Consider the following 57671-nt stretch of genomic DNA (forward strand, 5'->3'; position numbering starts at 1 on the left):
GCGGCCCCGGTCCTCCCGGCGTCCCCGCGACGGTGTGTTCCGCGGACGGGCAGGGGCGATCACGTCCGCCGGGCGAGGGGCGCGTCGGGGACGGCCGCCGGAGCGGGGCACCCGCGCCGGCCGGACCGGTGCCGGGTGTACGCGTGCCGCCCCTGAGGCGTGGCGTGGCCGGCCCACGCCGCCCGCCGGGGCTTGCGCGGCCTTCGTGCGCTCGTTCAGCTCTCGCCCGGTTCGGATCGCGGAGGCGGTTCGAGACGGACGAGCCGGTACCCCTTGAACGCGTCGCTCCTCCGGCGGGACGCCGGCATCCGCCGTTTCGGCAGCCGCTCCTTCCGGCGGCCCAGGGCGCGGGCGGCGGCGATGAGTCCGTGGAGCCGGCTGTCGGCCCGTCTCAGGTGGTAGAAGGCGTCCCTCGTCATGCCCACGAGCGCTCCCGCCTCGACGATCGTCATGCCGTCGCGCAGCGCGGCGAGCACCACGCGCAGGGCCGCCGGGTTCGAGGTGACGTTCTGCTCCAGGTGGTGGGCCCGCGCCATCGCGGTGGCCGCGGACAGGGCCGCGTCGAACGACGGATCCCCGGCGCGCCAGGACAGGAGCAGGCTCTCCGGGACACCGGCCGCCGAGGCGCAGGCCGCGGTGTCCAGCCCCATGGCCGCCGCGCGGATCGCGTCGGCGCGGCGGAGGCTGTTCTCCTCGTCCACGGACAGGGTGCGGTGCAGGGCGCCGATCAGGTCCTGCTCCACCCCTTCGGCCGCGGTGAGCGCGGCCAGAAGGCTGTCGGCCGAAGCATCCCGCCTCGTCCCGGACCTCTCGTCCGCCGGCCGACCGTTCACGCCTCTGCCTTCCTGTGTGATGCGGATTTCCGAGCGGCGGTCAGTCGCCGCTCTCGTCGAGCAGTCGCCGCAGCTCGGCCTCGTCCTGCGGGGTCAGACCGTCGATGAACCGGGCCAGCACCGTGCTGCGGTCCCCGTCCTGGTCGAGCTCCCGGTGCATGCGCCGGGCCGTCAGTCCGTGGGAGTCCTCCAGCGGGAAGTAGACGTACCCCCGGCCGGCGGGGCTCCGGCCGATGACTCCCTTGTCGTGGAGCCGCCCGAGCAGGGTGGCCACCGTGGTCCGCGCCAGGGGCTGCGGGATCGCCGACCTGACCTGCGCCGCGGTCTGCGGTCCTCCGGCCGCCCAGAGCGCGGCGAGGACACTGCCCTCCAGCTCACCCGCCGGCCGGCGCTCACCCTCCATGTCCGCCATGGCACTGTCCCTCTCCCTGAAGTGGTCCGCAGGGAACCGGAACGGCTGCTGAGAGTGGGCACAACAGGCGTCCGGCTCCGGTGCCGGCCGTGTGCCCGAGCGGCACGGACCGGCAGTGGTCGACGGCTCATCCTCTCCCATGGGTCCGACGGCACCGGCCTCCCGCCCGCCCCCGGCCGGCTCGTCGCGCCGAGACGCCGTGGCCGGGTCACCGCCCGCCCCCGTCGTGCGGCCCGCCGGGGCGGGGGGCCGGGTCCTGCGCGCTGCCGTGCCTGCGGGGCACCAGACCGTTCCTGTGCACGAGCGCCACCATCTGGGAGCGGCTCCTGACGTCGAGTTTGGCCATCGCCCTGGTGACGTGGGTCTTGACCGTCAGCGGTGAGACGACCAGGCGGGCGGAGATCTCCTTGTTCTCCAGGCCGAGCGCGGCAAGGGCGACGACCTCGCGCTCCCGCGAGGTGAGCTGCCCGAACCTGTCCCGCGACTCCTCCAGTCCGCCGATGCCGATCAGCGGGAAGACCGTGTCGAGTACGCAGCGGGTGGCCGCCGACGAGAGGTGCGCGCCGCCCCGGGCGACGGTCCTGATCACCTCGGCGAGGTCCTCCGTGGACGACCCGGTCTCGAAGAACCCGCTGGCCCCGGAGTTCAGGGAGCCGAGCACCCACTCCTCCGTGATGTGCTCGGCCAGCATCACCACGCGTACGCCGGCCAGTCCGGGCGTCCTCGTGATCATGCGGGAAGCCTCCATGCCGTTGATCCCCGCCACCCGGACGTTCATGAGGACGACATCGGGGCCCAGTTCGCGGGTGAGGCGAACGGCCTCCAGACCGCTCGCGGCGGCTGCGACGATCTCCAGGTCGGGTGCCCGGCCCACGAGGTCCCGGAGGCCGGACCCGGTGCCCGCCGCATCGTCGGCCAGCACTATGCGCAGCACCATCTGCCCCTTCGCTGAGTCATCGTCGTGAGCGCTCCTCCGGCCCCGCGTGCCCGGGCCGGGACGTCGTCCGTGCTGCCGGGCCCGGGGCGCTCCCGTTCCCGGAGCGTCGGCGCGCGGCCGGAGGGCCGCGGGCCCCCGGCGCGGGGTCCGCACCGATGAGCCGACAGCGCCTCGGTGCATGTAACTTGAGGCGTGACGACAGACCGGGCCGAGCAGGCGTCCTGACGCGACCTTCCGCGGAGGGAACAGGACCGTCTACTCGCGTGTAAACGGTCTACTTCACTGTAGACGATGGTTCGGGCGGACGTGCCGCGACCTGCCCGGCCCGTGTCCGCCGGCCGGGCCGGCGTCGACCGATTCCGGACCTGCGCCCCGCGCGCGGTCCTGCCTACCGAAGGACCACAGGTGCTGACTCCGCTGTTCGTTGTGCCTCTCCTGTTGCCGTTCCTCCTGGCACCGGCCGCGAACCGGGTGATGGCGTGGGCCCGCCCGGCCACCGCCCTGTGGATCCTCACGGCGGGCGCCACCGCGCTCGCCGTGGCCGGTGTGGTGTCCCTCGGCGCCCTCAGCCTGACCGGGCTGCTGCTCATACCGGCGTTCGCCAGGCTCGGAGAGCTCGTACACCCCCTGTGCACGCCGTCGGTTCCGCTGGTCGTCACCTGGGCGGTGCTGGCGTCCGGCACGCTGGCGTTCGGTGCCTGCGCGCTCGGACGGGCCGCCCTGCGGCACGGCCGTTCCCTGCGGGCGGCCCACCGTCAGGCCGCCTCCCTTCCGCTGGCGGGTGACCTGTGCGTCATCGACTCGCCCCACGCCGACGCGTACGCGCTCCCGGGCAGGCAGAACCGCATCGTGGTGACGACCGCGATGCTGCGGAGCCTGGAAGCCGCCGAGCGGGAGGTCCTGTTCGCCCACGAGCGGGCCCACAACGCGGGCCGCCACCACTACTTCCTCGCGTTCGCGGAGGTCGCGGCGCACTGCCACCCCGCGCTGAGAGCCGTACGCACGTCGATCCGGCTCTCGGTGGAGCGGGCGGCCGACGAGGCCGCGGCGGACGCCGTCGGGGACCGCCGGCTGGCCGCCAGGGCCGTCGCCCGCGCCGCCCTGGCCGGCCGTGACAGCCGGGGGTCCACCCGTCCCTACCTGGCCCCCGGCGTGGCGACCGGTCCCGTCCCGCGACGGGTCACCGCGCTGCTGAGGCCCCCTTCGCACTCCGCGCGGCGCCCCCGGGTGCTGGCGGTCGCCGTGGCCGTGGCGGCGCTGCTGTCCACGGGAGTCACGGTCGCGGGTGTCGTGCACATGGGCCATGAGGTGGGGGAGGCCCGGGGCGAGGTCGCGCGCTGACACCGCGCCCCGGGCCGCTGTCCGCCGGCCGTCCGCCGGTGGCGTTCTCACCTCCGGTCCGCCGCCGGTGCGCCGCCCGGCACAGGTGCCCGGCGGCCGAGCAGCGCGCGCGTGGCGGAGTGCCGCGGAGAGGCGAAGACCGAGGCCGTGCGCCCGGATTCGACCACACGGCCGCCGTCGAGCACGGTCAGCGTCTCGGTGTGCTCCGCCACCAGCGCCATGTCGTGGCCGATGACGACGAGCGCCATGGACCGCTCCTCCCGAAGCCGCCGGAGCAGCCCCATGACCGCCTCGCCGGTGGACGGGTCGAGGGCCGAGGTGATCTCGTCGCAGATCAGCACGTCCGGGCCCGCCGCGAGGGCCCTGGCGATGGCCACCCGCTGCCGCTGGCCACCGGAGAGCTCGTGCGGGTAGCGCCCGGACAGGTCCGGCGGAAGCCCGACCTGGAGCAGCAGACCGGCCGCCGACATACCGGCCGGCGCAGCGCCGGTCCCGCGGTGCAGTCGCAGGGGCCGGGCGAGGGTGCTGCCGACGGTGCGTTCGGGATTGAGCGCCCCGAGAGGGTTCTGTGTGACCAGCTGGACGCGGCGCCGCTGCTCCCTGCCGCGTCGGCGGAAGCCCGGGGCCAGGGCGTCGCCGTCCAGCCTGACCGTGCCCGAGGTGCTGCGTTGCAGGCCCACGAGGACGCGGGCGAGCGTGGTCTTGCCGCACCCGGAGGCGCCGATGACGCCCACCGCCGAAGCGTGCGGCACCGTCAGCCGGACGCCGTCCAGGGCCGGAGCGCCGCTCCGCCCCCGGGCGAAGCTCACGCCGATGTCCTCGGCGGCGAGCACGGGGACGCCGGACCCGCCCTCCGGCCCTCCGGCGGCAGGTGGTTCCGCGAGGGCGGGCCCGGCGCCGGCGACCGTCCGCCACGCGTCGGCAGGAGTGGTCCGTACGCGGTCGAGCCGCACCTCGTCGTCGGCGAACCGCGCCACCACTTCCGCGTCGTGGCAGCTGAAGGCCACGGCGACTCCGCGTTCCCGGGCCAGTCGCCGCACCAGCTCGGCGATCTCGTCGCGCAGGGCCGGGTCGAGCCCGGCGGTCGGCTCGTCCAGCAGCAGGACGGCGGGGTCGCGGGCCAGCGCACGGGCCAGTGCCACCCGGCGCACCTGGCCGCCGGAGAGCTCCCCGGCCCGCCGGGCGGCGAACTCCGGGCCGGTGGGCAGGCGGACCGCGGCCAGCAGGTCCGTCACCGCGCCCGGGGCCCGCCGCGGGCCCAGCTCCGTCAGGAGGGTACGGATCCGCAGTCCCGGATGGAGCAGCGAGGCGGGATCCTGTCCCACGTACGCGATCCTGTGGCGGCGCAGTTCGCGGCGTTCGCGCTCGGACAGGGCGAAGACGTCGTGCCCCAGCACCCGGACAGCGCCCGGTGACGGCACGGTGCCTTCCGGAACGTGCCCGAGGAAGGCGCGCAGGAGGGTGGTCTTGCCCGCTCCGGACGGCCCGGTGACCGCGACGAGGCGACCGGCGCGCAGGCTGAGCGAGGCCCCTTCCAGCAGGGGCGCGCCGTCGGCGCCCACCACGCGCAGTCCGCTCGCCTCGGCGACGGTGGCCGAGCCGGCGTCAGGCGCCGCTCCCGGTACGGCGGGGTTCGGGTTCACAGGGGGGATACCGCCTTCCGGCCGGTTCGCGGGACCAGGGTGGCCACCGCCAGGTTGACGCTCAGGGCGAGCAGGGCGATCGCGAGACCCGGTGCGACGACGGCCCAGGGGTTGAGCATGATCCCGGGGGAGTTCTCGCGGATCATCAGGGCCCAGTCGGCCGCTGGAGGCTGCGGACCGACCTGGAGGAAGCCGGCCATGGACACCACGTAGACGCCTTCGACGAATCTCAGCCCGAACAGGGCGAGGAGCGTATGGCGCAGGTTGGGCAGTATGTCGCGCACCACGAGGAACCAGAGCCGCTCACCGCCCGCGGCGGCCGACTCGACGAAGCCGGACGCGGCGACGGGGGCCGCGGCGTTGGCCGCCAGCCGGACGGCGTAGGGCAGCCCGAGGACCATCGCGGCGACGGCGACCGCCGGGCGGCCCCCGCCCGGCCAGGAAAGGGCCACGAGCATGATGCCCAGTACGGCGGGGAGCAGGATGAAGAGGTCGGCGGCGCGCTCCACCACGCGCCCGACCGCCGGGCGCAGGGCGCCGAGTGCTCCCAGCACGGCGGCCGCCGCCGTGACCACGACCGCGATCAGCAGGGCGGAGAGCACGAGTTCGCGGCCGCCCGCCAGCAGTCTGCCGAACACGTCACGGCCGAGCTGGTCGCCCCCGAGGAACGCCCCTTCGCCGGGCCCGGCGAAGGGCGCGGTCACCGGTGCGTCGATCGCGTGGGGCGCGATCCACGGGCCCGCCAGGGCGAGCAGCACGAGCGCGGCGGCGGGCAGGACGCGTGGCAGGACGGCTCCCGCCCGAGGTCCGGGCCGGACCGGCTCGGTGCCGCTCCGTCCCCGGGCGCGGTCCGGTCCGGGATGCATGGGCGGCCTCCGTGGGCGCTGTCGGACGCGGCGCGACGGCCTCGTCCGGGGGAGAGGGGTCATCGCCGGCCCACCGCCGGCAGATCGCGGACGGCGTCCGCCAGCAGCAGCACGGCGGTGATCACCGCACCCGCCAGCACCGTGACCCCGGCGATCACCGGGGTGTCGCGGTCGGCGACGGCCGAGGACAGGATCGAGCCCAGGCCCGGGTAGTTGAAGATGGTCTCCACCGCGACCGCCCCGCCCAGGAGCACACCGGACGAGGTGGCGATTCCGGTGGCGACCGACGGCAGCGCGCCGGGCAGCATGTGAAGGACCAGGACCCGCCAGGGCGGCAGCCCGTCGAGGACCGCCGCCTCGACGTGCGGGGCCCGTGCCTCGTCCGCCAGGGCGGCGCGGACGATCCGGGTGTTCCAGCCGGTCTGGGGGATGGTCAGGGCCAGCGCCGGCAGTATCAGCATGGTCCAGGAGGACGGAGTGCCGGAGGCGTCGGTGAGCGTGACGGCCGGAAGCCAGCCCGTCCACAGCGACAGCACCAGGACCAGGCCGGTCGCGACGACGAACTCCGGGATCGCGAAGACCGCCGTGGACGCCCCGGTGACGGTGCGGTCGAGGCGGCCCTCGGGCCGCAGCGCCGCCAGGCAGCCCAGGATGAGGGCGAGCACCAGGGTCAGGAGCAGCGCGGTGCCGCTCAGCAGCAGGGTGTTGGGGAAGGCGGCGGAGACCATGTCCGTGATCCGCTCCCCGTGGGCGGAGGTGCCCAGGTCTCCCGTCGGCAGACCGGTCATCCAGTCCAGGAAGCGGTGCGCGACCGGCCGGTCCAGTCCCAGTGCCGCCCGCCGCGCGGCCAGGTCCGCGGCGCTCTCGCCCCGTTCGGCGGTGGCGCTCGCGGCGTCCCCGGGCAGCAGCTCGACGCCGGTGAAGACCAGGGCGAGGAGGGCCGCGAGGAGTGCGGCACGCCGCAGGACGACCAGGCCGGCACGGTTCAGCAGGCGCAGGGCCGTGCGCCCGCCCCTCCGGCCCCGCGCGCCCGGCGCGGGGGTGCCGGAGGGCGCGCTCGTCACGGGTCTCAACTCGCCAGCCACGCCTTCTCGAGCTGGACACGGCCGTACCCGGGCAGCGTCGGCAGGCCGTGGACCGCGGACCTGGCCAGGTCGATCCCGTCGGCCACGCCCCACAGGAGGTACCCGGAGTCGTCGTACTCGATCCGCTGGAGCCGCCTGAGCAGTTCGGTGCGCTCGGCGGCGTCGGCGGTGCCGATGGCCTTCTCGTACGCGGTGTCGAAGGCCGCGTTCCGCCAGCCCGCCTCGTTCTGCCCGCTGCCGGACACCATCGTCTTGCTGGCGAAGAAGACGACGGAGTCGTTGGTCCCCCAGTAGCTGGTGTAGAGGTCGCCCTTGAGCCAGGTCCTGTCCCAGAACGTGGCCGAGTCCTGCTTGACCACCTTCACCCGGACGCCGGCCTCGCGGACCTGGGTGGCGAACAGGGCGGCCGATTCCGCCAGGCCGGAAATGTCCTCCGTGGTGCGCAGTTCGTACGTCCTGGAGAGGTCGAAGCCGGACTCGGCCAGCAGCTTCCTCGCCCGTGCGAGATCGCGGGTCCGCTGGGGGACGGACGTGTCGTAGGCGGGGTCGCCGGTGCCGAGGATGTCGTTGCCGACCGTGCCGTAACCGGACAGCACCTGGCCCACCATGGCCTCGCGGTCGACGGCCAGCCGCAGTGCCTCGCGCACTTTCGGATCGGCGAAGGGGCCGTCGGCGGTGCGCATGACGATGGGCATCGACATGTCGTCGGGGCGGCGGACGACGGTGATGTCCTTGCGCCCCTCGGCCGTACGGGCGGCGACCGCACCCGCGTTGGAGGCGAGGTCGATCTGGCCGGAGAGCAGTGCGTTGGCCATCGCCTGCGGGTTCTCGAAGATCTTCACCTCGATGGCGTCGAGGTGGACCTCGCCGCCGTACCAGTCGTCGTTGCGGACCAGGCGGGCGTTGCCCGAGCGGAACCAGTCGAGGGTGAAGGGGCCGGTCCCGGGCGCCTTCGCGATGTCCTCGTCGCGCGTGCCGTCCGGCACCACGAAGGTGGTGAGGCGGGTGAGGAGGGGCAGTTCGGCGTTGGGGTGGTCGGAGACCAGGACGACGGTGCCGGTCCCCTCGGCGGTGATGTTCTCCGCCCGGACCCCGGGCAGCCTCGACGCCCCGGAGGGTGTGGCGCGGAGCCGGCGGAGCGAGAACACGACGTCGGCCGCGGTGACCGGGGTCCCGTCGTGGAACGCCGCCCCCTCCGCGAGGGTGAACCTCCAGGTCCTGAGGTCGTCGGACGACTCCCACCGTGAGGCGAGGCGGGGCACGGTGTTGGGCTTCGCGCCGGGCACGGTCAGGGTGTCGTGGACGAGGCTCAGGATGAGGTAGTCGCTCTCGTTGGACTGGGTCCCGTGCGGGTCCCTCGTGATGGCGCCGACCCTGCCCAGGGCGCCGACCCTGAGGGTTCCGCCCTTCCGGGGCGTGGCGGAGCCGCCCAAGGGGCCGGCGGCCGGCCCCTCCGCCCCTCCGCCGCAGGCACTGAGCAGCGCGGTCGTGGCGAATACCCCGCCCAGACCCAGAATATGGCGCCTCGTCAGGTTCACGTGTTCCTCGGCTTCCGACAGCAGAACGTAAATTACTTAGGTTTGCCTATCCTAAAAATTCGAGGCCTCGCAATACTCAAACTGGAGTACTGCGCGCCGCGTGGATGCGAATTACGTTAGGTGTGGCTTACCTGACCGAGCCCGCCACCGGTGCCACCGGAACCGCGCCGGGCCCCGTCCGGCGGCGCAGCCGCGTATGCGCCGCCGACGCCTGCCCTCGCAAGCACCGCGCGCTCTCCCTCCACCCTTCGGCGCCCGCACGCGCCTTGAGAACGGATGGTTGATCATGTCGACCGCAGCCTCGCCTGTGCGTCAGCTCCACCCCGAAGCCGAGCGCGAACTCATGAACACGGCAAGGGAGTTGCTCCATACCTTCGGCGGTGACAGCTGTTCTCCCGGGCTGCTCGGCCGGATCCCGCACGCCGCGTCGGCGCTGAGCGCGGACATCCGGGAGGCGTGCCGGCCCGTGGACACACCCGACGGACTGTTCGTCATCCGCGGCATCGCCGTCGACGACGAGGAGGCCGGCCCCACCCCGCGCCACTGGTCGGACGCCGGGGACGCCGGAGCCGTCCTCGACGCGGCCCTGCTCCTGCTCTCCGCCCTGATGGGTACGCCGCTGGCCTGGGAGGGGCAGCAGGACGGGCGCTTCGTCCACAACATCGTGCCCTCGCCCGGGCACGAGGCCGAACAGACCGGAGCCAGCAGCAGCGTCCTGCTCAGCCCCCACACGGAGGACGCCTTCCACCCCGGCCGCGCGCACCTGCTGGTGCTCGGCTGTGTCCGCAACCACGACGCCGTGGCCACCACCGCCGCGTCCGTCGGGCGGACCCGGCTCGCGGAGGACGACCTGGAGCTGCTCGCCAGGCCCGTCCTGCCCATCCTCCCCGACGACGCCTACGCGCAGGCCCGGTCCTACCCCGGCGAGCCGCCCGCCGTCCCCACCGTGTGGCGGTCACCGCACGGGCCCACCCTGCGCTTCGATCCCGCCTACACCCCCGTGGACCGGGCGCCCGAGGACCACCGCGCGGCCTACGGAAGGCTTCAGGACGAGCTGGCGCGGGTCTCCGTCGCCGTCACGCTCGCCCCCGGTGACGTCCTCGTCGTCGACAACGACCTCGTCGTGCACGGCCGGGTCCCCTTCCGGGCACGCTACGACGGAACCGACCGCTGGCTGAAGCGTGCCTCGGTGCGGGTGCCGGAGCGGAGCACCCGCCCCGACACCGAACGCCTCGAACACGGCTACGGCCAGGCGGCGGTGGAGGCATGGTGACCGCGGCCGGCGTCCCCGGCCCGGTGGTCGTGCCGGGAGACGACGGCACGGAGCTGCGGATCCTCAGCACCAGCGACCTGGCCGGAGTCGACATCGCCCTGCCCGACGTCGTCGACGTGGTGGAGCAGGCGTACCGCACCCTCGCCGCCGGCGGCTCCGACAACCCGCGCAAACTCTCCGTCACGCCGGCGGACGGGCACTCGGTGGCCTACGCCATGCTCGGCCGCGACGGCACACGCGACGTGGTGGCCGTGAAGACCTCGTACAAGCACGGACTGCGCGAGGACCGCGACCGTCAGCACTACTACACGACGCTGACCCTGTACGACGACCGCAGCGGACTGCCCATCGCCCTGATGGACTGCGGCCGGGTGGGCGCCCTGCGCACCCCCGCGGTCTCCGCACTGCTCGCCCGCGAACTGGCGGCCCCCGGCAGCCGCAGCGCCCTCGTCATCGGTACCGGCACCCAGGGGCGGCTCGCCCTGCCCCTGCTGCTCACCACGATGCCGGACCTCGACCGGCTGATGCTGTGCGGCTCGCACCCGGACGGGATCCGCGCCGTGCGGGAGCAGTTGCACACCTGCTTCCCCGGGCGCGAGGTCGAGGTCGTCACCGACGCGCGCGCCGCCGCGGGGAGCGCGGACATCGTCCTCGCCACGGCCGGCCCGCACACCTCCGTCTCCGTGGAGGCGGACTGGCTGAAGCCGTCGGCCCTGTGCGTACTGGTCGGCTACGGCCTGGCCCCCTCCACCCTCCGGAGGGCGGACCGCGTCATCGCGACCAGCGCCGCCCAGATGCGCGTCACCGGAACGGACATGGCGGACGCGCGGGGCCGGATGCGTGACGTGGACGCCGAGTTCCCCGAGGTGCTGGCGGGGCGCGCCTCCGGACGCACCGACGCCGGCCAGAGCGTGTTCGCCTACAACAGCGGACTCGTCGTCACCGACATCGCGCTCGGCCACCGTCTCGCCCGGCTCGCGCTGGACCAGGGCCTCGGTACGGCGGTGTCCCTGTGGAGGTGACCCCGTCGCTCCCGGCCCGCACCACCCCCGAGGCCGAGGCCCTGCTGCACGGTGAGCTGCTGCCGGAGCTCGCCCACGCGCTGGGCCGCCCCTTCCACGTGCTGTTCCCCGAACGCTTCGACGCCAACGCCGCCGCCTTCCGCGAGGTGTTCACCGGTACGGGCGTCGACGGCCGGGTGTACTACGCCAAGAAGGCCAACAAGGCGGCGGCCTTCGCCGAACGGGCGGCCGACGCAGGACTCGGCGTGGACGTGGCGAGCCACGGCGAGGTGCGGGAGGCGCTGGCCGCGGGCGTGCGCGGCGAGGACCTGGTGGTGACCGGCCCCGCGAAGGCCGGTGAACTGCTGCGGGCCGCCGTCCTCCACGGGGCGCTGATCGCCGTGGACGCCCTCGACGAACTGCACCGGCTGCGCGCCCTCGCCGCCCGGCTCGGCCGCACGGCCAGGGTGCTGCTGCGCGTCCTTCCCCCGCACCGGTCGCACAGCAGGTTCGGACTGGACCCGCAGGAGATCCGGGAGGCCCTGGCACACTGCGGCGGGCCCGTGCGCCTGGAAGGGTTCAGCTTCCACCTGTCCGGCTACGACGTACGCCACCGGGCCGACCTGGCCGCCGAGCTCATCCGGCTGTGCCGGGCCGCCCGTGACCAGGGGCTCGGACCCGACCGCATCAGCATCGGCGGAGGCTTCGCCGTGGACTACGTCGACGGCGGGGCGTGGAGCGGCTTCCAGGAAAGCAGCCGGCCCGAACACTTCCACGCACGGCGCGAGTTCTCCGGCTTCTACCCCTACCACTCTCCCGTCGCCGGTGCCGAGGCGCTGCGCACGGTCCTCACCTCGACGCCCGCGGGGGAGCGGTCCACCCTCGCCGGACTGCTGCGCGAGAACGGCGTGTCCCTGCTGGCCGAGCCCGGCCGTGCCCTGCTCGACCAGGCCGGCTGCACCGTCTTCCGGATCCAGGGCGTCAAGGAGCGCGGCACGTACGCCGTCCTGACGGTGGACGGCACCAGCCTCAGCCTCTCCGAGCAGTGGTTCGGCAGCGAGTTCCTCCCGGAACCCGTGCTCGTACCGGTGGGCCGTGCGGCCGACGCCGGGGACACGCCGTTCCCGGCGTGCGTGGGGGCGGCGACCTGCCTGGAGAGCGACATGCTCACCTGGCGCAAGATCCCCTTCCCCTTCCGGCCGCGGACCGGCGACCTGCTCGTCTACCCCAACACGGCGGGCTACCAGATGGACTCCAACGAGTCCCCCTTCCACGACCTGCCGCTGCCGCCGAAGGTCCTGATCGAACCCTCGTCCCCCTACCGCTGGCGCCTCGACCGCCGCCACCCCTAGGAGCCAACCGTGGGCGACCCCCTGCACCGGCCCGCCATCGTCCGGACCCTGTCCGAACTCATCGGCGCCACACCGCTGTTCGAGCTGTGCCGCACCGAGAACGACTCCCGGCTGCTGCTGAAGCTGGAACAGTTCAACCCGACCGGCACCGCCAAGATACGTATGGCCCGGCAGATGATCGACGACGCCGAGCGGCGCGGACTGCTGCGTCCCGGCGGCCGGATCGTCGAGTCGACCTCCGGCAACACCGGGCTCGGCCTGTCCGTCATCGCCGCCGAACGGGGCTACACCTTCACCGCCGTCGTCGACAACCACGCGGCGGCCGACAAGCTGCGGGCCATGCGGGCCCTGGGCGCGGAACTGGTCCATGTGGCCGACGACGGCGACGGCGGGGAACTGGCCACCGCCGCCCGGGAGGAGCTGGCCGAGGCGCTGGCGAAGGGCCAGGACAACACCTACTTCACCGAGCAGCACAACAACCTCAGCAACGGGGAGGGCTACCGCCCCGTCGCCCACGAACTGGCCCGGGCGCTCGACGGCGACCTCGGCATCCTGGTGGGCGCCGTCGGCACCGGCGGCGGCCTCTGCGGAACGGCCCGTGAACTGAGGACCCTCATCCCCGGATTCACCACCATCGGCGTCGAGCCCAAGGGGTCGATCGCGTTCGGCGGGCCCGCGCACGACTACTACCAGTCGGGAACCGGCACACCCGAGGGCGCCGCACTCGGCGCCCTCGTCGACTTCGACCTCATCGACGAGGGCGTCAAGGTCGGCGACATCGAGGCGTTCGCCACCTGCCGGGCCGTGGCCAGGACCGGGCTGCTCATCGGGGGGTCCGCCGGTGGTGTCGTCCACGCGGCACTCGCACGCCTGCCGTCGCTGCCGCCCGGCACCACGGTGGTCGCCCTGGTCAACGACGGCGGGGAGAAGTACATGGACACCGTCTTCGACGACGACTGGATGAAGGCCCGCGGCCTCCTGGACCCCGCGGCGGAGCAGGACATCAGGGACCGGCTCGCCGGACTCCGCGGGAACCGGTAGACAAGGTGCTCACCACACTCCTGCGCGACAGCCGCGCCCTGGCGGCGCTCGCCGTCCCGCTCGTCCTCACCCAGCTCGCCCAGGTCGCCCTCACCACCACGGACACCGTGATGATGGGGTTCCTGGGCACCCGGGAACTGGCGGCGGGCGGCCTGGCCATCGTCGTCTTCAACCAGCTGCGCACCATGGGCGTCGGGCTGGTCACCGCCGTCGGCAACCAGGTCGCCGCAGCCGCCGCCCACGCCGAACGGCCGGCCGGGTCCGGTGACGGCTCCGGGAGCGCCGCCCGGAAGGAGTCCGACGCCCAGGTGCGCGGCATCGTCCGGGCGGCGCTGGCCCTGGCCACCCTCGCGGGGATCGCCGGAGCGGTCCTGATGGTCCTGGCCGGACACCTCCTTCCCCGGCTCGGCCAGGACGCCGAGGTCGCCGCCCTGGCCCGGACCATGCTGTACGCGCTGGCCCCCGGACTCCTGCCCTGCCTCTGGTTCCAGGTCATCCGCCAGTTCACCGTCGGCATGCGGCGCCCCCAGGCGCTGCTGCGGATCACCCTCGCCTCCGTGGCCGTCAACGCGGGCCTCAACTGGGTCCTCCTCCACGGCACCTGGGGACTGCCCCGCTCGGGACCGGCCGGCGTGGGCATCGCGACGTCCAGCGTGTACCTGCTGACCTGCGTCGCCCTGTACGCCTCGGTGAGACGCGACGCCGCGCTCGGCCCGCTCCTCGGCGCGGACATCGGGAGAGCCGACGCGGCCGTCGTCGTACGGCTGCTCCGCCTGGGCGTGCCCATCGCGGCGACGTACGGTTCGGAAGCCGGTTTCTTCTCGCTCACCGCGCTCATGGCCGGCACCTTCGGCCCCGCCGCGCTGGCCGCCCACACCGCCGTCAACCAGCTCGTCTACATCGTCTTCCAGGTCGCCGTCGGCCTCTCGCACGCCGCCTCCGTCAACGTCAGCCACGAGCTGGCGCTCCACCGCTACGACGCCGCCCGCCGGCTCAGGAACACCGCGCTGGCGTGCGCGGCCGCCGTCATGACCGTCGTCGGCGCGGTCTACCTCTGCCTGCCGGGCCCCGTACTCGCCCCCTTCCTGGAGTCAGGGCCGGGCGACGCGAGGGTGATCGCGACCCAGCTGCTCGTCGTCACGGCCTTCCTCCAGTTCTTCGACTGCGCCCAGAACATCGGCGTCGGACTCCTGCGGGGCCTCGACGACACGAAGAGCGGTTTCCGCATCACCCTCGTCGGCTACTGGCTGGTGGGGCTCCCCGCCTCCTGGCTCCTGGCCTACCCCCTGGCGCTGGACACCCTGGGCATCTGGCTCGGCCTCCTCGCGGGTCTGGCCACCACCGCCGTGCTCCTGCTCCGCCGCTACTCCGCGTCGCTCTCCGCCCTGGCCGGCGGGCGGGAGACCCCGGCCACATTCCGGGCGGCCTGAACCGGCCGGCTGCGCACCGCGCGCCCCGGACGGCGGCGGGGGAGAGCCGCGACGCGGCCGCCCCGGATCCGGACGGAGCCCGTCCGGTGCCCCGTCTCTCTCCCCGAGACGCGTCTCACCATGTGAAACGTAGGTTTGACATTAGATGCGCTTATGGTCAATAAAGGTGATGCTTTGGCCACTTATTCACGTCCTGTTCCCAGGTGCTGTGAGGGCCGCCCCGCCTAGATGAATGAGTGCTGCCGTGTCCCACCCCGCCCCCGACCGCGCATCCGTCGATCCGGCGGAGGAGTGGGACGCCTGGCGCGCCGAGCGCCACCGCGCGCTCACGTCCCCGACCGGCAACCTCGCCCTCGTCGAGACCCGCTGGGCCCCCGCGGGCGAGGTCCCGGACGCCGAGGGGGCCGCCGCGGGCGCGCCGGACGGCGTGACCGTCACCACGCTCCGGCGCACCGACCTGGTCACCGGCGAGGCCGAGCACGGCCTGCGCTTCTGGGACGCGGCCTCGCCCGCCATCCGCCGCTTCGACCGCGTCGACGCCTTCCCCTACGACCCCGCCTGGGTCCTGGAGGCCTCCTACACGCCTGTCCCCGGGGCCCGGCGCATCGCTTTCGAGCACATCCGGGACAACGGCGGCAGCCGCGACCTGGTCGTCCCCGGCGACATCACGCTCACCGTCGACGGCCGCGCGTACACACTCAGCGCCTTCGACGACGACGGCACCCTGCTGCTCGTCTTCGGGGACCCGACCAACGGTGACACCACCTACGGGGCCGGGCGCTTCCTCTTCGTGCGGCGTACGGACGACGAGAGCCGGGTCGTCCTCGACTTCAACCGTGCCTTCGTACCGCCCTGCGGATTCTCCGATCAGTACAACTGTCCGATGCCGCCGCGGCAGAACCGCTTCCACCTGCCCGTCGAGGCCGGCGAGAAGCTCCCCGTCCTCCGCGACGGCTCCGACGCCCAGCACTGATCACTCCCGCAGCCCCACCGCACGGAAAGAGCCCGACCTCATGAGCACCAAGAAGAACGCCCTGTACGGCACCGCCTCCGTCGCCGCCCTCGCCGTGGCCCTGACCGCCTGCTCCGGCGGCTCCGGCGGTTCCGGCGCCTCGGGCGGCACCTGGGACAAGGACGCGGTCGTCAGCATCGGCTCCCTCTACGAACCGCAGAACCTCGACAACACCGCGGGCGGCGGCCAGGGCGTCACGGAGGCGCTCAACGGCAACGTCTACGAAGGCCTGTTCAGGCTCACCGACGACGGCAAGGTCGACAAACTCCTCGCCCAGGACTACGAGACCAGCGCCGACGGCCTCACGTACACCTTCACCCTGCGCGACGGCGTGACCTTCCACAGCGGCAAGGAACTCACCAGCCAGGACGTCAAGTACAGCCTGGAGAAGGTGACCGCGGACGACTCCCAGTCCGCCCGCAAGAGCAACCTCGAGGTCATCAAGGACATCGCCACCCCCGACGCGCGGACCGTGAAGATCACGCTGTCCAAGAAGTCGATCTCCTTCGTCTACAACCTCTCCTACGTCTGGATCATCAACTCCCAGGCGAAGAACCTGAAGACGACCGAGGACGGCACCGGCCCGTACACCCTGAACAAGTGGACCCGCGGTTCCGCGCTGAGCCTGAACCGCTTCGCCGGCTACTGGGGCGACGCCGCCGCCAACAAGCAGGTCGTCTTCCACTACTACAAGGACGCCTCGGCGCTGAACAACGCCCTGCTGACCAACGCCGTGGACGTGGTCACCAGCGAGCAGTCGCCCGACGCCCTGGAGCAGTTCAAGAGCAACGGCGACTACCAGGTGAACGACGGCGACTCCACCACCAAGCTGCTCCTCGCCTTCAACGACAAGGCCAAGCCCTTCACCGACGTCAAGGTGCGCCAGGCCGTCTCCGCCGCCATCGACGACAAGAAGCTCCTGGAGTCCGTCTGGGGCGGATACGGCAAGGAGATCGGCTCCATGGTGCCGCCCACCGACCCCTGGTACGAGGACCTCACCGACGTCAACGCCTACGACGTGGCGAAGGCCGAGAAGCTCCTCGCCGAGGCCGGCTACGCCAAGGGCTTCAGCTTCACCCTCGACACACCGAACTACGACCCGCACCCCACGGCCGCGACCTTCATCAAGTCCCAGCTCGCCAAGGTCGGCATCACCGTCAAGATCAACACGATCACCCCGGACGAGTGGTACACGAAGGTCTACAAGAACCACGACTTCTCGGCCACGCTCCAGGAGCACGTCAACGACCGCGACCTGGTCTGGTACGGCAACCCCGACTTCTACTGGGGCTACGACAACCCGCAGGTCACCCAGTGGGTCGAGCAGGCCGAGGCGGCGTCCACCACCGCCGGGCAGACCGAGCTGCTGAAGAAGGTCAACCGGCAGACCGCCGAGGACGCCGCCAGCGACTGGCTGTACCTCTACCCGCAGATCGTCGTCGCGAACAAGAAGCTCTCCGGCTACCCGCTCAACGGCCTGAACTCCCAGTTCTTCGCCTACGACATCAAGAAGAAGGGCTGATGGCGCGCTATCTGCTGCGGCGGCTCGCGTTCCTCGCCGTCTCGCTGGCACTGGCGAGCGTGGTGCTGTTCGTGCTGCTGCGCATGCTGCCCGGCGACCCGGCCAACGCGCTCACCTCGGTCGGCGCCGGCCCCGAGCAGATAGCCGCGGCCCGCCGCTCCATCGGTTCCGACCGGCCGCTGCCCGAGCAGTTCACCCACTGGATCGGGCAGCTCGTCAGCGGGGACCTCGGTACCTCCTTCGTCAGTTCGCTGCCCGTGGGCCCCGAGGTCACCGCCCGGCTGAACGTCACCGTGCCGCTCACGCTCGCGGCGTTCGTCCTCGCCGTCCTGGTCGCCGTGCCCGCCGGATTCACCGCCGCGTACAAGCGGCACACCTGGTACGGCGGGCTGCTCAGCGGAGTGTCCCAGCTGGGCATCGCGATCCCCGTGTTCTGGCTCGGCATGATCCTCATCGCCGTGTTCGCGCTGAACGCGGGCTGGCTGCCCTCCGGCGGCTTCCCGCAGGACGGCTGGGCCGACCCCGCCGAGGCGGTCCGCTCCCTCGTCCTGCCGGTCGTGACCATCGCCCTCGTGATGAGCGCGTCCCTGATCCGCTACGTCCGCTCCGCCACCCTCGACGTCCTCGGCAGCGACCACCTGCGCACGGCACGCGCACTCGGCTCGTCGTTCGGCCGCGCCATGTGGCGGCACGGCCTGCGCAACGCCTCCGTGCCGGTGATCTCCATCCTCGGCATCGAACTCGCCTCGACCCTGCTCGGGGCCGTCGTCGTGGAGTCGGTGTACGCGCTCCCGGGCCTCGGCTCGATGCTCGCCACCGGCATCGCCCAGCACGACTACCCGGTCATCCAGGGCGTGCTGTTCGTCTCCACCCTCGCGGTCCTGGTGATCGGCTTCGTGGCCGACCTGGTCCAGCGGATCATCGACCCGCGCCTGCGCGGCCGGCTCTCGGGAGGCGCCCGATGACCGGGACGGACCCGCTCACCCCCACGAAGCGCCGCTCCCGGCGCTCCGCCACCCTCCTCGTCGGCTGCGTCCTCGCCGGTCTGATCGCGCTGCTGGCCGTCGTGTCGGTCTTCTGGCTGCCCTACGACGCCGACGACACCTCCGGCGGACGTCTCGCCGGGCCGGGCGGCGGCCATCTGCTCGGCACCGACAAACTGGGACGCGACCTGTTCGCCCAGGTGATGACCGGTTCCCGCATCGCCGTCGAGGCGGGGCTCGGCTCGGTGTCCATCGCCGCCGTCATCGGGGTCACCCTCGGCGTGCTCGCCGCGTTCGCCCAGGGCTGGATCGACGACACCCTCTCGGCGTTCCTGGACATCCTCATCGCCTTCCCGACGCTGCTGCTGGCGATGCTCATCGTCGCCGCGCGGTCGGCGACGCTCGGCTCGGCGGTCCTGGCGATCGGCCTCGCCCAGAGCGCGGTCGTGGCCCGGCTGGTACGCATCCTGGTCAAGCGGGTCCTCGCACAGGACTACATCACCGCCGCCCGCACCTCCGGCACCTCCTGGCCGCGTACGGTCCTCTCCCACCTGCTGCCCAACATCTGGCCCACACTGGTGGTCAACCTGGCTCTGCAGTTCGGGCTCGCCGTGCTCGCCGAGGCGGGGCTGTCCTACCTCGGTCTCGGAGCACCACCGCCCAACGCCTCCTGGGGCCGCATGCTCCAGGAGGCCCAGGCCACCTTCACCACGGCGCCGGCCGGCGCGCTCGCGCCCGGCATCCTGCTCGTACTGCTCGTCATCGGTGTGAACCTCATCGCCGACGGCCTGCGCGACACCCTCGACCCGGCCACCCGGCGGAGGCGCACGTGACTCTCCTCGACGTACGCGGACTCACCGTCCGGACCTCCGACGGCCTGACCCTGGTCGACGACCTGTCCTTCACGGTCGCCGGCGGCGAACGCCTCGGCCTCATCGGCGAATCCGGCTCCGGCAAGTCCCTGACGACCCTCGCCGTGCTCGGCCTGCTCCCCGACGGCATGACCGCCACCGGCAGCGTCGAGCTGGCCGGGACGCAGACGGTGGGCGCCCCCGAGAAACGGCTCACCGCCGTCCGAGGCCGCGACGCGGCTGTCGTCTTCCAGGAACCGCTGACCGCACTCGACCCGCTGATGCGGCTCGGACGCCAGATCGCCGAGCCGCTCGCCCGCCGCACCGGCCTCAGGGGCAGGCCCCTGCGCGAGGCCGTGCGGGCCGCCCTCGAACAGGTACGGCTCCCCGAACCCGACCGCATCGCACGGGCCTTCGCCCACGAGATCTCCGGCGGACAGCGCCAGCGCGTCGCCCTCGCGATGGCACTGGCCTGCGAACCGAAGCTGCTCATCGCCGACGAGCCCACCACCGCCCTGGACGTGTCCGTGCAGGCGGAGATGCTGGAACTGATCGACGGCCTGGTCGAGGAACGGGAGATGGCCGTCCTGTTCGTCAGCCACGACCTCGCCGTCGTCGCCAAGGTCACCGACCGGGTGCTCGTCATGAAGGACGGCCAGGCCGTCGAGGAGGGCGCGGTCCACGGCATCGTGAGCGCGCCGCAGGAGGAGTACACCAGGGCCCTGGTCGCCAGCGCCCGGAAACTGGAGTCCGCCCTGGACCTGAGGAGCGCCCGATGACGCCCGTACTGGAGCTCGAGGACGCCGCGGTGCGCTACCGGGGGGCCGCGGCCGACGTGGTGCGCGACGTGTCCCTCTCCGTCGAGGCGGGGGAGAGCCTCGCACTGGTCGGCGAGTCCGGAGCGGGCAAGACGACACTGCTGCGCCTGCTGCTGGGCCTGGCCCGCCCCACCGCCGGAACCGTCCGCTTCGACGGCGCGGACCTGAACCCGCGCGCCCGGGAGCAGATGCGCCGCTTCCGGCGCAGCGTGCAGTGCGTCTTCCAGGACCCGTACTCCTCGCTCGACCCCAGCCGGCGGGTCGGCGCGATCGTCGCGGAACCACTGCGCTCCCTCGGCCTGGACACCCGCTCCTCCGCGGCGCCCAAGGTGGCGGCGGCGCTGGAACGCGTCGGCCTCCAGGCGGACGCCGTCGACCGCTACCCGCACGAGTTCTCCGGCGGACAGCGCCAGCGCATCGCCATCGCCCGCGCCACCGTCTGCGACCCCCGCGTCCTGCTGGCCGACGAGCCGGTCAGCGCGCTGGACGTCACCACCCGGGTGAAGGTCGTCGACCTGCTGGCCGAGCTGAAGCAGGAGCGGGGGCTGACCCTGGTGATGGTCTCGCACGACCTGTCGGTCGTGGCCTCCCTGTGCGAGCGCACCGCCGTGCTGGAACGCGGACGGGTCGTCGAGCAGGGGACCACCGCCCAGGTGCTCGGCGAACCCGGGCACCCCTACACCCGCCGGCTCATCGAGAGCGTGCCGCGACTGCCCGCCTGACGGGGACTCCCTCGCCCGGACGGTCACCGGTGGCGGCCCGGGGCGGCGCCGGGACGACACCGGGCCGGCCGGTACGGGGACCCCCGTACCGGCCGGCCCGGTGTGTCCTCACCGCTGCTCGGCGGCAGCCGTCCGCCTCCGGACGGCGTAGACGATCCCGCCGCCCGCGAGCAGTGCCGCGGCCGAGGCGCCCACCACGGGGAGGGTGGAGTCCGAACCGGTCGCCGCCAGGCCTCCGTCCACCGTCCGCGTGCCGGGACCGCCGTCCGTGGAGCCGCCGGACGTGGACGAGGAGGCCGCCGAGGCGGCGTCCGAACCCCCGGAGGAGCCGCCGGTGGCAGCCGTGCCGCCCGTGGCCGAGGAGCCCGCGGCGGACGACCCGCCCGTGGAGGAGCCGTCCGTGGAGGAGCCGTCCGTGGAGCCGTCCGTCGTGCCGGAACCGGCGTTGACCACGATGTCGGCGGTGTCGTTGGCCGCGTTCCTGTCGAACGGCCTGTCGGTCCCGTCGAACGAGACCTTCCCGGTCGCGCCCTCGACGACCTTGTCGATCCGCAGGACGAAGGGGTACTCCTCGCCGCGCTCCTCGTCCACCCACGACTGCGAAGTCCCGCAGCTGTAGTGGGTCCTGGTGACGGGCGTGCAGAAGTCGTGCGCCTTCACGACCGAGGTGCCCGGCGGGATCCGGACGTCGACGGTCGCGGCGGACCGGCCCGGCTCGCGGTAGACCCAGGCCGGGCCCTCGTTGGCGAACGTCACGGTCGCGGTGACCTCGTCACCGGCCTTGCCCTTGAGCTGGGCGCCGGTCAGCGCGAAGTCGGCCGTGTTCACCGCGGTGACGTCGGAGGAGGCGGAGTCCTCGTCGTGGTCCGCCCGGTCGGCATCCGTCGCCGGGGCCTTCTCGACCAGCTTCAGAGGGGCGCCCGTGCCGGGCACGGGGTCGCTCCCGCCCCCGTCGGACGGTCCGGGCTCCGTGGCCTCGACGGTCATGGACAGGTTGTCGTACAGCGCCCTGTCCAGGGCCTTGAGCCCGAGGGGGTGCTCCGGCACGTAGACGACGCCGGGCTTCAGCGGCTGGTCGACGGCGCACACCGCGAGCTCCCTCGCGGGCGCCTCGTCGTGGGCGGGCTCCTTCGAGTAACGGCAGTTGGAGTACGAGTCGGCCGCCGTGAGGCCCGAGGTGACGGAGTACGTCACCCACACCTTCCCCACGTCGTCGGTGCCCTTGTTCAGCAAGGAGAACGGCACGTCGACACCGCTGCCGGGCCGCACGTCCGTGATCGGCGCCAGGGGGCCGATCCCGAGATCCGGCTCCGCGGCGGAGGCGGGCACGACGGCGATTCCGGTCAGCACGGTGGCGGCGAGTACGCCGACGGCGCCGCGCGCGAGCCGGCGGCCGGGAAGGGGGTGGGTCATAGAGGTTCCTCATGACGTGTGGGGGGACAAGGGCCGTCTCCGAAAGAACACTTACACCAATAGCAGACGCAATCCGCGGCCGAATGGTTGTACCCCGGACGCCCCGATCGCCGGGCCCGACCCATCGCGCCGGGCGGACGGACGGCGTCGTGCAGCCGCCCTCCGCCGCCTTCCCGGGGGCTCGCCCGAGCGGTCAACTCGCCTGTTTCCGCAGCCCGGACGACGTGTGACGATCCCGGGCCCGCCCGGGCGCGGCGGGTGCCGAGCGCGGGAGGAAGGGGGCGCGCCGTACGCACCCGGGTGCGGCCAGGTCCGGCGTCGGAGGGTTGCGAAACGTGAAGTCGCTGTGAACGACGTGCGACCGGCGGTGTGGAGGGCGGGGTGGCCTGGTGAGCGGGCGGCACGTGCCGGATCCGTCGCTCCCGGGGGAAGACGCGTCGATGTCGAACGCCACGGGTGCGGATGATGCCGAGAGCACGGCCCTCCTGCTGAGCACGATGCACCGGCCGCACGGGCAACGGGATGATTTCGGAACAGGTCGCGGCGCTCCGCTCGATGGACGCCGTTCCGGCCCGCGTGGGTGCGCGACGCGCTGACCGTCGTCAGCACTCCGGCAACCTCTCCAGGGAGCGGTCCGCGCCTTCCCGGAGTCCGGAGGGACCACCATGGCCGTGGGGGCCGCGACCGTCCCGGGAGCGGTGACGAGAGGCGCGCCCGCTCACCCGGAGCGCGCTACCTCCGCGGACCACCCGGACCCGGGCGGGAGCCTCCACGGGCTTCCAGGGGGAGGGCGGCCAGTACGTGGGTGTCGAGGAAACCCCGCTCGGAGGCGGGATCGTGGAGCAGCCGGGCCTTCGTGACGAATCCCGCCCCGGCCAGCAGCTCCGTGAACCGGTCCACCGGCCAGCTGTAGGCAGGTGCCACCTTGTGGTCGAAGCGGACCGGCTCGGGCTCCTCGGTGCCGAAGAACGAGACCAGGATCAGGCCCCCCGGCGCCAGGACACGTGCCTGCTCGGCGAGCAGCGCGGGCAGTTCCTCCGGCGGCGTGTGGATCATCGAGTAGTGGGCCAGCAGCCCGCCGAGCGCGCCGTCCCCGAACGGCAGGGACTCCATCCGCGCCTCGTCGAACCGCAGCGCCGGATGCGCCCGCCGGGCATGGCCGATCATGGCCGGGGAGAGGTCGAGCCCGGAGGCGTCGAGCCCCAGGCCGTCGAGCATGGCCGTCAGATGCCCGGGCCCGCATCCGACGTCCGCTGCCCGTGTGTTCCCCGTCGCGCGCACCAGCTCGGCGAAGGTCCCGATCATGGCCCGCGCGAACGGCTGTGTCTCCAGGCGGTCGGCGAACAGCGACGCGTAGAGGTCGACGATCCCGTCGTAGGCCGCCCTGGTCCTGTCCTGATGCTCCACCATGCGGAGAAGCTAACACCCTTGCCACTGAACTCCGTTCGGCGAAACGGTCTGCCCGCACCCGGTGCGCCCGCCGCTCCGGTCCCCGACGCGGGAGTCCGCCCCCACCGGAACGTCCGGACGAAAGCGCGGGCGGTACAAGGGTGCTGAGTGGGAGTCAGGCGAGGGGCGGGTGGACGAGCCTGCCGTGCGCGATGAGTGAGGCGGCCTGCTTGAGGCGGCGGACCCGGATGCTGACCCGGTAGGACTCGATCCCCGAGACCGCCGCCACGCGGGTGGTGAGGTACCGGTAGAAGTCCTCCGCGTCACGGCAGGCGACCACCGCCATGACGTTGTAGTCGCCGCTGGTCGCCCCGGCGAAGGCCACCTCGTCGTGCTGTGCGAGCTCCTCCCCGACCCTCTGCAGTGCGGCGGGCGTCGTCCGCAGCCACAAGGTGGCGTGCAGGTGGAAGCCGAGACGTTCCGGCAGCAGGTCGAGGTCGTAGACGAGGGTGCCCGATGCCTCCAGGGCGTCCAGGCGGCGGGTGACGCGGGCCTGGGACCAGCCGCTGATCTCCGCGAGACGGGTGTGCGTGGTGCGTCCGTCCTCCGCCAGCGCCTGGAGGAGGGGCGCGTCCTCCTCGGTCGGTTTCAGCAGGCTCCCCGGCCGGGCAGCGGGAGGCCGCTGTCCGGCCAGCATGGCCTTCTGCTCATCCGTGAGCGGCTCACCGTAGCCGGCCCAGTCGGCATTGCCCGGCGGCCCGAAGGAGTGCATCAGCAGGTCGATCGTGAGGTCGAGCACGGACGCCGAGCGGGGCAGCCTCCGCAGCAGCAGATCGTCCCGCTCGGCGTTCACGGGGGAACGGATGACGCAGAGGATCTCCGACTCCCCGGAAGCGAGTCCGACGTACGCGATGTCCGGCCGCCGGGTCAGGGCGTCGGCGAGGGGCCCCGCGCGGTCGGGACGGCACCGGATGCGTGCGACCCACTGAGCCTCGCCGTGCACGGCCGCGTCGACCAGCCCGACCACCCGCATCACGCCCTCGCGCCGCAGGGCGTGGTACCGGCGTGCGGCCGTCTGCTCCGACACACCGACGACCTCGCCGATCAGCCGGAAGGGAGCCCGGGGCGCCAGTTGCAGGACCCGGAGGATTTCTCTGCTCACCTGATCCACCATGGGTGGATCCTCTCACCGCAGACGGTGTACCGGCGGAACACACCTGCCCGGGGCCCATGGCGCGGCGCATCTCCGACCCGGGGAGCCGAGGCCGGGTTCCGGGGCGCTCCGGAACCTCTGCCGTCACCCCGGTACCGGCCCTCCGGCCGCTCCGTACGCCTTCCGCGTGGCGCTTTCATCCGGAAACGGCTGACGCGGTGAGGGAATCATGCGCACGCGCGGAAGGGCTGGCAGTTTTCTTCCGTCCGGCTCCCGTGGGTTGGTGTCCGTGCCTCCGTACGGCGATGCTGGGACGCCGCGCCCGGACAGGTCCCCGTCACTCATGGCCCGAGGCGGCCGGAGCGATCAGCCGGAGATCTCGGGGCGTCACCGACGCCGCCCTCGCGAGCACCGGCGTCAGGACACCCGCACGTCCGGCGCTCCGCACCGGCCCCGTACCCGGCCCGGCATCCCTCTGTCGTACTTGAACGCGGCCCGCGAGCCGCGAAGGAGTTGTTCCGTGAACGTCCCGACCACAGGGAACGGACCGGCCGAACGGCGGGTGGTCACCCTCGTCATGGCCTGCCTCGGCGTCTTCGTCGCCTACCTGCCCGTCACCACGGTGTCCGTCAGCCTGCCCGCCATCCAGAGCGCGCTGGGCGCGACCACCGCACAGCTCTCCTGGGTGCAGGACGCGTTCGTCCTCCCCATGGCGGCGTTCATCCTCACCGCCGGTGTCGTCGGCGACGTACACGGCCGTAAGAAGGTCTTCCAGGCCGGCCTCCTCTTCTCCGCGGCCGGTGCGGCCGTCGCCCTCACCGCCGGGTCCGTCGAGGTCCTCTGGGCGGGCCAGGCGCTCGCCGGGCTGGGGGCGGCCGCCCTGCTCCCCACCACCCTGGCCCTGATCAGCCATGTGGTCCCCGACCACCGCGAACGGGGCAAGTTCATCGGCATATGGGCCACGTCCCTGCTGGGCGCCCTGGCCATCGGCCCGCTCATCGCCGGCCCGATCCTCAACCACGCCGAATGGCGCTGGATCTACCTGCCCGTCCTCCCCGTCTCGCTCGTCGCCCTGGCGGTGGCCGGGGCGCTCCTGGGCGACTCGCGAGCGCCGCACGGCCGTCGCCTCGACTGGCCCGGGCAGATCACGGCCACCATCACGGTCACGGCACTCGTCTTCGGCGTCATCGAAGGAGGGGCCGGCTCGTTCGGGGACACGAAGGTCCTGGTCGCCCTGGGGGCCGCCGTCGTCAGCGGAGCGGCCTTCGTCCTCGCCGAACGGCGCAGCGACAGCCCCATGCTGGACCTCTCGCTCTTCCGGAGTCCCGCCTTCACGGCGACGACGATCGTCGCGATGATCACGTTCCTGGCCCTGATCGGCTTCTTCTTCCTCCTCAGCCTCTACTTCGGGATGGTCCAGCAACTGGACACCCTCCAGGCGGGCTTGCGGCTCCTCATGGTCACCGCCGCGGCCATCGTGGCCGGAGGCCCGGTCGGGCGGCTGATGCACCGGTTCTCCCCGCGCGTCATGATCACGACGGGCCTGCTGGTCGTGTCCGCCTCCCTGTTCTCCCTGCTCACCCTGGACGTGGACACCTCGTTCCTCTCCATCGCCTGGCGACTGGCCCTCCTGGGGCTGGGCATGGGCTTCGTCATCACCCCCATGACCGCCACGGCCGTCGCCTCGGTGCCCTGGCAGAAGGCGGGCATGGCCGCCGCGGGCAACAACGCGTTCCGGCAGGTCGGCGGGGCGCTCGGTCCGGCCGTCCTGGGAGCGCTGCTCACGACGCGGGCGCTCGACACGCTGCCGGGACACCTCGACGACGCCGGGGTGGGGGAGTCGGCCCGACGGCAGATCCTGCCCGCGGCCGAGGCGGACGGCCTGGGAGCCGTCGCCCGGCTGCGGCTCGGCGCGGACACCGGGCGTACGTGGGGAGCCGTGAGCGAGTCGTTCCTCGACGGACTGCACCTGTGCCTGGTCGTCGCCGGTTCGCTGACCCTGTTCGCCGCCCTGGTCTGCGTCCTGCTGCTCCGTACCCCGAAGCCGGAGGCCGTGGACGCGACAGCCCCGGGCGCCGGGGGAGTGCCCGGCCCCGGCACCACGGCGGCGGTCCCGTCCGGTGCCCCGGCCGCAGCACCGGAACCCGCCCCCGCTCCCGCCCACAACCACTGAGTCCCCTCGGGGCGTGCGCCGACGGCGGTCGTGCCCGCCCGTGCGGGCCGGGAGGGCCTGCGGCGGGGGCGGCCGTCGGTGGACGTGACGGGCGGACCCGCTCCGCCGCCCTCCGGGTCCAGGGCCCCCGGCGTCGCCGGGGGCCCGCTCGCGCGGGCGGAGCGCCCGTCCGCGCGAGCGCGTCGGGAGACCTCCGGGCAGGCGGACGGTAGGGACCTGACCACCGGTCCGCCGCCCTGCCCACCGGTCCGCTGTCCGGAGCCCCCTTCGGTCCGGCTGGGCGCGGAACCTCGGCGCACCCCCTTGGCACCCCGCATTAATTCATATTTAATAACCGTGGCGTTGTCCCCGGACACCGCCGACCGCCCGCACGCCGCCCGCGCCGCAGCATCCGGAGCCGCCCCATGCCGCCCACCGACCCGCAGAGGCCGCGGGGGACGCGCCGCTTCGAGGGCCGCGCCGTCGTGGTCACGGGAGCGGCCCGGGGCATCGGAGCCGCCACCGCGCGGCGCCTGGCCCAGGAGGGTGCCCGCGTCCTCGTCGCCGACATCGACACGGCGGAGGGCGAGCGCACCGCACGTGCCGTCCGGGACGCAGGGGGAGAGGCGCTCTTCCACCGCACCGACGTGAGCGACGAGGCCGACTGGGCGTCGGCGCTGGACGCCGTGCACGCGGCGTTCGGGCCTGTCTCGGCGTTCGTCTCCCACGCCTACACCGTGCGCGTGGCCCCCGCGCACGACACGACGCTCGACCAGTGGAACCAGCAGCTCGGCACCACCCTGACCGGCGCGTTCCTCGGGTTCCGTGCCTGCGTGGAGGACCTTCGCACCACCCGGGGAAGCGCCGTCCTCATCTCGTCGGTCCACGCCCTCGTCGGACTGCCGGGACGCCCCGCCTACGCCTCGGCGAAAGCCGGACTGACCGGACTGACACGGCAGTTGGCCGTCGAGTACGGGCCCGACGTGCGGGTCAACGCCGTACTGCCGGGCCCCGTGCTCACCCGTGCCTGGGACGCCGTGGGGGAGGAGGACCGGCGGCTGAGCGCCGAGCAGACCGTGGCCGGACGGCTCGGACGTCCCGACGAGGTGGCCGGCGCGACGGCCTTCCTCCTCAGCGAGGACGCCTCCTTCGTCACCGGCGCCTCACTGGTCGTCGACGGCGGATGGAGCGCCTACAAGACCTCTTCCTGAGCCGGGGCCTGCCCGCCCCGCAGCCCGCGCCCGGTGCACCGGGCAGCCCGTATCCGGCCTTCAAAGGAGAAGCATGAAGATCACCCGTGTCGAGACCTTCGCCGTGCCGCCCCGCTGGCTGCTGTGCCGCGTCGAGACGGACGACGGGGTCGTCGGCTGGGGCGAGCCGGTGGTCGAGGGCCGCGCCGCCACCGTCCGTGCCGCCGTGCACGAACTGGCGGAACTCCTGGTCGGGCAGGACCCGCTGCGGATCGAGGACCACTGGCAGACCATGACCAAGGGGTCCTTCTACCGGGGCGGGCCCGTCCTCTCCAGCGCGGTCGCCGGACTCGACCAGGCACTCTGGGACATCGCGGGCAACTTCTACGGCGCCCCCGTGCACCAGCTGCTCGGCGGCCCGGTGCGCGACCGGGTACGGGCCTACACCTGGGTCGGCGGGGACGAGCCCACCCAGATCGCCGAGGCCGTGCGGGAACAGGCCGAAGCCGGCTTCACCGCCGTCAAGATGAACGCCTCCGGGCGGATGAACCGGCTGGCGACCACCCGCGACATCGACGAGGTCGTCTCCCGCGCCGCCGCCGCTCGTGAGGCGCTCGGCGACGACAGGGACTTCGCCGTCGACTTCCACGGGCGGTTCACGGCCGCCAACGCCGCCAAGATCCTGCCGCACCTCGCCCCGTACAACCCGCTGTTCGTCGAGGAGCCGGTGCTGCCCGAGTACACGCACCGGCTGCGCGACCTGGTCACGGGATCGCCCGTACCCCTGGCTACCGGGGAACGGCTCTTCTCGCGCACCGACGTGCTCCCCGCCCTCATGGCCGGGGTGGCGGTCATCCAGCCCGACCTCTCCCACGCGGGAGGCATCTCCGAGGTCCGCCGGATCGCCTCGCTCGCCGAGACCTTCGACGTGCTCCTCGCACCGCACTGCCCGCTGGGACCCGTCTCCCTGGCCGCGAGCCTCCAGGTCGCCTTCTGCACACCGAACTTCCTGATCCAGGAACAGAGCATCGGCATCCACTACAACGTCGGCGCCGGACCGCTGGACTACCTGGCCGACCCGGCACCGCTGGACTTCCACGAAGGACACTTCGTGCGGAGCACGGCACCCGGCCTCGGCATCGAGGTGGACGAACGCGCGGTACGCGCCGCCGACGACACCGCCGAGGACTGGCACAACCCGGTCTGGCGCCACCCCGACGGATCCTTCGCCGAGTGGTGACCCCGGCCCCGGCCGGCCGGCCCCGTACCGCCCGCCGCGCCCCGGGAGACCTCCCCGGCGGCAGGCCCCGCCCCACCAACCCACCGGACGTGAACGACATGCTCTCCCTGCCCCCTCCGGACGACGACACCTTCCAGGCGCTGCTGCGGCGTACCCGACTGGCCGCCATCGTGCGCGGACCCGACCCCGACGCCGCGCTGCGCACGGTCCTGACGCTCGCGGAGGAGGGCGTGGCCCTCGTGGAGGTCTCCCTCAACACCGCCGACGCGTTCGGAGTCATACGCCGCGCCGCCGCGGAGGCGGGGCCCGGAACCGTCATCGGCGCGGGCACCGTGCTGACCGAGGACGATGTCGCCCGCGCCCGCGAAGCCGGGGCCGGCTGGATCGTGACCCCCGCACTCACCGAAGCCGTCGCCGCGTCGGTCCGGGCCGGTCTCCCGGTCCTGGCCGGCGCACTGACCCCGACGGAGGCCGTCGCCGCCCGCCGCGCCGGCGCCGACGCCGTCAAGCTGTTCCCGGCCTCGCTCGGCGGCCCGGCCTACCTCAAGGCCCTGCGCGACCCCTTCCCCGAGACGCCGTTCGTGCCGGTCGGCGGCGTGGACCTGGCGGGCGCGGAACAGTACCTGGCCCACGGTGCGGTCGCGGTCGGCGTCGGGTCCCCCCTGGCCGGCGACGCCGTGCGCGGCGGCGACCTGACCGCCCTGCGCGCACGCGCCCGCCGTTTCGTCGCACTCTGTTCCGGCGGCGCGCGGGAGGAGGCGTGAGCGCCGCCGCAGGGCGGCCGCCCGCACCCCTGGACGTACTGACGTTCGGCGAGACCATGCTCGCCGCCCAGCTCCCCGGCACCCTCGCGGTCGGCGCCCAGGCCCGGACCACCGTCGCCGGCGCCGAGTCGAACGTCGCCATCGGGCTGGCACGGCTGGGGCACCGCGCCGGCTGGGCGGGTCTCGTCGGCGACGACGAGCCCGGCCGCCTCGTCCTGCGCACCCTGCGCGGGGAAGGCGTCGACACCACCCACGCCGGCACCCACCCGGCCGCGCCCACCGGGGCGATGCTCCGCGAGCAGCGCGTCGCCGACCTCGTACGGGTCCACTACTGGCGCAGCCGCTCCGCCGCCTCGCTGCTCACCCCCGCCGACATCGCGCCCGCCCTCGGCGACGGCGCCCGGGTGCTCCACCTGACCGGCATCACCTGCGCCCTCGGCCCCGGCCCCCTGGAGGCGGTCCGTGCGGCGGCCGCCCACGCGCACGGGCGGGGCTGGACCGTCACCCTGGACGTGAACCACCGCAACCGGCTCTGGACGGCGGAGGAGGCGGGCAGAGCCCTTCGGCCCCTGCTGCCCCACCTCACCGTCCTGATCGCCTCGGACGACGAACTCCCCGTGGTCACCGACGCGTTCACCGGCACGGCCGACGGTGAGGAACGAGCCGTCGAGGCGCTGCTGGACACCGGGGTGCGGGAGGTGGTCGTCAAACGCGGGGGCCAGGGAGCCGCGTTCCGCGACCGGCACGGCGCCCGTCACTCCGTGGAGGCGCTGCGGGTGCCCGTACGCGACACCGTGGGGGCCGGTGACGCGTTCTGCGCCGGATACCTCTCCGGTCTGCTCGACGGCCTCCCGCCCGCGGGGCGTCTCGCCCGCGCGAACACGCTGGGCGCGTTCGCCGTGGCCTCGGACGGCGACTGGGAAGGGCTGCCGCGCCGCGACGAACTCGGCCTGCTCGCAGCCGCACCCGGCACCGCGATCCGCTGACCCGTACCCGACCGGCGAAGGCCCGGACCACCCAACGGTTCCGCCCGGCGGCACACCTGCCCGTCATCAATTGTCCCGGTGCTTCAATGATGCCGTCGCGCACAGCGCTCACCGGGCCCGCGCGGCTTCACCAGGACGAGGAGGCGGGCCATGGCGGCCTACGTCGGCAGGGGCATCCACGGTCAGGTCGTGGAGGCCCTCGGGTACCGGATCGTCTCGGGACGGATCGCGCAGGGGGACACCATCGACGTGCGGTCCGTCGCCGAGGAGATGGACATCAGCCTCACCGTGATGCGGGAGTCGCTGAAGGTCCTCGCCGGCAAGGGGCTCATCGACTCCCGCCAGAAGCGCGGCACCTTCGTCCAGCCGGACGGCCGGTGGAACCTCCTCGACGCCGACGTCATCCGCTGGCGGCTGGCGAGCGGCAACGGTGCGAAGCTGCTCGGTGACCTCGCCGAAGTACGCGCCATCGTGGAGCCTGCCGTGGCCCGGCACGCCGCGGGGCGCAGGAGCGAGCGGGATCTCGAAGCGCTGGAGGAGGCGCTGGCGGCCATGGGCCGGGCGCGGGGCGACGCCGACGCGGCGGCCACCGCCGACACCGCCTTCCACCGGGCGCTCTTCGTGGCGACCGGGAACGACCTGCTGGCCCGGTTCGACCTGCTGCTGGAGCCCGGGCTCCGGGAGCGCGACCGTCTCGTGCACGCGCACCGGCAGGACGACGACCCGGTGCCCAGCCACCTCGCCGTTCTGGACGCCGTACGCGACGGTGACGCGGATCGCGCCCACACCGCGATGACGGAACTCCTCAGCAAGGCGGCCGCCGACGCGGAGACCGTCACCCGGGGCTGACCGGCCGGGCGCCGAACACCCCTGCCCCGCACCGCCGTCACGCCGGTCTCCCGCGTTCCCGGTCTCCCGCCGGTGCCCCGGCTCGGACCTTGCGCGCCCCGTTCAGGCGGGGCGTACGGCGACGCGGTGGACGGGGACCAGGTGTGCCGAGTGCAGGGCGGCCGTCCGGCGGGCCGCGTCGAGACCGCTGCGGGCCGAGGCGCCGACGTACACCTCGCTGTCGTGGGACAGGGGGAGCAGGCGGATCTCGACGCCGTGCTCGACGGCCTCCCCGGCGAACCGGCGCAGGCCGATCTCCCAGTCCGGGCCGTACCAGAAGTGGTCGGCGACGAGCCGGCCCCCGATGTACGCGCGGCCCGTGTCGCCCGTGAGGGAGAGCCTCAGCAGCACCTCGCCGTCACCGTCGAAGGCGTCACGGGGCACGGAGATCCGGTAGACGCTCGCCGCGTCGTAGTCCTCGTCCAGGGGCGCGGAGGCGCGGCCGTGCGGGCCGCCGGTCCTCGCGGGCGGGGCGGCGGACCCGGCCCGCACACAGGTGACCACGGGTTCGTGCCTCTGCCGCGGGAGGGCGAGGGGCCACCGGGTGAAGGCGCCGTCGGGGCCGGGGGCGCCGAGCCCCGGCCCGGAGAGTGCCGGGGGAGCGGGCAGCAGGGCGAACGAGGCGGCTGCGGAGGCGGTGTGCAGGCGCAGTTCGGGACCGTCGGCGAGGACGAGGTCCTCGCACAGCACGAGGCGGTCCTCGCCCCAGATCCGGACCCGGTTCACCGACCGCGCACCGTCCTCGTCGAGCACGAGCACGCGCACGGGCCCGGCCGGACCGTGGACGGTCAGCACGGCGTCCGTCCCCGGCTCGTGGACGGTCACCAGCGTGGCGTCCGCGCCCGCCGCCACCTCGGCCGGGCCCTCGACGCGCAGCCCGGCGGGCAGGGCGAGGCTCACGGCGATCCCGGCGGTGGCGGCGAGCACGGTCAGGGGGGTGCCGCCGACGTGGAGCCGGGTGACGGGCTGGGCCGTCGCCCACTCCAGACGTACACCGCCGCCCAGGTCGTACCCGATCGGCCAGACGAAGTGCGCACCGGAGGGAACGGCCACCGGCCGCCCGGGGAGGGTCACGGTGCGCCCGCCGTCCGTCCGGATCCGGAAGCGGACCCGCTCGTGCCGGGGCAACGGCTCATGGGGCTGGTGGTTGTTGACGAACAGGAAGCCGTGTTCGCCGTCCGAGCGGACCGCCCAGCGCAGCGTCGTCCGGTCGTCCAGGCCGTCGGGTCCCGCCTCGGGCAGCACCGACGGCATCGAGGCCAGGGCGGCGCCGGAGTCCCGCAGGAAGAGGTGCTGGAGCCGCAGCCGGTGGAACGACGGCCGCACCTGCCCGTACTCGCCCAGAGGGGCCTGGAAGTCGTAGGAGACCCGCGGCAGGTCGTTGGGGTAACCCGTCGCGTGGGACTCCTGGTTGGGGACCGTGTGGTCCAGGCGCTGGGAGCCGCCGTGGTACAGGTAGTAGCCCTGCCACACGGAGCCGCTGCCCAGTTTCGACAGGGCCAGCGAGGTGATGTCCTCGGCCGGCACGAGCGGGCGCCGGTGGTAGGCGACGGCCATGCCGCCGCCCAGCTCGCAGGTGGCGTACGGGTAGCGGCTGTCGTCGGGGCCCGTACCGGTGGGCGCGTGGTTCCTGAGGTCGGCGCCGATGGCGTGGTCGTCGCGGATGGGCGTGAAGAAGTAGTGGCGGCGCATGCCACGCGCCCAGCCCGGGTGGGCGTCCTCCCAGAAGGCCTCCGGGTAGCCGCCGTACAGCGGCAGCAGCACGTCCTCGGGGAGCCGGGCGGCCCCCCAGCCGGTCGCCGTCCACAGCGGTGCCCGGATGCCCGCGTCCTCCGCGGTGCGCCGCAGCGTCGCGAGGTGGTCCGGCCGGTCGTACAGCTCGTTCTCCACCTGGACGGCGACGACCGGGCCGCCGTCCTCGTGGGCGAGCCCGCGCAGTTCGTGCGCGATCCCGGCGAAGTGGGCCCGGACGAGCGCGAGATACGCCGGGTCGTCGGTGCGCGGCACGCAGCCGGCGTCCTGGAGCCAGTCGGGGAAGCCGCCGTTGCGGCACTCGCCGTGCGACCACGGGCCGATGCGCACCGCCACGGCCAGCCCGAGGTCCGCGCACAGCCGGACGAAACGGCGTACGTCGAGGTTCCCGTCGAAACGCGGGGTGCCGCGCCGGTCCTCGTGCTGGTTCCAGAAGAGGTACGTCGCCACCAGGTCGATCCCGCCCGCGCGCATCTTCAGCAGTTCCTCGCGCCACTCGGCGGCCGGACACCGGCTGAAGTGGAACTCGCCCATGGCGGGGATCCACGCCCCGGCGCCCCGGAGGATCCGCCGGCTGTCGACCGACACGGGGTCCGGAACCCCTGGGGGGCTTCCCATCGGCAGGTGCCCGGAAAGCGGTGCGGACGGCTTCTGCACGTGCAGCGACAGCATGACGGGCGGCTCCTGAGGGAGGCTCGGTGAACTCGTGTCATGGTCTGCGCGCGTCACCACCCTGTCAAGAAGTATTCATAATTAATGAACAAGGTCCGGCTCCGGCCGGACGCCCCGCGCGACGCCCCCGTCGCCGTGAGCGGCGCCCGCGGTCTCCTGTGATCACGGAACACAGGGCCGATCGGGTGAAGTTGGGTGAATGTGTCGGGCACGTGCCGTTTCCCCCTTCGCACAAAGGCGGTTGGGCATGTCGGAAGACCGACCGGGGGGACACGCGGGCGACTCCACACGTTCCACGGTTCCCCGTCAGGGCGACCGGATCTTCACCCACCGAACCCTGGAGTTGCTGAAAAGTGCGCGTCGCTCTCACCGGGGCCACCGGGTTCCTAGGACTGCGTCTCGTCCGTGAACTGCTGTGTGTACACGACTCGTTGACTATCCTCGCGCACGCCGGCTCGGGCTGCGCGCTGGGGCGGATCACGCGCTTCATGGAGCTGAGCGGTGCGCCCGACGCGCTGGTCGAGGCGCTCCCCGGCCGGCTTCACGTCGTGGAGACCGACCTGAGCCGCCCGTTGCTGGGGCTGGCCCCCGCCGAGTACCGGCGGCTGGCGGACGAGCTGGACGTGATCTGGCACAGCGCCGGGAACATCAACCTGGACGACGACCTGGCGAGCCTCCGCCGCACGAACGTCGACGGCACCCGGCACGTGCTGGAGCTGGCCGCCGCGGGGGCCGGCCGGCCCCTCGTCCACCACATCGGCACCGCCTTCGTCGGCGGGGCGCGCCGTGACGGCGTCGTCTACGAGGACGAACTGGACGACCGCCACGGCTTCGAGAACAACTACGAGCGGTCCAAGTACGAAGCCGAGGTGCTGGTGCGCGACTGGTCGCGGCGCCATGGGCGGCCCGTCGTCGTCATGCGGCCGAGCGTCCTGGTCACGGACATGCCGCCGCACCCCGAACTCCCTCCGCATCCGCTGCGGTTCCTCGCCCGGATCGTGGAGGCGTCCCTGCCCGGCGGTGGTTCCGCCGAAGGCGAGCCGCCCCCGGAACACCGCCCGGTGGTCCGGCTGGCGGGCCATCCCCTCGGGCATCTCAACCTGATGCCGGTGGAGCACGCCGCCGCCGTCATGGTCCGGCTGGCGGGCCTGCCGCCCTCGGGAGGGGCCGACGTCTACCACGTCGTCCACGACCACGACGTCGCGAGCACCGTCCTCACCGCCCTGGTCGAGCGGATCGCACCGGTGCGGGTCCGGCTCGTCGACAGCAGGCCGGACGACCCCGCCCCGCTGGAAGCGGCCGTGGACCTCTACCCCGGGTTCACGCCGTACCTCAGCCACCGCCGCCGCTTCGACGACACCCGGGTACGGAGCCTGCTCGGCCCGCTCCCGTCCGGAATCCGCGTCGGTCTCGACTACCTCGTCGACGGCGTCGCCCCCCGCACCGCGTCCACGACCGGAGCACCCTGACCCGCGCCGCACCGGGGCCGTCCCGCCTCACGGCACGCCGTTCGCCACCTACGCCCGATGGGAAACCGACCTTGTCCGTCCTGGCATGTCCTGAGGGGACCGCGGCCACCGCTCCGGTCTTCGCACCGGAGCAGATCGCGGCCTGCGTACGGCAGGTGCGGCGCCACGCCCACATCGTCGCCGGCCCCACCGGACGCGAGCTCGGCCTGGTGATGGGCCCCAGGCCCCCGGGCGACGTCGTCGGAACCCTCCCCCCGCTGTACCCCGAGTGGCTGGGAGGGCGGACCTTCTGCGAGGCGCACGGTGTCCGGTTCCCCTACGTCGCGGGGGAGATGGCCAACGGCATCGCCACCACGCGCATGGTCGCGGCGATGGCACGGGCCGAGATGCTCGGGTTCTTCGGTGCCGGCGGCCTCGGCTTCGCCGAGGTCGAGCGAGCCGTCCGTGAGCTGGCCTCGGAGCTCGCCGGCCTGTCCAACTGGGGTGTGAACCTGATCCACTCGCCGAACGAGCCGGCCCTGGAGTTCAGGGTCGCCAAGCTGCTCCTGCGCCACGCCGTCCCCTGCGTCTCGGTGTCGGCGTACATGGAACTCACCCCGGCCGTGGTGCTCTGCTCGGCGGCGGGCCTGCGACGCGGACCGGACGGGCAGGTCGTGCGGCGTACCCGGATCCTCGCCAAGGTCTCCCGGCCGGAGGTCGCGGCCCGCTTCCTCTCCCCGGCGCCGCCCGAACTGCTGCGCCCCCTGGTCGGGAGCGGAGAGCTCACCGCGGAGGAGGCCGAGCTCGCCGCGCTGGTGCCCGTCGCCGAGGACCTCACGGTGGAGTCCGACAGCGGAGGCCACACCGACAACCGGCCCCTCGGCGTCCTGCTGCCGAGGATCATGCTCCTGCGCGAGGAGACCGTACGCCGCCACGGGTACACACGGGAGGTCCGGGTCGGCGCGGCCGGCGGACTGGGCACGCCGGACGGGGTCGCCGCCGCGTTCGCGCTCGGCGCGGCCTACGTGGTGACGGGGTCGGTCAACCAGACGGCCGTGGAGGCCGGCATCTCCGACGACGCGAAGGCGATGCTGGCCGACGCCGACATCGCCGACGTGATCATGGCCCCGGCCGCCGACATGTTCGAGGCCGGCGTCACGCTCCAGGTGCTGCGCCGGGGCACGATGTTCGCCCAGCGGGCCGGCCGCCTCTACGCGGCGTACCAGGCGCACCCTTCCCTGGAGGAACTGCCGGAGCGGCTGCGCGCCACGCTCGAACGGGACGTGTTCAGAGCCCCGTTGGACGAGGTGTGGGCGTGGACGCGGCGCTTCTGGGAGCAGCGCGACCCGGCGGAGGCGGACCGCGCGGACAGGGATCCGCGGCACCGGATGGCACTGGTCTTCCGCTGGTACCTGGGGAACTCCAGCCGCTGGGCGATCGAAGGCGACACCGCCCGCCGCGGCGACTACCAGATCTGGTGCGGCCCGGCGATGGGCGCCTTCAACCGGTGGACCGAAGGCAGCCCGCTGGCGGACCCGGCCGAGCGCACCGTGGTGCAGATCGCGCTCAACCTGCTCGAAGGCGCGGCCGTGGCCACCCGCGCGCACCAGCTGCGCGGCTTCGGCGTACCGGTGCCGTCCCGGGCGTCCGCCTTCACCCCGTGCCTCCTCGCCTGACCGCGCTCCCCGCGCCCGCCCCGAACAGCAAGGAAGTGGAGAGCATGTCCGCCTCTCGCCCCCGACAGGTCCCGATCGCCGTGGTCGGCATCGGCGCCCTCATGCCCGGCGAGCAGGGAGCCGACGGCTTCTGGCGCACGGTCGTGAACGGCCGTGACCTGATCGCCGACGTCCCCGCCACCCGCTGGCTGGTCGAGGACTACTACGACCCCGACCCCACCGCGCCGGACAAGACCTACGCCCGCCGGGGGGCCTTCCTGTCCGACACCGGCTTCGACCCGATGGCCTTCGGTATCCCGCCGAACACCCTCAGCGCCACCGACACCGTGCAGCTGCTCGCCCTCACCGTCGCGGAGCAGGTCCTCACCGGCATCGGCGGCCTCCGCGGGACGGACCGCGACCGCGTCTCCGTCATCCTCGGGGCGGGCGCCACGGAACTCTTCACGCACATGACCGCACGGATCCAGCGCCCGGTCTGGCTCAAGGCCCTGCGGGAGAACGGGATTCCCGAGGACGAGGCGCAGGCGGTCTGCGACAGCATCACCGGCCACTACGCCCCGTGGCAGGAGTCGACCTTCCCCGGGATGCTCGGCAACGTCATCGCGGGCCGGATCGCCAACAGGTTCGACCTGCACGGCACCAACCACATCACGGACGCGGCGTGCGCGAGCTCCTTCGCGGCCCTCTCGACGGCGGTCGCCGAACTCTCCCTCGGCCGGGCCGACCTGGTGATCAGCGGAGGCGTCGACGCCTCCAACGACGCCGGCACCTTCATGTGCTTCTCCAAGACCCCCGCCCTCTCGCCCACCGGCGACTGCCGCCCCTTCTCCGACGCGGCCGACGGCACGATGCTCGGCGAGGGCATCGCCATGTACGCGCTGAAACGGCTCGCCGACGCGGAGCGCGCCGGAGACCACGTCCACGCCGTCGTCCGAGGGATCGGGACCTCGTCGGACGGCAGGAGCGGCGCGATCTACGCACCCGTGCCCGAAGGCCAGGCGCGGGCCCTGCGACGCACCTACGAGGACGCCGGCTACGGACCGGAGACCGTCGAACTGGTCGAGGCGCACGGCACCGGGACGAACGCGGGGGACGCCGCGGAGTTCGCCGCGCTGCGCCGGGTGTACGAGGAGTCCGGCCGCGAGGACGGCCGGTGGTGCGCCATCGGGTCGGTCAAGTCGCAGGTGGGGCACACCAAGTGCGCGGCGGGTGCCGTCGGTTTCCTCAAGAGCGTCCTCGCCCTGAACCACAAGGTCCTCCCGCCGATGATCAAGGTGGACCGGCCCGATCCCGCGATGAGGATCGACGACAGCCCGTTCTACCTGAACACCCGGACGCGCCCATGGGTGCGCTCCGCGGACCGGCCCCGCCGGGCGGCGGTCTCCAGCTTCGGCTTCGGGGGCAGCAACTTCCACGTCACCCTGGAGGAGTACACACCCGCCCCCGGCTCCGGCGCGCACGGGGCACGGCGTACCAGGACCGCCCCCACCGAACTGGTGCTCCTCGGCGCCCCGTCGGCCGACGCCCTCCTGGAACGGAGCATCGACACCGGCCGCCCGCTCCCCGAGATCGCACGGGAGAGCCAGCGGGACTTCCGGGAGACCGACTCCGTACGCCTCGCGGTGGTGGCCGCGCACCACGACGACCTGTCGGACAAGCTCGCCCGGGCCTTCGCGCTGATCCGACGGAACCCGGACGCGGAGTTCTCCACCCCCGCCGGCGTCCACTACGCGACCGGCGCGGCCCGCGTCGGCAGGATCGCGTTCCTCTTCCCGGGACAGGGCTCCCAGTACGTCGGCATGGGCGCCGACGTGGCCATGTTCTCCCCGGCGGCCCAGGCGGTGTGGGACCGGCTGGCGACCACCGAACTCGACGGCCGGGAGCTGCACCGCGTGGTGTTCCCGCCGCCGGCCTTCGGCGACGCGGAACGGGCCGGCCAGCAGGACCTCCTCACCGCGACCGAGTGGGCGCAGCCCGCGCTGGCGGTGCACAGTCTCGCCCTCCTCGAGGTGCTGCGCGGTCTCGGCCTGCGGCCGGACTGCGTCGCCGGGCACAGTTTCGGCGAACTGGTGGCGCTGCACGCGGCGGGCGCCCTGGAGGCGGAGCCGCTGGTGGGCCTCGCCCGCCGGCGCGGCGAGCTGATGCGGGAGGCGGCGGCCACACCGGGGGCCATGCTGGCCGTGGCCGCGGGGCGCACCCGCACCGAGGAGGCCGTCGCCGCCTGCGGCGCCCGGGACGTCTGGACGGCCAACCACAACGCCCCCGCGCAGACCGTGCTCTCCGGCACCCCGGAGGCGATCGAGGCCGTCGAGCGGAAGCTCGCCGCCGAGGGGATCACCACGCGACGGCTTCAGGCCGCGACGGCGTTCCACAGCCCGGTGGTCGCCCCGGCGAGCGAACCGCTCCGCACCTACCTGGCCGGGATCCCGGTCGGTGAGCCCCTGCTCGACGTCTACGGGAACGCCGACGCCGAGGTGTACCCGTCCGCCCCCGGCGAGATCCGCCGCCGGATCGCCGAACACCTCGCCTCACCCGTGCTGTTCAGCGACGGGATCGAGGCGATGTACGCCGCGGGAGTGCGGACGTTCGTCGAGGTGGGCGCCGGGGACACGCTCACCGGACTCGTCCCCCGGATCCTCGGCGACCGCGACCACCTGGCGGTCGGCCTGGACCGCAGGGGACGTGACGGAGTCACCTCCCTCCAGGACGCCCTCGCCCGGCTCGCCGTGCGGGGCGTCGCACTTGACCACGACGACCTGTGGGCGCCCTACGGGCCGCCCGCGGCAGCAGCCGAGGAGCACACGCCCAGAATGACCGTGCAGATCAACGGCAGGAACCAGGGCCGGGTCTACCCGCCCGCCGGAGGAGCCGAGGCGCTGCCCGCGCCGAACCCGCCCCGCCGGACCGACGCTCCGCCGCCCGCCGTGCAGCTTCCCGCCCAGGCCCCCGCCCTCGCGCCCCCGTCTCCCGTCCCGGCACCGGCCGTCGCGTCTCCGCCACCCGCCCCGGCCCCCGCCGTGCCCGCCCCGGCCGTCGCGTATCCCGTGTCGTCCGCGACGGGGGCGAACGCCGACTGGTTCGCCGTGGTCGACACCGTGCAGCGCTCCACGGCACAGGCCCATGAGGCATGCCAACGCATGCTGGTCGAGAGCCACATGGCGTTCCTCCAGATGACGGAGACGACCCTCGGCGCGATGCTGGGCGTGCAGGGCGGTCCGCCCGCGACCACCCCGGCGCCGTTCCCGGCCCCCGCCCTGCCCGCCGCGCCGTCGGTCCTGCCCACCGTGCCCGGGGCCGCGGCTCCCGCCGTGGCGGCCGTGCCTGCCGTGCCTGCCGTACCGCCGGTGACCGCCGCGCCCGTGGTGCTTGCCGAGCCGCCGCCCCCTGCCGTCCCCGCCTCGCCGCAGGCCCCCGCCGTCCCCGTCCCGCCGGTGGCGCAGGACCTGTCCGCGGAGGCGTTCGAGGAGTTGCTGCTGTCCGTGGTGGCGGAGCGGACGGGGTACCCCGTAGCGATGCTGAACGTGGACATGGAGCTGGAGTCGGACCTGGGCGTGGACTCGATCAAGCGGGTGGAGATCCTTTCCGCCATGCGGGAGCGGGCCGGTGACCACGGGGACGGGCAGGTGGGGGAGCTCCTGAAGCTCCGTACCCTGCGGCAGATCGTCGAGGCGTTCACCGCCACCGCCACCACCGCCCCCGCCGCCACAGCCCCCGCCGCCACAGCCCCCGCCGCCACAGCCCCCGCCGCCACAGCCCCCGCAGCCACCTCCGTCGTCGGTCCTCCCGCCGCGCCCGCCGTGGACCAGCAGATCCCCGCGCCCCGGCACGAGCCCGACGGAACGGCCGGGCTCAGCAGGCTCGCCGTCCGTGCGGCCGTCACCCCCGCGCCCGGGCTGACGCTGGCCGGACTCGGCGACGGGCCCGTCGCGGTGACCGAGGACGGCCTCGGGGTCGCGGAGGCCGTCGCGGCCCGGCTGACCGACCAGGGCTTCCCGGCGACCGTCGTGACAGCCGTGCCCCCGGACGCGAAGGCCGTCGTGCACCTCGGCGGCCTCGCCGCGGCCGGTTCGCCCGAGGACGCGCTGGAACTCCAGCGCGGAGTCTTCGAGGCGGCGAGGTCGGTGGCCCCGCGCTTCACCACCGAGGGCGGGGTGTTCGTCACCGTGCAGGACACCGGCGGCGACTTCGGCCTCCGGGGCGGCCTGCCGGAGCGGGCCTGCCTCGGAGGCATCGCCGCGCTCGCCAGGACCGCGGCCAAGGAGTGGCCCGCCGCCACGGTCAAGGCGATCGACTGCGAGCGGGCCGGCCGGGACGCGGACGCGGTCGCCGGAGCGATCGTCGCGGAACTCCTCGACGGCGGACCGGCGGCGGAGGTGGGCCTGCGCGCGAACGGAACCCGCACCGTACCGGTCCTGGTCCCGGCGCCGGCCGAGCCCGGCCCGGCCCCGGCGATCGGTCCTGACTCCGTCGTCGTGGCCACCGGGGGAGCCCGAGGGGTGACCGCCGCTGCCCTGCTGGACCTGGCGAGGGCCCACCGGCCCCGCATCGTGCTCCTCGGCCGCACCGAGCCGGCCGGTGAACCGCAGGGCCTGTCGGCGGCGACCGACGAGGCCGCACTCACCCGGGCACTCGCCGAACGCTCCGGAGCGCCCACCCCGGGGGCGATCGGCGCCGAGGCCCGGCGGATCCTGGCGGCCCGTGAGGTCCGCTCCACGGTGGCGGCCCTCGAAGAGGCCGGCTCCACGGTCCGCTACGTCCCGGTGGACGTCCGCGACGGCGCGGCGGTGCGCGCCGCGCTGGAAGAGGTACGCCGCGACTGGGGGCCGGTCACCGGCATCGTGCACGGGGCCGGGGTGCTGGCGGACAAGCTGATCGCCGAGAAGACCGACGAGCGGTACGCACAGGTCCTGGCCACCAAGGTGGGAGGCGTCCGCGCGCTGCTCGCGGCAACCGAGGACGATCCGCTCGACACGGTCGTCCTGTTCTCCTCCGTCGCCGCGGTCTTCGGCAACGCGGGGCAGAGCGACTACGCCATGGCCAACGAGGTGCTCAACCACGTGGCCTCCGCCGAGCGCGCCCGGCGGCCCGGCTGCCTGGTGCGGTCCATCGCCTGGGGCCCGTGGGACGGAGGCATGGTCACCCCCGCCCTGGCCGCGCACTTCGGCCGGTCCGGAGTGCCGCTCATCCCCGGCGGACAGGGTGCCGCCGCCTTCACCGCCGAGCTGAGCGCGCCGGGCGCCGACACCCGGGTGGTCATCGCGGCCGGGGATGCCCCCGGCCCCGTCAGGGCGGCCGCCGAGCCCGCCCCGGCGCAGGTGCGCATCGACGCGCACACCCACCCCTACCTCGCCGACCACGCCGTCGCCGGGGTTCCCGTCCTGCCCGTGGCGCTCGCCCTGGACCGGTTCGCCGGTGCTGCGGCGGCCTGGCGGCCGGACGCCGGCCACCTCGTGCTGAAGGACCTCCGTGTCTTCAGCAAGGTCGCCCTGCCGCACCTGGAAGGCGAGGGCCACCGGCTCGGCCTGACCGGCCGCCGGGCGGCGACCGGCTCCCCCTCGGCCCTCGAAGCCGAACTGGCCGGGGAGAACGGCGCACCGCACTTCCGGGCCCAGCTGGAGTTCCAGGAGACCCCGCCGGCGCCGCAGGACTGGGAGACCCCTCAGGGACTCACCCCGCCGACGGCCACCGGCGTCTACGACGGCCGGGTGCTGTTCCACGGCCCGCGCTTCCACGCCCTGCGCTCCGTCCAGGGTGTCGGCGAGGACGGAGCCGAGGCGACGGTGACCGGACTGACCGGACTCGGCTGGGGCGGTGACCACTGGCAGCTCGACGCGGCGGCCACCGACGGCGCGCTGCAACTCGCCCTGCTGTGGGCGGACAAGGCGCTCGGTGCCGCGACCCTGCCGATGGCGGTCGCGGAGTGCCGGGTGCACCGGCGCGGCCCCGTCCCGGACACCGTGCGCTGCGTGGTCCGGGGCAGGAAGGTCCACGACACCGGAGCGCGCTGCGACGCGGCGCTCCTCGGCCCGGACGGGTCCCCCTGGGTCGAACTGCTCGGCGTGGAACTCGTACGGCGTCCCTCCTGACCCGTATCCCCCGGATTCGTCCTCGTACGTGAAATGAGACCCGGTATGGGATTCGACCCGATCGCCGTCGTCGGCCGGGGGTGCGTCTTCCCCGACGCGCTCGACCCCGACACCTTCTGGGACAACATCGCCGCCCGCAGGTGCAGCATCTCGCCCGTCCCGGACGGCAGATGGCGACTGCCCCGACGGTGGGCCATGGGCACCGTCGAGGACCACCTCGACCGCACCTGGACCGACGCCGGCGGCTACGTCCGCGACTTCACCACGGCGTTCGACCCGACCGGGTACCTCGTGCCCCCCGAGGAGATCCTCGGCCTGGACCAGCTGTTCCACTGGGTGCTGTACGGCGCCCGGCAGGCGCTGCGCGAGGCCGGCCAGGAGGGGCCTTCGGCCCGCGCGGGCCTGGTCCTGGGGAACCTCTCGTACCCCACGAGCACCGGAACGGCCTTCGCCGAGCACGTATGGCTGTCCGGGGCAGCCCCGTCCCTGCTGCGTGGGGCGGCACGGACCGGGCCCGACCCCCGCAACCGCTTCTCCTCCGGGCTGCCCGCGCACTTCGCGGCCAGGGCGCTCGGGCTGGGGGCGGGAGCCTACGCGCTGGACGCCGCCTGCGCCTCGTCCCTGTACGCGGTCAAGCTGGCCTGCGACCGCCTGCACGACGGGACCGCCGACCTCATGGTGGCCGGTGCGGTCAACCGGGCCGACAACCTCTTCCTCCACGTGGGGTTCTGCGGCCTGTCCGCCGTCAGCCGCACCAGCCGCAGCCGGCCCTTCCACCGGGACGCCGACGGGCTGCTCCCCGGCGAGGGCGCCGGGTTCGTCGCCCTGATGCGCCTGCGCGACGCCCTCGCCCAGGGCTCGCCCGTCCTGGGGGTCGTCCGGGGGATCGGGCTGTCCAACGACGGGCGCGGCGGTGGACTGCTCAGCCCGGCCCGGGAGGGGCAGGAACGGGCGATGCGCCTGGCGTACGCCATGTCGGGTGTCGCACCGGGGAGCGTCTCGCTCGTGGAATGCCACGCGACGGGCACCCCCGTCGGTGACGTGGAGGAGGTCCGCAGCATGGCGCGGGTCTTCGCCGGCAGCCCCGACGTGCCCATCGGTTCGGTGAAGTCCAACGTCGGGCACCTGCTGGCCTCCGCCGGCGCGGGGGGACTGCTCAAGGTGCTCGGCGCGATGCGCGCCGGAGTCCGCCCCGCCACGCTCGCCGCCGAGGAGCCGCTGGCCGAACTGCGCGGCACACGGCTGCGGGTGCTGAGCGAGGCCGAGCCGTGGCCGGGCCTGCGCCGGGCCGCCGTCAGCGCCTTCGGGTTCGGCGGCACCAACGCCCATCTGGTCGTCGACGCCTGGGACGGCACCGACGGCGCCGGGGCGGTGGCGCCCCGCAGGCGTCGCCCGCCGGCCGAGCCGGTGGCGGTCGTGGCCCTCGCCGTCCGGGCCGGAGAGGGCGCGGGCACCGGGGACTTCCACCGCGCGGTGCTCGACGGCCGTCCGTCCGGCCCGGCCTCGACGGTCGACGTGGCCCTGCCGGATCTCCGCTTTCCACCGCTGGCGCTCGGAAAGGCGCTGCCCCAGCAGATCCTGATGCTCGAAGCCGCGCGGGAGGCCGCGAGGGACGTCACCCTGCCGCGCGAGCGGACCATGGTCCTCGTCGGGACCGGTGCGGACACCGAGAACGCCCGTGCCACCGCGCGCTGGCGGGCCCCCTCCTGGCTGGAGGAGGCTGGCCGGCCCGCCGGCCCGGCGGAGGCCGCACGTGTCCGTGACGCGTTCTGCGCCCCCATGGACGCGGAACGGGTCGTGGGCACCCTGCCCAACCTCGTGGCTAACCGGATCAACACCCAGCTCGACCTCGGCGGACCCGGCTGCACCGTGTCGGCCGAGGAAGCCTCCGGGCTGGTCGCCCTCGGCCTCGCGGCGCGGGCGCTCCGGGCCGGGGAGGCGGACGCGGCGCTCGTCGGCGCCGTCGACCTCTCCTGCGAACCGGTCCACCGGGCCGCCCTGCGCGCGCTCGGACGGCCGGCCGCCACCGGGGACGCGGCCGTCGCCGTCGTCCTCAAACGCCTCGCCGACGCCCGCCGGGACGGCGACACCGTGCTCGCCCTCCTCGACGACGAGGCCACCGGCGAGCCGGACGTGGTGACCGGCGACGGCGCCGGATTCGACCCGGCCGGACTGTTCGGCCGCGCCCATGCCGCCCACGGGCTGCTGGCCGCCGCCGCCGCGGTGACCGCCCTGCGCCACCGCGCGCTGCCGCGGGCGGGAGGCCCGGCCGCCGCGACGCCCGGACTGCGTACCGCGCGGGTGGAGGTGTCACCCCTGGACGCGCCTCCGCTGAGGGTGCGGCTGCGGGGGGCCGACCCCGGGTCCTGGGTGCCGGGGCCCCCGCCACGGCTGCACGTGTACTCCGGGCGTGACCGGCACGAGGTCCTGGCCGCACTGGAGTCGGGCACCGAGTCCGGCGAAGGACCCGCGAGGCTGGCCTTCGTGTCCGGCGGCGACCCCCGGACGGACCGGGAGACCGTGCGCCGCTGGCTCGCCGGGGGCGCCGTCAGGCCCCCCGGCGCGGCCTACCGCGACGCACCGGTGGAGGGCGGGACCGCCTTCGTGTTCACCAACGGCTCGGCCGCGTACCCGGACATGGGCCGCGAGGTCCTGCTGGCCCTGCCCTCACTCGGCGACGCGGTCGCTGCCACGTACGGGAAGGCCGTGCGGCAGCCGGTCACCGGTACGCCGTGGACCGTGCTCGACCAGATCTGGGGGGCCGCCCGGCTGGCCGCCGTCCACGTCGAGCTGACACGGGGCGTCCTCGGGCTGCGGCCCGACGCCGCCGTCGGCTACTCCTCCGGGGAGTCGGCCGCCCTGGTCGCCCTCGGGGCCTGGCGGGACGCGGAGGCCCTGCACCGGGACACCCTGGAGAGCGAGCTGTTCACCAGCGAACTCACCGGCGGGCTGAACGCCGTACGCCGCGCCTGGGAACGGCTCGGTGTGGTGGGCGACCGCTGGTCGAGCTACCTGGTCACGGCACCCCTCGACCGTGTCCGCACAGAGCTGGCCGACGAACCCGCCGTCCATCTGATGGCCGTCAACGCCCCCGGCGTGTGCGTGGTCGGCGGCGAGTCGCGGGCGTGCGCCGGCGTCATGGCGCGGCTCGGGGCCGCCCACGCGATCCCCGTCGACTACGACCTGGCCGCCCACGCGCCCGAACTGTCCGAGGTCCGCGACCGGTGGTGGAACCTCCACCACCGGCCCACCAACGCGGTGCCGGGCGTCCGGTTCTACAGCGGGGCGACCACGCAGCGGTACACCCCGACGGCCACACGCGCCGCCGACGCGGTCACCGCGCAGGGCGTGGGAACCGTCGACTTCGCCGGCACGGTCGAACAGGCATGGGCCGACGGCGCCCGTGTGTTCGTCGAGCACGGGCCGCGCGGTCTGTGCACGGGGTGGATCAAGCGGACCCTGGGCGACCGCGACCACGTGGCCGTCGCGCTCGACGCCGAGGGCAGAGGGCTGGAGCAGTTGTACGCGGCGGTGGCCGAGCTCGTCGCCGCAGGAGTACCCGTGCGCGCGGAGGCCCTCTTCACGCACCTGCGAGCCGCCGCGCCGCCACCGGCCGCCGACATCCCCGCCCTGACCGTTCCGGCCCACTGGGAGATCACCTTGCCACCACTCGGACAACCGGCGGTGATCATGCCCAGGGCGCCCCGGCTGACCCCGGTACCGCCCTGCCCGCCCGCCGCCGCGTCGCCTTCGCCTGTCACCGTGCCATCGGTGCCTGCCACTTCGCCGCTTTCGCCTGTCACCGTGCCGTCGGTGCCTGCCACTTCGCAGACCTCATCTGTCACCGTGCCGTCCGCGCCCGCGACTTCGCAGCCTTCGCCTGTCACCGTGCCGTCGGTGCCTGCCACTTCGCCGCTTTCGCCTGTCACCGTGCCGTCGGCGCCCGCCACTTCGCAGCCTTCGTCCGTCACCGTGCCGTCCGCGACTGCCACTTCGCCGCTTTCGCCTGTCACCGTGCCGTCGGCGCCCGCCACTTCACAGCGTGTGCCCGCCGCCATCCCCACCCCCCTCGCCGCCGACCCCGCCCCCCTCGCCGCCGAGCCTGCCGCCTCCACCGCCGAGCCCACCGCCGAGCCCACCGCCGAGCCCGAGCCCGTCGCCGGGGAACCTCGGGCGACGGACATGCGCACGCTGGTCGCCCGGCACACCGACCGGGTGATCGCGGTGCACCAGGACGTCCTCGCCGGACAGCTCCAAGCGCACCGGAGGTTCCTGGAGACGAGGGCCCGGCTCACCACCGCGCTCGTGCGCGCGGCGGCGGCAACGGTGGTCCCGCCGCCGCCCGGACCGGTCGCGCCTCCGCCCGCGGTGCCGGCCCCCTCGCCGGTCACCGTCTTCGACCGGGCACAGCTGGAACGGCTCGCCACGGAGCCGGTCTCCACCCTGTTCGGCCCCAGGTTCGCCGAGCAGGACGCGTACGAGCTGCAGACCAGGATGCCCGGACCCCCGATGCTGCTCGCCGACCGGGTCACCGGCATCGACGCCGTCCCCGCTGCCCTCGCCGGACCCGGCGCGGACCACGCCACCGGCACGATCCGGACCGAGACCGACGTCCGCATCGACAGCTGGTACACCGACTCCACGGGGCGCATGCCCGCGGGCCTGATGATCGAGGCGGGCCAGGCGGACCTGCTGCTGATCAGCTGGCTCGGGATCGACCTGGTCAACCGTGGGGACCGGGCCTACCGGCTGCTCGGCTGCGAACTGACCTACCACGGCAGCCCGCCCCTGGCGGGGGAGACGCTGCGGTACGAGATCCACATCGACCGGCACGCCCGGCACGGTGGTGTCCGCCTGTTCTTCTTCCACTACGACTGCTACGTCGGCGACGAACTCCGGCTGAGCGTCCGGGACGGACAGGCCGGCTTCTTCACGAGGGCGGAACTCGACGGCAGCGACGGTGTGCGCTGGGACCCCGCCACCTCCGCACCCGACCCCGGCGTACCGCAGGACGCCCCCGCGCTGTCCTGCGCGCGGTCGTCCTTCACCGCCGAACAGGTACGGGCCTTCGCGGACGGCCGGCCCGCCGACTGCTTCGGCCCGGGCTGGGACGTCACCAGGTCGCACGTGCGCACACCCCGGCCGGACGGCGGACGGATGCTGCTCCTGCGCGAGGTCACCGCGTTCGACCCCGCCGGAGGACCGTGGGGACGCGGCTACCTGCGTGCGGAGACCCCCGTCTCGCCGGACGACTGGTTCTTCGAGGGGCACTTCACGAACGACCCCTGCATGCCGGGCACCCTGATGCTCCAGGCCGGTCTACAGGCGATGGCCTTCCACCTGGCCGCCCTCGGCTTCACCGCCGGCCGGGACGGCTGGCGCTTCGAGCCGGTCACCGGACGGCCCTTCACCGCCCACTGCCGCGCGCAGGCCACCCCCGCAGGCCGGCGGATCGTGTACGAGGTGTTCGTGCACGGCGTCTCGGCCGGACCCGAGCCGACGCTGTACGCCGACATCCTGGGAACGGTGGACGGGGTCAAGGCCTTCCACGGCCGGAACGCCGCGCTCAGGCTGGTGCCGGACTGGCCCCTGTCGCAGTGGCGGCACCTGGGCGGCCACCAGGAGCAGACGAGCGGAACCCCGGTGCCCCCGGCCCTCCTCGGCGGGCTCGTCGGCCACCGGGAGTCCAGGCCGGTGGCGGAGTCCGGAGGACTCGTCCTGGGCTACCCGTCGCTGCTGGCCTGCGCGTGGGGCAGACCGAGCGAGGCGTTCGGCGACGCGGCGCTGCCCTTCGACGGCACGCGCAGGATCGCGCGGCTCCCCGGCCCGCCGTACCACTTCATGACCCGCGTCGTCTCCGTGGAGGGTCCGCCGGGCGGCATGCGCCAGGGCAGCCGGGTGACCGCCGAGTACGACGTACCGGCCGAGGTCTGGTACTTCGAGCAGGACGGCGGCCGGGCCATGCCGTTCGCCGTGCTCATGGAGATCGCCCTTCAGCCGTGCGGATGGCTGGCGGCCTACGTCGGCTGCCCGCTGGCCACCGACACCGACCTGCTCTTCCGCAACCTCGACGGGCGGGGAACGGTCAGCGGTGAGATCACCCCGGCCACCGGGACCGTGCGCACCGAGGCCGAGCTGACCTCGGTGTCGCGGACCGGCGAGATGATCATCGTGTCGTTCGCGATCCGGTGCTCCGCCGACGGCCGGGCGGTGTTCGAACTGTCCACGGCGTTCGGGTTCTTCCCGCCGTCCGCCTTCGACCAGCAGGTCGGACTGCCCGTCCCGGAGGGCGCCCGCGCCGCCCTGGAGGCGCCGTGCGAGCGCACGGTCGACCTCACGACGGGCCCCGCACGGTACTTCGCGGGTACCGCCGCACTGCCCGGCCCGATGCTCCTGATGATCGACAGGATCACGGGTTACTGGCCCGAAGGCGGCAGCGCGGGGCTGGGGCGGATCAGGTCGGAGAAGGACGTCGACGCGGGGGAGTGGTTCTTCAAGGCCCACTTCTTCCAGGACCCGGTCCAGCCCGGATCGCTGGGCGTCGAGGCGATGTGCCAGCTGCTCCGGTTCTGTCTGATCGAGCGCGGCCTGACCGAGGGCGTCGCGCACCCCCGCTTCGAGCCCGTCATGCCCGACCGGGAGGTGGCCTGGAAGTACCGGGGACAGATCACCCCGGACAACCGCCTCATCAGGATCGATCTGGAGATCACCGAGATCGCGCACGACGCGCGGGGCCCCTACGCGGTGGCGGAGGTCCGGCTGTGGGGGGACGGCATCTGCCTCTACCACGTCCGCGGACTCGGTGTCCGCGTCGTGCCCGGGGACGGCCCGCCCACGGTGACGGAAGAGATCATCGATCCGGCCGTAGACACCTGGACACGTGATCACCGGCCCACCTTCACGGTGCCCGCGCTGCCGATGATGTCGGTCGTCGACCGGCTCGCGCAGGCCGCGGCCGACCACACCGGACGCCCCGTGACCGCCGTACGCGATGTCCAGCTCCGGCGCTGGATCCCGCTCACCGGGCCGGTCCGGCTGCGGACGGAGGTCGTGGCCGCACCGGCGGGGCTGGAGGTGAGACTGCTGACGTGGCGTGAGGCGGCCACACCGGCGCTGTCCCGGTTCGAGGAAGCGGCCGCCGGCACCGTGCTGGTGGGCGACCGCCCCGGCCGGCGCCCCGAGCGGTTCGCCCCGCTGCCGGACGCCGTGGTGCAGCCGGACCCCTACGCCTCGGCCGAGCTGTTCCACGGACCGGCGTTCCAGTACCTGACGTCGCTCGCCATCGGAGCGGCGGGATCCTCCGGTGCGGCCGACACCGGCCGTGGCACGGTGCCCAAGGGCTGCCTGAACCAGGGGATCATGGACGCCCTCATCCAGGCCGTTCCCTCCGCCAGCCTGTGGCGGTGGTCCCCCGAGATCGGCGAGGACGTCGTCGGCTACCCCTTCCGGGTGGTCCGGCTGGACCTCTTCGAAGCGCCGCCGGACCCGGGCCGTGTGGAGATCGAGGCCCGCTTCGGCGGGTTCGTCACCGAACCGGGGAGCCCCAGGCCCCTGGCGGCGATCGACCTCCAGATGTGCGTCGGGGGACGGGTCGCCGCCGCGATGCGGCTGGTCAGCATCCTGCTGCCCGTCGGCCCCCTCGCCGGCGCCTCGCTCGTCGCCCGTCGGCGCTTCCTGACCCGCGGCGGCACCGAGGCCGGGGTCGGCCTGGGCAGGTACGCCGACGGTACGACGGAACTCCTCGCCGAGGAGATCGACGGGGTGGACTGGCTCAGGGGCACGGTCGCCCACGTCATGGGCCTGCCGCCCGGCGCCGCGACCAGGGACCACCTGGAGGTCATCGCGGTCAAGGACCACGTCGGCCGCGTCGCCGGCGTGCACCCGAGCACGGTCGAGGTCGGGGACGACCTGAAGTCCGCCCGTACCGCCGCCGGGCAGCTCCACCCCGTCCGGGTCGTCCGTGGCGCGGACGGGGTCACCGTGCGCTCCGGCGGTGAGCGATGACCGGAACCCTGGACCGCGTCGCGGCCCCCGACACACCCCCGACGACGCTCCCCGAGCGCCTGGTGCACCTGCTGGCGAGGTGGCGGTACGCGTTCCTCGCCCTGACCGTCCTGGTGACGATCGGTCTCGGAGCCGTCGGCCTGGGCGTGTTCGGCAAACTCTCCGGCGGCGGATGGACACCGGCCGGCTCGGAGTCCGCCCGCGCGGACGCGCTGCTGCGCGAGCACTTCCGCTCCGGCAGCCCGGACCTGGTCCTGCTCGTCGCCGCGCCCGGGTCCGTCGACGATCCGTCGGCGGCCGCAGCCGGACGGCGCCTGACGGAACGCCTGCGCGCCGACCCGCGCGTGCGGCACCTCGACTCGTACTGGCCACTGGGCGACCCGGCCCTGGTCTCGCGTGACCGGGGCACCGCGCTCATCAGCCTGCGCCTGCTCGGCGGCGAACGGGAGGCCGCGCGGACCGCCGAGGACATCCGCCGGGCGACCGCCACGGGCGCGCCCCCGCTGACCGCGTCCGCCGCCGGGAGGGCGGTGGCGAAGCGCGACCTGGAGAAGCAGAGCCAGCACGACCTCGTACGGGCGGAACTCATCGCGGCACCACTCGTCCTGCTCATCCTCGTCCGGATCTTCGGCAACCTCCTGAGCGCCCTGCTCGCCCTGTCCGTCGGAGGCGTCGCCGTGGTGGGCACCCTGGCGCTGCTGCACGCGCTCACCGAGTTCACCCAGGTGTCGGTCTTCGCCGTCAACCTGACCACGGCCCTGGGCTTCGGCCTCGCCATCGACTACGGGCTGTTCATCATCACCCGTCACCGGGAGGAACTGGCCGCGGGCCGCGACGTCCGGGAGGCACTCCTGGTCAGCGTGCGCACCGCGGGCCGTACGGTGTTCTTCTCCGCCCTGACCGTCACCCTGTCCATGGCGGCGCTGCTGGTCTTCCCCCTCTACTTCCTGCGCTCGCTGGCCTACGCGGGCATGAGCGTGGCGGCCCTGGCCGGGCTGACCGCGGTGCTCGTGCTCCCGGTGTGCCTGCTCGTGGCCGGCCGGAGGGTCGAGGGCCGGCGCGGCCGGTCACCGTCGGCCGGAGGGTGCCAGGACCGCGTCGGCGAAGGTTCCGGCGGAGGCCCGAACCGCGTCGGCGACTTGGGCGGACCCGGCCCCGGAAACGCCGGCGGCCGCGGCGCGGGGGGCGTCTTCCACCGCACCGCCCGGGCGGTGATGCGCCGCCCCGTCGTCACCGTCGTCCTGGTGGTCCCCGTCCTGCTGTGCCTGGCGAGTCCCTTCCAGCGCGTCGAGTTCGGTCTCTCCGACGACCGTGCGCTGGGCGCCTCCTCACCCGTGCACCGGGCCACCGACGTGATGCGCGAGGACTTCGGCCTCCGGTCGACGGCCCTGGCGGACATCGTGCTGCCCGGCCTCACGGGTCCGTCGTCGAACGCCCTGGCCGACTACGCGCGCCGGATCTCCCTGACCGCCCATGTGCTCAGGGTGGAGACCTCGACCGGCTCCTACCGGGCCGGTGCGCAACAGGCCCCGCCCACCCCGTCGTCCGCCCGCTTCTCCGCTCCGGGCGGCAGCCGGCTCTCGATCGTCACCGACGCCGAGCCGTACTCCGCGCAGGGCGGCGCGCTGGTGCGCGCACTGCGTGCGGTGCCGGCCCCGGTACCCGCGCTCGTGGGCGGTGACGCGGCGGCACTCGTGGACACCAGGGCCACCGTGGGCGAGCGGCTCTGGCAGGCAGCCGCGATCATCGTGCTGGTCATCTTCACGCTGCTGTTCCTGTTCACCGGCAGCATCCTCGTACCGGTCAAGGCCGTACTGCTCAACCTGCTCAGCCTCACCGCCACGTTCGGGGCGATCGTCCACGTCTTCCAGGACGGGAACCTGCGCTGGCTGGTCGGCGACTTCCTGGTCACCGGCACCACCGACACACTGCTGCCGGTGCTGATGTTCTGCATCGCCTTCGGCGTCTCCATGGACTACGAGATGTTCCTGCTGTCCAGGATCATGGAGGAGCACCGCCGTACGGGGGACACCACCTCCGCCGTGGCCTACGGGCTGGAGCGGACCGGCCGGCTGTTCACCGCCGCCGCGCTCGTGCTCGCCATCGCGATGGCGGCGATGGCCACCTCGCCCCTCACCCCGCTGAAACTCCTGGGCGTGGGGCTCACGCTCGCCGTCGTTCTCGACGCGACGCTGGTGAGGATGCTGCTGGTTCCCGCGATCATGAAGATGGCGGGCCGGGCGAACTGGTGGTGCCCGAAGCCCCTGCGGCGCGTGCACGCCCGGTTCGGATTCTCCGAGGCGGAACCCGTGAAGGCGGCCTGACCGCCGTGGAGCGGCGGCGCCGCGCACGTCACCAGGGCGAGAAGCCGGCCGGTTCGCCGTGCGGTCCTTCGAGGAGCGAGATCTGTACGCGCACGCGCTTGCCGACCGGCTCGCGGCGCACCTCGAAGCTCTGGCACACGGCGAGCACGATCTCCAGCCCGTGCTGCCCCGCACGGGCCGGGTCGGCCCCGTGAGCGGCGGGCAGGACGGACCCCGAGTCCCACATCGTGATGCCGAGCATGCCGCCGTCCACCTCCAGGTCCAGCAGGCAGGGCCCCGGGGCGTACTTGCAGACGTTGGTGGCCAGCTCGCTCACCACCAACTGCGCGAGGTCCATGGCCCGCGCGGGCACGTCCAGACCGTGCAGGGACCGCGCATCGGACAGGAACGCGCGGACGAAGTCCCGGGCACGGGAGATCTGTCCCGAGTCCATGTCGTACGCGGCGCCGCTCGCCACGACACGGGCCTCCGGCCCGCCCTGTCCGGTCCCGCGTGTTGTCACCAGAAGTCCCATGGCCCCGTCCCCCGTCACATCAGCCACGCCACACGCGAGGCTCATATGCCACCCGCCTACCCGGCCTCACACCTTTCAGGCATGGGAAACCGAAAAAAAGGGGCGGGTCCTGCCACCGTTCCGCGGCCCGGGGCCGGACGGTCCCGAGGTCCGGGCGGAGGCCGGGCCGGCGCGCCCGCCCCGGTTCCGCTCCCCGTCCCGCGCTCGCGGTCGGCGTCCACGGCCGTCCCCGGACGGGCGGGTGCCCCACGCCCACCGACACCCCCGCTCACGGTTCCGGGATTCCGGCCGCCGGCAGGGCATGCTGAGGCCCGTGACCACGCCGCCGTACGGCGGCCCGCCGCGGCGCCGGACCAGGGGCGCGTGACGTCGGCGGCCCCTTGAGGGTGAGGGAGACCGGATGGCGCACGACCGGCGTACGCGACCGTCGGCCGAGGAGACCGCGGGCACCCTGGCGGACCGGCTCAAGGAGCGCATCTACGCGACGATCACGATGATCGCCGTGGTGGTCGGGCTCTCGCTGAGCGACGCCGGCACGGTCGGCGCCCTGGCCACGGTCCTGACGACCGCTCTGGGGCTCTGGCTGGCGGCGCTCGTCGCCGACCAGCAGGCACACCGCACGGTGCACCGCCACCTCGCCACCGGCCACGACCTGCGCCGCATGCTCTACGTCAGCAGCCCCCTGCTGTCCTGCGCGGCGGGCCCGGCCGTCATGATCGCCCTCGCGGCCCTGGACGTCCTGTCCCTGTCGGCCGCCCTGATGACAGCGGCCGGAGTGGGCATCGCCTCGCTCTTCGCCTGGGGCTGCGCGGGAGGTCTGCGCATGGGAGGCGGCGTCCTCCTCGCGGTCCTCGCCGGTCTTGTGGACGCGGTCATCGGTGTCGCGGTCGCGCTGGTGAAGGCCGCGGCCGGACACTGACGAGGCCAACGCCCGCGGCGGGAGAACGGATGCCGGAGCCGCTCTTCCCGCCCGACCGCGCTGCCCCGGTCCCGGAGATCCCGCACGGGCCCGGGGCGGGCCGTCCGCCCCGGGCGCGTGCGACGGCGTGAGCCCCGCTCAGGCGAGCCGGTGCAGTGCGCGCACCAGTGCCCGCACCCCCTGCTCCGCCTTGGACCGGGGACACCCGACGTTGAGCCGGACCCGGCCCGGCGACCCGTAGGCCGCTCCCGGCATGATGGCGACCCGCTCCACCTCGACGAGCTCACGTTGCAGCGCCGCGTCGTCGACACCGAGCGGCCGCAGATCGATCCAGGCGAGGTACCCCGCCTGCGGCGGCTCCCAGCCGAGCTGCGGGAACTCCGCGCGGAGGTGGTCCGCGACCGCCGCGAGGTTGCCCGAGAGGTAGGCACGCAGGGCGTCGAGCCAGGGCGCCCCCCGCCGGTACGCGGCGATGTGCCCGACCAGTGACAGCACGGCGGGGGAGGAGAGCCCGTCCGCCTCCTTGAGCTGCCGCAGGTAGGCGTCGCGCGACGCGGGATCGCCGATGATCCCGTAACTACCGGTCAGGGCGGGGATGTTGAACGACTTGGACGCCGAGGTGATCACCGCCCACCGGCCCTCACCGCCGTGCTTCGCCCAGGGGCGGTGCACGTGCGGCGCGAAGGCCAGATCGGAGTGGATCTCGTCACTGATGACGGCCACGCCGTGCTCCGCGCACAGCCGCGCCATCCGGTCCAGCTCGTCCGCCGACCAGACCCTGCCCGTCGGGTTGTGCGGGGAGCACAGCAGCAGCACGGCCGTGTCGGGCAGCGCCAGGAGCCGTTCCAGCTCCGCCCAGTCGTCGAGCGGGCACGCCCGGAGCCTCCGCCCGTGCGCCGCCACGGTTCCGGGGAACGCGTCGTACATCGGCGTGTGGGCGACCACGCCGTCCCCGGGTTCCGACCACAGCCGGAGCAGCTGCGACAACTGGTAGATGACGGACGGCGCGTAGACGACCGTCCGCGGGTCCACGGCCGTGGCGTGCCGCGTCGCGTACCAGTGGACGATCGCGGAGAGGAAGTCGTCCTGCCGCCACCGCGAGTAGCCCAGCACACCGTGGTCCAGCCGCCCGCGGAGCGCCTCGATGACCTCCGGCGCGGTCTCGAAGTCCATGTCGGAGATGGTGAACGGCAGCAGATCCGGCACGCCGAAGCGGTCCTCGACGTAGTCCCACTGCGTGCACCAGGTGCCACGCCGGTCCACCGGCGTGTCGAAGTCGTACGGGACCGGGGCGTTCCCGTCAGGCGGGCCACAACGGCCGGGGGAGGGGGAGGTCATGGTCAGCCCACCGGGATCATGGCGGCGATGGCGTCCTTCACCGACTGGACCTGCGGCCCGATGACGACCTGCACGGTGTGCCCGTCGAGCTTGATCACGCCCACGGCGCCGAGCTTCTTCAGCCGCGCCCCGTCCACCCGCTCGGCGTCCTCGACCGTCATGCGCAGCCGGGTGATGCAGTTGTCCAGGGACCGGATGTTGCCCGCGCCGCCGATCGCGTCGAGGATCGCGACGGCGTCGTACTTCCCGGCGACCAGTTCACGCGCGGGCTCCGTCGCCCCGTCCGGAGCAGTGTCCTCACCGGACCCCTCCTTCGCGTGGTCCTCGCCGTCTCCGGCGTCCGGCTCCTCGTCGCGGCCGGGGGTCTTCAGGTCGAAGCGGTTGATGGCCCAGCGGAACAGGAAGTAGTACACGGCGAACCACACGGCCGCGATCACCGGCACCAGGTACCACTTGGTCGTGGAACCCTGGAGCACGCCGAAGACCAGCCAGTCGATGACGTTCCCGTCGGTGTTCCCGATGAAGACGCCGAGCACCGCGGCGGTCAGGAAGCCCAGCCCCACCAGGACCGCGTGGATGGCGTACAGCCACGGGGCGACGAACAGGAACAGGAACTCCAGCGGTTCCGTGATGCCGCCGACCACACAGGCGACCACACCGGACACGAGCAGGGCCTTGATCTCCGGGCGCATCCTCCTGTTCGCGCAGTGGTACATCGCGAGTGCCGCGCCGGGGAGGCCGCCCAGGTACGCGGCCATCTTGCCCTGGGAGAGGAAGTGGGTCGCGTCGGTCACGGCCGCGTTCGGGGCGCCCGCGCACTCAAGGTGCGCGTAGAACATGTTCAGGGCTCCGGAGACGTTGTCCCCGCAGACCGCCCCCGACCCGCCGACATCGGTGAACCGGAACATGGCGACGAGGATGTGGTGCAGGCCGATCGGCCGCAGCAGCACCTCTCCCATGCCGAAGAAGAACGGTCCGAAGACACCGGTGTGCCCGATGCCCCGGCCCACGGCGGTGATCCAGCCGTTGAAGGCCGGCCACACCAGGGGGATGAGCAGGCCGAGCACGCTCAGGGCGAGGGCGGAGACGATCGGGACGAAGCG

The 57671-nt window shown here is 73.8% G+C and carries 38 protein-coding genes (1 of these 38 running past the window's edge); 24 read left to right on the top strand and 14 right to left on the bottom strand.

Features of this window, described 5'->3' with window-relative positions:
* Nucleotides 1-215: 215 nt before the first annotated feature.
* The 3 genes from ACFVS9_RS28570 to ACFVS9_RS28580 all read right to left on the bottom strand — a co-directional run bounded on the left by ACFVS9_RS28570 (nucleotide 216) and on the right by ACFVS9_RS28580 (nucleotide 2182).
* Nucleotides 216-833 (bottom strand): hypothetical protein, encoded by a 618-nt coding sequence (locus ACFVS9_RS28570; RefSeq protein ID WP_389936919.1) that lies wholly within the window; start codon nucleotides 831-833, stop codon nucleotides 216-218.
* Nucleotides 834-873: 40 nt separating this feature from the next.
* Nucleotides 874-1245, bottom strand: coding sequence for a BlaI/MecI/CopY family transcriptional regulator (locus ACFVS9_RS28575; RefSeq protein WP_383118232.1), 372 nt, complete (start codon nucleotides 1243-1245; stop codon nucleotides 874-876).
* Nucleotides 1246-1453: 208 nt separating this feature from the next.
* Nucleotides 1454-2182, bottom strand: a complete 729-nt coding sequence (locus ACFVS9_RS28580) for a LuxR C-terminal-related transcriptional regulator (RefSeq protein ID WP_383118231.1) — start codon at nucleotides 2180-2182, stop codon at nucleotides 1454-1456.
* 426 nt (nucleotides 2183-2608) lie between these two features.
* Here ACFVS9_RS28580 and ACFVS9_RS28585 point away from each other — a divergent pair, with 426 nt between their 5' ends.
* Nucleotides 2609-3523: a M48 family metalloprotease gene (locus ACFVS9_RS28585; protein WP_383118230.1), complete on the top strand. Its 915-nt coding sequence runs from the start codon at nucleotides 2609-2611 to the stop codon at nucleotides 3521-3523.
* Between the two features lie 47 nt (nucleotides 3524-3570).
* On the opposite strand, the gene ACFVS9_RS28590 is transcribed toward ACFVS9_RS28585, so the two are convergent.
* The 4 genes from ACFVS9_RS28590 to ACFVS9_RS28605 are packed head-to-tail and all read right to left on the bottom strand — an operon-like array spanning nucleotide 3571 to nucleotide 8655.
* Nucleotides 3571-5166 (bottom strand): ABC transporter ATP-binding protein, encoded by a 1596-nt coding sequence (locus ACFVS9_RS28590; protein WP_389936924.1) that lies wholly within the window; start codon nucleotides 5164-5166, stop codon nucleotides 3571-3573.
* The gene (locus ACFVS9_RS28595) at nucleotides 5163-6032 is read right to left on the bottom strand and encodes an ABC transporter permease (protein WP_383118228.1); all 870 of its coding nucleotides are present in this window, start codon (nucleotides 6030-6032) and stop codon (nucleotides 5163-5165) included. Before ACFVS9_RS28595 ends, ACFVS9_RS28590 begins: the two co-directional genes overlap by 4 nt.
* Before the next feature lie 59 nt (nucleotides 6033-6091).
* Nucleotides 6092-7096, bottom strand: a complete 1005-nt coding sequence (locus tag ACFVS9_RS28600; RefSeq protein WP_389936927.1) for an ABC transporter permease — start codon at nucleotides 7094-7096, stop codon at nucleotides 6092-6094.
* Between the two features lie 5 nt (nucleotides 7097-7101).
* On the bottom strand, nucleotides 7102-8655 hold the full coding sequence (locus ACFVS9_RS28605) for an ABC transporter substrate-binding protein (protein WP_389936930.1): 1554 nt from the start codon (nucleotides 8653-8655) through the stop codon (nucleotides 7102-7104).
* A 286-nt stretch (nucleotides 8656-8941) separates the two neighbouring features.
* Between ACFVS9_RS28605 and ACFVS9_RS28610 the strand changes: the two genes are divergently transcribed.
* The 11 genes from ACFVS9_RS28610 to ACFVS9_RS28660 all read left to right on the top strand — a co-directional run bounded on the left by ACFVS9_RS28610 (nucleotide 8942) and on the right by ACFVS9_RS28660 (nucleotide 20660).
* A complete protein-coding gene (locus tag ACFVS9_RS28610) occupies nucleotides 8942-9928 on the top strand; it encodes a TauD/TfdA family dioxygenase (protein ID WP_389936933.1) in 987 nt (328 codons plus the stop codon).
* On the top strand, nucleotides 9922-10950 hold the full coding sequence (locus tag ACFVS9_RS28615; RefSeq protein ID WP_389936936.1) for an ornithine cyclodeaminase family protein: 1029 nt from the start codon (nucleotides 9922-9924) through the stop codon (nucleotides 10948-10950). The genes ACFVS9_RS28610 and ACFVS9_RS28615 overlap by 7 nt, the downstream gene beginning before the upstream one ends.
* A complete protein-coding gene (locus ACFVS9_RS28620; protein WP_389936939.1) occupies nucleotides 10947-12281 on the top strand; it encodes an alanine racemase in 1335 nt (444 codons plus the stop codon). The genes ACFVS9_RS28615 and ACFVS9_RS28620 overlap by 4 nt, the downstream gene beginning before the upstream one ends.
* Nucleotides 12282-12290: 9 nt before the next feature.
* Complete coding sequence (locus ACFVS9_RS28625; protein ID WP_389936942.1) at nucleotides 12291-13322, top strand: cysteine synthase family protein; 1032 nt, start codon at nucleotides 12291-12293, stop codon at nucleotides 13320-13322.
* Nucleotides 13323-13327: 5 nt separating this feature from the next.
* Nucleotides 13328-14752 (top strand): MATE family efflux transporter, encoded by a 1425-nt coding sequence (locus tag ACFVS9_RS28630; protein ID WP_389936945.1) that lies wholly within the window; start codon nucleotides 13328-13330, stop codon nucleotides 14750-14752.
* Nucleotides 14753-14984: 232 nt separating this feature from the next.
* Nucleotides 14985-15725 (top strand): DUF1684 domain-containing protein, encoded by a 741-nt coding sequence (locus ACFVS9_RS28635; protein WP_383118220.1) that lies wholly within the window; start codon nucleotides 14985-14987, stop codon nucleotides 15723-15725.
* Between the two features lie 40 nt (nucleotides 15726-15765).
* Nucleotides 15766-17286, top strand: coding sequence for an ABC transporter substrate-binding protein (locus tag ACFVS9_RS28640; RefSeq protein ID WP_383118219.1), 1521 nt, complete (start codon nucleotides 15766-15768; stop codon nucleotides 17284-17286).
* Nucleotides 17286-18251, top strand: a complete 966-nt coding sequence (locus ACFVS9_RS28645; protein ID WP_389936949.1) for an ABC transporter permease — start codon at nucleotides 17286-17288, stop codon at nucleotides 18249-18251. The genes ACFVS9_RS28640 and ACFVS9_RS28645 overlap by 1 nt, the downstream gene beginning before the upstream one ends.
* Nucleotides 18248-19102, top strand: coding sequence for an ABC transporter permease (locus tag ACFVS9_RS28650; RefSeq protein WP_389936952.1), 855 nt, complete (start codon nucleotides 18248-18250; stop codon nucleotides 19100-19102). Before ACFVS9_RS28645 ends, ACFVS9_RS28650 begins: the two co-directional genes overlap by 4 nt.
* Nucleotides 19099-19899, top strand: a complete 801-nt coding sequence (locus ACFVS9_RS28655; protein ID WP_389936955.1) for an ATP-binding cassette domain-containing protein — start codon at nucleotides 19099-19101, stop codon at nucleotides 19897-19899. The genes ACFVS9_RS28650 and ACFVS9_RS28655 overlap by 4 nt, the downstream gene beginning before the upstream one ends.
* Nucleotides 19896-20660 carry an ABC transporter ATP-binding protein gene (locus ACFVS9_RS28660; RefSeq protein ID WP_383118215.1) on the top strand — a complete coding sequence of 255 codons (765 nt, stop codon included), beginning with the start codon at nucleotides 19896-19898 and terminating at the stop codon, nucleotides 20658-20660. The genes ACFVS9_RS28655 and ACFVS9_RS28660 overlap by 4 nt, the downstream gene beginning before the upstream one ends.
* A 108-nt stretch (nucleotides 20661-20768) precedes the next feature.
* Here the strand turns inward: ACFVS9_RS28660 and ACFVS9_RS28665 are convergent, their stop codons facing one another.
* The 3 genes from ACFVS9_RS28665 to ACFVS9_RS28675 form a co-directional block, all read right to left on the bottom strand.
* Nucleotides 20769-22073: a peptidase gene (locus tag ACFVS9_RS28665; protein ID WP_389936958.1), complete on the bottom strand. Its 1305-nt coding sequence runs from the start codon at nucleotides 22071-22073 to the stop codon at nucleotides 20769-20771.
* A 732-nt stretch (nucleotides 22074-22805) separates the two neighbouring features.
* Complete coding sequence (locus ACFVS9_RS28670) at nucleotides 22806-23483, bottom strand: class I SAM-dependent methyltransferase (RefSeq protein ID WP_389936961.1); 678 nt, start codon at nucleotides 23481-23483, stop codon at nucleotides 22806-22808.
* Nucleotides 23484-23637: 154 nt separating this feature from the next.
* A complete protein-coding gene (locus ACFVS9_RS28675) occupies nucleotides 23638-24636 on the bottom strand; it encodes an Lrp/AsnC family transcriptional regulator (RefSeq protein ID WP_389936963.1) in 999 nt (332 codons plus the stop codon).
* A 499-nt stretch (nucleotides 24637-25135) separates the two neighbouring features.
* Here ACFVS9_RS28675 and ACFVS9_RS28680 point away from each other — a divergent pair, with 499 nt between their 5' ends.
* From ACFVS9_RS28680 to ACFVS9_RS28705, 6 genes are all read left to right on the top strand, one after another.
* Nucleotides 25136-26788 carry an MFS transporter gene (locus tag ACFVS9_RS28680; protein ID WP_389936966.1) on the top strand — a complete coding sequence of 551 codons (1653 nt, stop codon included), beginning with the start codon at nucleotides 25136-25138 and terminating at the stop codon, nucleotides 26786-26788.
* A gap of 404 nt (nucleotides 26789-27192) precedes the next feature.
* Nucleotides 27193-27978, top strand: coding sequence for an SDR family NAD(P)-dependent oxidoreductase (locus ACFVS9_RS28685; protein ID WP_389936969.1), 786 nt, complete (start codon nucleotides 27193-27195; stop codon nucleotides 27976-27978).
* A 73-nt stretch (nucleotides 27979-28051) separates the two neighbouring features.
* Nucleotides 28052-29197 (top strand): galactonate dehydratase, encoded by a 1146-nt coding sequence (dgoD, locus tag ACFVS9_RS28690; RefSeq protein WP_389936972.1) that lies wholly within the window; start codon nucleotides 28052-28054, stop codon nucleotides 29195-29197.
* A gap of 98 nt (nucleotides 29198-29295) precedes the next feature.
* Nucleotides 29296-29961 (top strand): bifunctional 4-hydroxy-2-oxoglutarate aldolase/2-dehydro-3-deoxy-phosphogluconate aldolase, encoded by a 666-nt coding sequence (locus ACFVS9_RS28695; protein WP_389937040.1) that lies wholly within the window; start codon nucleotides 29296-29298, stop codon nucleotides 29959-29961.
* Nucleotides 29958-30947 carry a sugar kinase gene (locus tag ACFVS9_RS28700; RefSeq protein WP_389936975.1) on the top strand — a complete coding sequence of 330 codons (990 nt, stop codon included), beginning with the start codon at nucleotides 29958-29960 and terminating at the stop codon, nucleotides 30945-30947. The genes ACFVS9_RS28695 and ACFVS9_RS28700 overlap by 4 nt, the downstream gene beginning before the upstream one ends.
* Before the next feature lie 150 nt (nucleotides 30948-31097).
* Complete coding sequence (locus ACFVS9_RS28705) at nucleotides 31098-31796, top strand: FadR/GntR family transcriptional regulator (RefSeq protein ID WP_383116989.1); 699 nt, start codon at nucleotides 31098-31100, stop codon at nucleotides 31794-31796.
* A gap of 102 nt (nucleotides 31797-31898) precedes the next feature.
* Here ACFVS9_RS28705 and ACFVS9_RS28710 read toward each other — a convergent pair whose 3' ends face one another.
* The gene (locus ACFVS9_RS28710) at nucleotides 31899-34259 is read right to left on the bottom strand and encodes a beta-galactosidase (protein WP_389936979.1); all 2361 of its coding nucleotides are present in this window, start codon (nucleotides 34257-34259) and stop codon (nucleotides 31899-31901) included.
* A 353-nt stretch (nucleotides 34260-34612) separates the two neighbouring features.
* Here ACFVS9_RS28710 and ACFVS9_RS28715 point away from each other — a divergent pair, with 353 nt between their 5' ends.
* The 5 genes from ACFVS9_RS28715 to ACFVS9_RS28735 all read left to right on the top strand — a co-directional run bounded on the left by ACFVS9_RS28715 (nucleotide 34613) and on the right by ACFVS9_RS28735 (nucleotide 53797).
* Nucleotides 34613-35728 (top strand): SDR family oxidoreductase, encoded by a 1116-nt coding sequence (locus ACFVS9_RS28715; RefSeq protein WP_389936982.1) that lies wholly within the window; start codon nucleotides 34613-34615, stop codon nucleotides 35726-35728.
* Nucleotides 35729-35799: 71 nt separating this feature from the next.
* Nucleotides 35800-37383, top strand: coding sequence for a PfaD family polyunsaturated fatty acid/polyketide biosynthesis protein (locus ACFVS9_RS28720; RefSeq protein ID WP_389936985.1), 1584 nt, complete (start codon nucleotides 35800-35802; stop codon nucleotides 37381-37383).
* Nucleotides 37384-37427: 44 nt separating this feature from the next.
* On the top strand, nucleotides 37428-43469 hold the full coding sequence (locus ACFVS9_RS28725) for an SDR family NAD(P)-dependent oxidoreductase (RefSeq protein WP_389936988.1): 6042 nt from the start codon (nucleotides 37428-37430) through the stop codon (nucleotides 43467-43469).
* Nucleotides 43470-43514: 45 nt separating this feature from the next.
* On the top strand, nucleotides 43515-51473 hold the full coding sequence (locus ACFVS9_RS28730; protein ID WP_389936991.1) for a beta-ketoacyl synthase N-terminal-like domain-containing protein: 7959 nt from the start codon (nucleotides 43515-43517) through the stop codon (nucleotides 51471-51473).
* Nucleotides 51470-53797: an MMPL family transporter gene (locus tag ACFVS9_RS28735; RefSeq protein WP_389936994.1), complete on the top strand. Its 2328-nt coding sequence runs from the start codon at nucleotides 51470-51472 to the stop codon at nucleotides 53795-53797. The genes ACFVS9_RS28730 and ACFVS9_RS28735 overlap by 4 nt, the downstream gene beginning before the upstream one ends.
* A 28-nt stretch (nucleotides 53798-53825) precedes the next feature.
* Here ACFVS9_RS28735 and ACFVS9_RS28740 read toward each other — a convergent pair whose 3' ends face one another.
* The gene (locus ACFVS9_RS28740) at nucleotides 53826-54311 is read right to left on the bottom strand and encodes an ATP-binding protein (RefSeq protein ID WP_389936997.1); all 486 of its coding nucleotides are present in this window, start codon (nucleotides 54309-54311) and stop codon (nucleotides 53826-53828) included.
* Nucleotides 54312-54711: 400 nt separating this feature from the next.
* Here ACFVS9_RS28740 and ACFVS9_RS28745 point away from each other — a divergent pair, with 400 nt between their 5' ends.
* On the top strand, nucleotides 54712-55230 hold the full coding sequence (locus ACFVS9_RS28745; RefSeq protein ID WP_389937000.1) for a hypothetical protein: 519 nt from the start codon (nucleotides 54712-54714) through the stop codon (nucleotides 55228-55230).
* Nucleotides 55231-55368: 138 nt separating this feature from the next.
* Here ACFVS9_RS28745 and ACFVS9_RS28750 read toward each other — a convergent pair whose 3' ends face one another.
* Nucleotides 55369-56568, bottom strand: coding sequence for a MalY/PatB family protein (locus ACFVS9_RS28750; protein ID WP_389937003.1), 1200 nt, complete (start codon nucleotides 56566-56568; stop codon nucleotides 55369-55371).
* Nucleotides 56569-56570: 2 nt separating this feature from the next.
* On the bottom strand, nucleotides 56571-57671 hold the 3' portion of the coding sequence (gene malX, locus ACFVS9_RS28755) for a maltose/glucose-specific PTS transporter subunit IIBC (RefSeq protein ID WP_389937006.1). It continues 528 nt past the right edge of the window; 1101 of the gene's 1629 nt are visible here — the last part of the coding sequence; its start codon lies beyond the right edge, outside the window; the stop codon is at nucleotides 56571-56573.

It is taken from the genome of Streptomyces sp. NPDC058008 (assembly GCF_042886395.1).
Classification (GTDB): domain Bacteria; phylum Actinomycetota; class Actinomycetes; order Streptomycetales; family Streptomycetaceae; genus Streptomyces.

Excerpts from the sequence above, each read along its gene's own strand:
- ACFVS9_RS28750 (WP_389937003.1), bottom strand. The coding sequence starts at position 56,568 with ATGACCTCCCCCTCCCCCGGCCGTTGTGGCCCGCCTGACGGGAACGCC.
- ACFVS9_RS28735 (WP_389936994.1), top strand. The coding sequence starts at position 51,470 with ATGACCGGAACCCTGGACCGCGTCGCGGCCCCCGACACACCCCCGACG.
- ACFVS9_RS28575 (WP_383118232.1), bottom strand. The coding sequence starts at position 1,245 with ATGGCGGACATGGAGGGTGAGCGCCGGCCGGCGGGTGAGCTGGAGGGC.
- ACFVS9_RS28645 (WP_389936949.1), top strand. The coding sequence starts at position 17,286 with ATGGCGCGCTATCTGCTGCGGCGGCTCGCGTTCCTCGCCGTCTCGCTG.
- ACFVS9_RS28725 (WP_389936988.1), top strand. The coding sequence starts at position 37,428 with ATGTCCGCCTCTCGCCCCCGACAGGTCCCGATCGCCGTGGTCGGCATC.
- ACFVS9_RS28740 (WP_389936997.1), bottom strand. The coding sequence starts at position 54,311 with ATGGGACTTCTGGTGACAACACGCGGGACCGGACAGGGCGGGCCGGAG.
- ACFVS9_RS28650 (WP_389936952.1), top strand. The coding sequence starts at position 18,248 with ATGACCGGGACGGACCCGCTCACCCCCACGAAGCGCCGCTCCCGGCGC.
- ACFVS9_RS28695 (WP_389937040.1), top strand. The coding sequence starts at position 29,296 with ATGCTCTCCCTGCCCCCTCCGGACGACGACACCTTCCAGGCGCTGCTG.
- ACFVS9_RS28685 (WP_389936969.1), top strand. The coding sequence starts at position 27,193 with ATGCCGCCCACCGACCCGCAGAGGCCGCGGGGGACGCGCCGCTTCGAG.
- ACFVS9_RS28595 (WP_383118228.1), bottom strand. The coding sequence starts at position 6,032 with ATGCATCCCGGACCGGACCGCGCCCGGGGACGGAGCGGCACCGAGCCG.
- ACFVS9_RS28580 (WP_383118231.1), bottom strand. The coding sequence starts at position 2,182 with ATGGTGCTGCGCATAGTGCTGGCCGACGATGCGGCGGGCACCGGGTCC.
- ACFVS9_RS28665 (WP_389936958.1), bottom strand. The coding sequence starts at position 22,073 with ATGACCCACCCCCTTCCCGGCCGCCGGCTCGCGCGCGGCGCCGTCGGC.
- ACFVS9_RS28670 (WP_389936961.1), bottom strand. The coding sequence starts at position 23,483 with ATGGTGGAGCATCAGGACAGGACCAGGGCGGCCTACGACGGGATCGTC.
- ACFVS9_RS28660 (WP_383118215.1), top strand. The coding sequence starts at position 19,896 with ATGACGCCCGTACTGGAGCTCGAGGACGCCGCGGTGCGCTACCGGGGG.
- ACFVS9_RS28615 (WP_389936936.1), top strand. The coding sequence starts at position 9,922 with ATGGTGACCGCGGCCGGCGTCCCCGGCCCGGTGGTCGTGCCGGGAGAC.
- ACFVS9_RS28745 (WP_389937000.1), top strand. The coding sequence starts at position 54,712 with ATGGCGCACGACCGGCGTACGCGACCGTCGGCCGAGGAGACCGCGGGC.
- ACFVS9_RS28635 (WP_383118220.1), top strand. The coding sequence starts at position 14,985 with ATGAGTGCTGCCGTGTCCCACCCCGCCCCCGACCGCGCATCCGTCGAT.
- ACFVS9_RS28730 (WP_389936991.1), top strand. The coding sequence starts at position 43,515 with ATGGGATTCGACCCGATCGCCGTCGTCGGCCGGGGGTGCGTCTTCCCC.
- dgoD (WP_389936972.1), top strand. The coding sequence starts at position 28,052 with ATGAAGATCACCCGTGTCGAGACCTTCGCCGTGCCGCCCCGCTGGCTG.
- ACFVS9_RS28675 (WP_389936963.1), bottom strand. The coding sequence starts at position 24,636 with ATGGTGGATCAGGTGAGCAGAGAAATCCTCCGGGTCCTGCAACTGGCG.
- ACFVS9_RS28705 (WP_383116989.1), top strand. The coding sequence starts at position 31,098 with ATGGCGGCCTACGTCGGCAGGGGCATCCACGGTCAGGTCGTGGAGGCC.
- ACFVS9_RS28710 (WP_389936979.1), bottom strand. The coding sequence starts at position 34,259 with ATGCTGTCGCTGCACGTGCAGAAGCCGTCCGCACCGCTTTCCGGGCAC.
- ACFVS9_RS28610 (WP_389936933.1), top strand. The coding sequence starts at position 8,942 with ATGTCGACCGCAGCCTCGCCTGTGCGTCAGCTCCACCCCGAAGCCGAG.
- ACFVS9_RS28640 (WP_383118219.1), top strand. The coding sequence starts at position 15,766 with ATGAGCACCAAGAAGAACGCCCTGTACGGCACCGCCTCCGTCGCCGCC.